Genomic DNA, 57,671 nt, shown 5'->3' on the forward strand with positions numbered 1-57,671 from the left:
AAGGTGAGCACGATCCCGGCGGCGAACAGGCCTCGTCCGGCTGCTCGGCCCCAGCCGGAGGTGCCGATCTTGGTGGTGACCGTGCTCTGGACACCGACACCGAGTTTCCCCTTGAAGAAAGTCTTGACCTCTGAGGAGAAGACATGGGGTCGGCCGTACTGGCCTGGTTTGGGGCCGAGGATCGTCTCGAAGAAACCAGTGCGGATCTTCGTTCCGATGTCCCCGGGTGCGGCTGGTGGGGGTGAGCCCCAGGCCTTGTCCCAGTGCCGAGCACCGGTCTTCCACTGCACCCGATATGGCAGAAACCTCAAGCGGTGCTCTCCGATGCGGAGATAAACTCTCCTGACGGCACGGTGGATGCGGACCTTGCGGCTCTCGGCCACCGTGGTGGCCGTGGTGAGTGCGCTGTCCCGCGCGATGTCGTCCAGGACGGAGGTGTCCCCGGGAAGGCCCGCGTTGCTGATCGCGCTGAGCTGGGCGTGACACTCCTCGATGGCTGCCTTGTACTCCTTGACGAGAGCATCGATGCGCCCCTGGAGCGCATCCCCTTCCCGAACCTTGTCGAGGTGGTCCTCGGCGTCTGGGTCGAGCTGTTTCGCGTTGAAGGTGGCGGCGTCCTCGAGCAGGGCCTGCCTACGGTTCTTCAGGGCGTGGACGGCCTCAGCGAAGGCATCGATGGCCAAAGCGATGCTCGCGCATCCAGCAGCGACCTGATCCCCATCGGCCTGGGCGGAGTCCAAGGAGGAGTAGAGCAGATGCTGGTGAGGGGATTCGTAACAGGCGGTGAGCCCCTGCCAAATCGAATGCGCGTTGTCGATCTCCTCGGCGAAGCTGGTCCCACGCTCAACCAGGGTGAGGGCGGCATCCTGCAAGGATGCGGGGTCAGGCCAGTTCATCAGACCATCGGTGTTGACACTCATGCTGGTTTCCCATCGGTGATGCGGACCTCATCGACTGCGTGGGCGTCCTTGGCGGTCTGGTCGGCCATCTCGTAGTGTCCGGCCTGGATTGCGGCCACCGATGCCCGACCACCGGCAGCAGCATTGGTGATCTGTTGCTCGGCAGAGGTCATACCCTCAGTCAGGATGCGGTTGTAGAGCCCATTGAGTTTCGAGGCGAGGATGCTGCTCTCCCCGGTGAACAGCGCGCCCAGGGCGTCGATGTCCCCGGAGAGAGCCTTGTGGGTCTGGGCGGCCTGCTCCGCCTCGGTCTCCACCTTGGTGAAGATCTCGTAGCAGGCGTCTGCTTTCACACGATGAAAAGTCACAGTTGTTCCTCCTGCGCTGAGACAATGCCTTGGATGAGAACGGCCCACAGTGGGTCGAGCGGGTCCTGCTCCAGGATCAGCTGGTCGCGTTTGGCGGGCGGTGGGGCGGCGAAGGCCAGAGCGTCCCCACGCGAAGCAGTATGGAACCAGGTGACGGAGCGGTCCACGGCAAGGCAGTCCAGGGCCCAAGCGCTCCAGCGCTGAGCGCAGAACTCGGCTTCATCCGGGGACCCTGTGGATGGCACGATGCCGTCTTCCACCTTCACCTGCACCTGCCTCATGGCTAGGGACAGGTTCACCTCCAGCGGCCACGAGGGACGATGGCCAACCCAGGACAACATGACCCGGAAGAAGTCATAGGTCGTGGTCCATCCCAGCAGATACTTGCCCGACAGTCCGGGGTGAGGGCTGAGGAAGACGGTGGTGGAATCAGTCATCCAGAACCGGAAATCCGTGTTCGCCGGGGCCGTGGTGTGCAGAACCCAGGGCAGTCCTTGGTAGAAGTGGCTGCCGTACCAGAAACCGTCCCCGACGAGGTTCCCCTTCCGGTCCACCAGGCCAGCCTCGGCCAGTTCGTCGCGCGCCTCGCCCTTGACCTTCGGGAACAGGCCACGGGAGGCCCCCTTCACGATGGTGGCCGCCGTCGCGGAGCTGACCGTCAACGGCTCAGCCGGGAGCACCAACTCCGGCAGCGCCACCACCGACAGATCCTCACGAGGCGCACCAGCACGGCTCGAGGCCCACACGTCCAGCGTCGGTTCGGGAACATCTGACGTGGTCGGTGGTTTGGCGCGCTCCTCGGGAGGCAGCAGCCGCAGGGTCTCCAAAATGTTGTGGTTCTCATCCCAGGGCCGGAAGTCGAACAACGGTACCGACAGGGTCAATTCGGCCACCACACCATCGGCCACGACGAGGTCCTGGATGCTCAGCACCGAGATGGTGTTGCCATGGACCTCCTCAGGCCTGGCCGGGGACAACATACAGACCCGGCGATGCTCGGCCCCGTGCTGCTGCAACGCCTCGATCTGCAACACCAGCGTGCCCGGAATTCCGTTCTGCAGACCCCGTAGATTCGCCTGACTGATCGCAGCCAGCGCATCGGGACGCTCCTCCACCTGCGACTCCCGCAACACCACGTTCGGCGTGAACCCCGTCAGCGCAGCCGGAGCCGTGCCGATCACACATCCAGGCTCCCTGGCCACGGACCAGCCGTCGGGTACCTCGCAACAAAAGGTTGAACCAGCCAGGAGCATCGTCGCGTCCTTCCGAGCAAATCCGGGGGATGCCGCGATGCTACCAGAGGGAAACCTGCTGTGCAGAGGTCAGCGACGCTGGGCCGAGGCCGTCTGGTACAGGCAGATCGCGGCCGCCGAGGAGAGGTTGAGGCTCTCCGCCCCACCCCACATCGGGATGGCGACCACCTGGTCGGCCAGGGCCGCGTCAGCCTCGGGCAGGCCCCAGGCCTCGTTGCCCATCAGCCAGGCGGAGGGCCGGGCCAGCCTGCCCGAGGCGGCCAGCAGATCCAAGGGCTCGCCGTCGCCGTCGGCCGCCAGCACCTGCATGCCCATGGCGTGGACCCGGGCCACGGCCTCGGCCAGTTCCACCCCGGTCAGGATCGGCAGGTGGAACAGCGACCCGACGGAGGCACGCACGGTCTTCGGGTTCCACACCTCCACCGAGCCGGAGGTGAGGATCACCCCGTCGGCCCCGAACGCATCGGCGCAACGGATGACGGTTCCCGCATTGCCGGGGTCCCGGACCTGGGCGCAGATCACCAGCAGGCGGGCATCCGTGAGGTCCTCCCAGCCGAATCGGGGCTGGCGACACACCGCGACCACACCCTGCGGGGTGACGGTGTCCGACAGCTGCCGCATCACGGCCTGTGACCCCACCCACACGGGCACGTCCACACCCGCCAGCAGGTCGTGGTGCCGCTCGGGATCGGCCACGACGACGGCCGTGACCAGACTCTCGGTGGCCAACGCCTCACGCACCGCCTGTCGCCCCTCGACGAGGAACTCCCCCGCCAGGTCACGACCACGACGCTGGGTCAGACGACGAAAAGAACGCAGCACGGAGCTCGGGAGCTCGCGTGCTGCGTTGCCGGATTCGGTCACGCTCAGGCCGCTGCCGGGGCCTGGTTGTCGCGGGCGACGGCGACCAGGGCGGCGAAGGCGTTGCTGTCCGTGACGGCCAGATCGGCCAGGATCTTGCGGTCCACCTCGACGCCGGCGTTCTTCAGACCGTTGATGAGGCGGTTGTAGGTCATGCCCTCCGCACGGGCGGCGGCGTTGATGCGCTGGATCCACAGGGCGCGGAAGTCACCCTTCCTGGCGCGACGGTCACGATAGGCGTAGGTGGCAGAGTGGAGCATCTGCTCCTTGGCCTTGCGGTACAGGCGCGAGCGCTGCCCGCGGTACCCCGAGGCGAGCTCGAGGACCTCGCGACGCTTCTTCTTCGCATTCACAGAACGCTTGACGCGTGCCATGTTGACTCCTTAGATGACGGCCGGAACGGCCAGGGGAACGAGGGGATGGGTGGGCTCAGCGACCGGGGTGCCCGGCCAGCAGGGCCTTGGCCTGCTTCACATCGGCTGCGGCCAGTTCGGTGTTGCCCTTGAGGCTGCGCAGACGCTTGGAGGACTTGTGGGCGTTGAGGTGGCCCAGGTTGGCCTGGCGGTGCATGAGCTTGCCCGATCCGGTGACCTTGAAACGCTTCTTGGCGCCGGAATGCGACTTCATCTTCGGCATTGTCTGCTCACTTTCTGTATCTCAGCTCGACCCGGGTCACAGGTCGATGTCGGGGTCCATGTTGTCGGCGGGGCCGCGCTTCTTCTTCGACGGCTGTGCTGCGGCCCTGAGCCGGGCCTCCTCAGCCTTCTCCGCCTCGGCGTTGGCCTTCCGCTGCTCCATGCGACGGTCCCGTTCCTCGGCCTGTTCGGCCTTGGCCTCGGTCTTCTTCTTCGTGGGGCCGAGCACCATGAGCATGTTCCGGCCGTCCTGCTTGGGAGCGGACTCGACGAAACCGAACTCGGCCACGTCGTTGGCGAGCCGCTTGAGCAGCTCGATTCCCAGTTCCGGCCGCGACTGCTCACGGCCGCGGAACATGATGGTGATCTTCACCTTGTCGCCGCCCTTGAGGAAGCGCACGACGTGCCCCTTCTTCGTCTCGTAGTCGTGGTTGTCGATCTTGAGACGGAGCTTCATCTCCTTGGTGATGGTGTTCGACTGGTTCTTGCGGGCGTCACGTGCCTTCTGCGCCGCCTCGTACTTGAACTTGCCGTAGTCCATCAGCTTGCAAACCGGGGGACGCGCCTGCGGAGCCACCTCGACGAGGTCGAGATCACTCTCCACCGCGAGGCGGAGTGCGTCCTCCAGACGCACGATGCCGACCTGCTCCCCCTTGGGGCCGACGAGTCGGACTTCGGGTACTCGAATGCGTTCGTTGATCCGCGGTTCAGTGCTGATGGGTTCCTCCAAGGTCGAAGTGCTGGTGCTGACACGGAAGAAGGCCTTCGCGCATGCGCGAAGGCCTGACGACGCACCTGAGGTGCGTTCCGACCCGACCGCCCCGGCGGCCCAGGTGGGAGGTCAGGCCTCCACTTCCATGAGCGAACGCTTCCGCGTCGCTGTCAACACCTGCACACCTTACCGGTTCAACCGGGAACGACCAAACAGCCGCCGCCTGAAGGCAGCCGAGCACGCGCCAGGACCGGCAAACCCGACTGGGTGACAGCAGGTCTCGACACGGCGCCCCTTCGTGCCATTCCGGGCCCCGGTTCGACACTTCTCCGCCGGGCGAGCCATCGGCGTCGGGTGACCGCGGCGGGTTCGCCTGCCTTGTCTCGGGTTCGCCTGTGTTGGGTGTGGCTCGCCTGCCTCAACGGCGGCTCACCTGTCCAACTGGGCAGGCGAAGTGAAACAAGGCAGGCGTTTCCAACCCAAGACAGGTGAATCAGCGCGCAGCGGAGGCCGCCGGGAGGGAGTGACCGAAGAATGGAGTGGTCACGAATCGCCGCTTTGTTTCGGTGAGATCGCGTTTGAAACGTTCCAAGCAAAGCAGAACGGCGATTCGTGACCGAGGTGAGCCGCGAAGGGCCGGGCGACGGAGGCACGGGACGGCAGGGGTACGAGCGGTTTCCGGCAGCCCGCACCCGAGCGACACTGAGTCCGAGTCCAACACGACATCGGGTCGCGTCGATACTCTGCGGTGCCTGCCGGAAACCTGTCCGCGTGGCCCTGTTACCCGATGACCTCGACGACGTTGCCCTCGGGGTCCCTCATCTCGGTGGGCTCGATGATCCACACCACCCCGGCCGGGGCTTGGTGGCGTCCCCGCTTCGGTTCGAGGATGGCCACGACCTGCTCCAGGTCGGCTGGGGTGAGCCGGAGGAAGTTCTCCTCCTCACCCAGCTCCCACGAGGTGGAATCGGCCGGTTCGAAGGTGAGGCCGTCCTCGTTGCCGATGAGCATGAAGTCCCGCCCGAACGGCAGCCTGCCCTGAAGGTAGCCGGGCACCTCCCCCGCGATCCGGGCGCCGATGGTGATCTCCAGTCTGCCCTCGACCTCGGCCACCCCGACGCGCTCGACGAAGGTCCGGGCCATCTGCGAGCCGTCGCGCAGCTTGCCCTCCTCGATGAGCCGGGCCACCTCCGGGTCGTCGCGCAGCGGGCCCTGGTCCAGATGGGTGATGAACTTCGGGAACCGGGCACCGTACAACTCGTAGAGCGATTCGGCACTCCAGGCCTTGACATCGGACAGATCCGTCCCGGTCAGTCCGAAGATCTGGGTGAAGCGGACCTTCCCACTCGGGGTCTCGATCTCCCCGAGATCAGGGTCCGCCACGAAACCGAGGGCGGTGAGCTCGGTGTCCTCCTCGAGCGCGATCCTCCCACCCGCGTCCATGTGATGGTTGGCCCCGAAGCGGTTCCCGGTGGCGAAGACGTAACGGCCCAGGTTCTGCATCATGTCGATCGGCCAGGTGGGAGGCTCAGTGGCCGTCATCACCTGCGGGTCGGCGAGCCTGAAGGTGAGCTCGAAGCCGTGACCGGAGTCCCCGTACCCATCCGGTCCGTCCTGCTCCCCGAACAGGTCACTCAGCCCGTAGGAGACGTAGTGCCAGTGCGGTTCCGGCTGTGCCACCCGGTACACCGAGACCCCCTCGAGCCCGGGGTCCTGGAAGAAGGAGAACGGCATGGTGCCGTAGTGGAAGGGCTCACCCTGGTCAGGGTAGAGGCCGAGGCAGGCAGCGTCGATGGCCTCCCAGCCAGGGGCCGAGCCCTCGTCGTCGTACTTCTTGGTCACGTCGTCGTGGTGCTTCGTCATGCTCGCGATCCTATCCGCCGACCAGTGGTCATTCCGCCCTGGCAAGGTTGGTCACCAGTCCCAGCAGCACCAGCCCCAAGGCCGGAAAGAGCACCGTCCACGGCGCCTGCTCCATGTGGCTGACGGCGTCGGAGAGCATCTTGCCCCACTCCGGGGAGTCGTGTCCGGCCCCCAGACCGAGGAAGCTCAGCCCGGTCAATGCCAGCGCCAGGTGCGGCAACCTGACCAGGGCGTGCCCCAGCACCGGTCGGAAGACACTGGGCAGGATGTGCCGACGGGTGATCCACCACCTGGTGGCCCCCGACGTGATCGCCGCCTGGTGGAACCCGGCCGCCCTCGCCTCGGCCGCCAGTGTCCTGGCATGGACCGCCAGCGGAATCCACCCGACGATGCAGATCGCCAGCCAGGCGCTGAACATCCCGGGCCCGAGTGCCGCCGCCAGCACCACCCCGAGGAAGACCGACGGGATGGCGTTGAGGATGTCGGTGATCCCGGCCGATCCCTCCCGGGAGGCCAACCCCACGAGCAGCCCGATCACCAGGCAGATGAGGGTGAGCGCCACTGCGGAGCCGATGGTCAACCACGCCCCTTCCCCGACACGGGCCCAGACGTCACGACCGACGTGGTCCGCCCCCAAGGGGTGGGCCCAGGAAGGGCCCTGGTGACGGGACAGGGGGTCGATGGCGCTGCTGCGGAACCAGCCACCGACGATGAGGACCACGAGCAGCGCCACGCACGACCACCATCCCCAGCCGCGCCGCACGGTACCGACGTGACGCACCAACGCCGTGCCCTGTCCGGCACCGAGGGCTGGAGCCATGAGCCAGTGGTGGAGCAGGTTGCCGAGGGCACCGACCACGACCCCCAGCAGCACCAGCACCGCCATCGCTCCCTGCACGACGGGGACGTCCTGGGCCAGTGCGGCGTTGAGAGCGGTACGGCCGAGCCCCGGGATGGCGAAGGTGTCCTCCACCACCACCGAGGCCCCGACGATCCCGGCGAGCAGCAGGAACACCTGGGGCAGCACCACGGCGAGCGCCCGCCTGGCCACCTCGGCGGAGATCCGGGCGGGCCGGGCCCCGTTCGCCCGCCAGGTGCGGACCCAGTCCTCATCCGCGACGGCGGTCACCGCGGTCATGAGAACACGGAGCAGCACCCCGACCGAGGCGACCGAGATCGCGGCCACCGGCAGCACGGCGTGCTGACCGGTCTGCCAACCGGTCGCGGGGAACCAACGCAGCCTCACCGCGAAGATGAAGGCCAGGAGCACCGCGAGCACGAACTCGGGGAGGGCGGCGAGCACCGAGGAGACCACCCGCAGCACTCGCGACGTGCCCCCCTTCCCACGCCCGACGGACAGGATCATCGGTCCCACACACACAAAGCCCAGGGCCAGGGTCGTCGCTGCCGCCATCCCGGAGAGGTTGAGCGAGACCAGCAGCGAGGAGCCGACCTTCTCGGCAACCGGGGTGCCACTGACCCAGGACACCCCGAAGTCTCCCCGAAAGGCCTTCACGATCCACTGCCAGGTGCCCAGCAAGGGGTTCTCCGGCAGGTCCAGGCTCTGCCGGATGGCCTCCAGTGCGGCCGGGTCCGCGTCGCGCTCCACCTGTCGGGCACGCAGCACGGTTCGCGCGGGGTCGCTGCCCGTCAGCCAGGGCAGTGACCCCGCGAACAGGGCAGCCACCAGGAACGCCCCGATGAGCACGGGGAGGGAACGCAGACTCGACCTGGTCACGGCTCAGCTCACCTGCTGATGGTGGTCTGCTCGGTGATCATCTTCCACTCCAGCGGGTCCTGGGCCAGCCCGGAGAGCTCGTTGACCCGTCCGATCCGGACCTGCTCGTGGACCACCGGGATGTAGGCCCCTGAGCCCAGGACGAGTGCCTCGGCCTCCACCGCGGCAGCGCGCCGCTCGGCGACATCGGACTTGCCGGTGGCCGCGGAGACCACCTCGTCCACGGCCGGATCACAGAGGAAGGAGAGGTTGTAGCCGCCCTCACAGGTGAAGTCCAGCTGGACGAGACTCAACGGATCATTGGCCTTGGACATGTACATCCTCGACAGCAACACCATGTCGTACTGCCCGGCCATGATCTCCGGCTCCAACACGGTGTACTCCTTGACCACCGGCGTCTCGACGACGAAGCCCGCGCTGCGAAGCTGATCCGCGATGACGGTGACGGCCTCCGAGAGCTCCGGACGATCCGAGTAGGTCGCGATGGTGATGGCGGTCCCGGCCGGGTCCTTCGCCTCCGCATAGGTCGGGGCGACACGATCCCTGGTCCACTCGACGTCACCGCGGAAGATGCCCTTGGCCGGATCTGCGTGACCCTCGAAGATCGTCCTCGCGATGACGTCGCCCTGGATGGCCTTGGCCGCCGCCACCCGAAGGCCGGAATCGGCGAAGGCTCCGCTGCGGGTGTTGAGGTAGAGCCCGCTGGTGCGTGGGATGGGACGGGACTCCACGGTGAAGCCGTCCATGTTGGGCAGCTGCGCCACGGGCACGTTCTGGAAGACGTCGAGCTCCCCTGCCCGCATCGCATTCACCCGGGCATCGGCCTTCGAGATGAACTGCACGTCGAGCCCGGCCGCCTTGGGGGTGCCACCCCAGTAGCCGGTGTTGGCCTCGAGAGTGGCATGGGTGCTGCCGTTCAGCGTCGTCAGTTCGAACGGCCCCGTTCCGGCATCGATGGGATCGGGCTGGTTCGGGTTCTTCTCGTAGGCCTTGGGGGCCAGGATCACCATGTCCGGATTCGCGAACCGCATGATGAGGATCGGATCGGCCTCAGCGGCCTTCACCGTGACGACGTCCTCACCCTCCGCGGTGATCGTCAGGTCCCGCCCGGAGACGGTGCTGGGTGCCGGGTCGGCCTCGAGAGCGGCGTTGAGACTGGCTGCGACCGCCGTCGCGGTGACGGGGGTGTCGTCGTGGAACGTCACCCCGGGACGAAGCGTGAACCTCGCGGTCATCTCGTCCACCATCTCGAACTTCTCCGCCAGGGCGGGTTGCGGAGCCCCGTCGGCGTCGATGGAGATGAGAGACTCGGAGACCCCGAGCCTCATGAGGCTGGATGCGTCGTCGGTGTACGGGGACAGCTCGGCGACAGGAGCGAAGTTGAGTGCCACCCGCAGCCGGGGGCCACCGGCCTCACCGGCGGCTCCTGCCGAGGTGGAGTTCCCGGAGTTCTGGTTGCCCGTCACCACACATCCGGTGGTGAGGGTGAGGACTGCTGTTCCAGCAGCCACGAGCCCGAGGATTCGATTCATCGGTTTCCTTTCCTGGAAGAGGGGTCGAGGTGCCGTCGACTGAAGGCGACGGCACCCACGGCTGAGAGGGCGGGAGGTACCGCCAGGAGGAGCCATGGCAGGAAGGCCAGGCCGGAGGTGGTGGCGGCCCGGGGCAGGACCACCCCGATCGCGGTGCTGCCCAACAGGACGGCCACACCGCCGACGGAGGCGAGCATCCCGAGGTGGGAGCCAAGGCGTCTCCCACCTGCCAGCTCCGCGACGACGGTGCGTGCGGCCGGCAGCACCAGGATCTGTCCCAGGTGCAGCCCGAGGACGAACCACACCGCTGACAGGTAGGCCAACCAGCCGGGCAGGACCGGCAGCACGGCCAGCACGGCCACCCCCAGGAAACCGGCCGCCATGAGTGCGTACCCCCAGCCGAGGACCTTCGCCACGCTCCACCGGGCGACGAAGCGGGTCACCGGCAGCTGACCACCGATGACCAGCACAGCGGCCAGTCCGAACAGCCAGGTGATGTTGGCACTGGGAGCACCGATCCGGTGGAGTTCGACGGGAAGTGCGAGGTAGAGCTGGTTGTAGCTGAGCAGATAGGTGCAGTGGATCAGCGCGAAGAGCAGGAAGAGCCGGTTGCCCAGCACGTCGCCCATGGACTCCCGGATCCCGCTGGAGGCACCGGCTCGGGAGCCCGCGGGCAACCAGATCAGGTGCGCGAGCAGGATGCACCCGAAGATGCCGGCTGCGACGAGGCAGGTCGTGGCGAACGGGATCACCAGCAACACCCCGCCCAGCAACGGCCCCACGATGGTCCCGAGTTTGGAGGCCATCACCTCGAGGCCGATGACCTCGACGCGACGTGGCCCTCCTTCCTGCTCCAGGTCTCCCGCCCAGGCGGTGATCGCAGATTCCACGGCGGGCGAGAACAAGGCGGCGGCGAACCCGATGAGCACCACACCGAGCATGATCGACCACACGTCACGGGCCATCCCGGTGACGACGAAACCGAGGATCCGGATGGACACCCCGAGGAGGATCGTGCGCCTGATGCCGAACCGGTCGGCCAGCGCGCCACCGAGGAAGAACAGCCCCTGCTGGGAGAAGGTTCGCAGCCCCAGCACCAGCCCGACGATCCAGCCGGCCAGTGCCAGGTCGTCGCTGAGATGGGCAGCGATGAACGGCACCACCAGGTAGAAGCCGACATTGAAGGCGAACTGACTGACCACCAGGAGCTGCAGCGCGGTCGGCAACCGCCACAACAACCCGAGTGAGTCGCTGCGCCCCACCTGCCTCAGCACGGTCACGCTCCGGGTTGGACCGGGACGGAGGCCACCAGTTGGCGGGTCTCGGTGGCCGTCGGCGCCTCGAAGACCGCGGGCACCGGTCCCGAGTCCACCACCTTGCCCCGGCTCATCACCAGTACCGAGTCGCAGAGGTAGCACACGGCCCCGAGATCGTGCGAGATGAAGATGAGGGAGACGTCCTCGGCCTCGCAGATCTCCCGCAGGGTGGTCATGACCTGGAGCCGCACGAGGGCGTCGAGGGCGCTGACGGCCTCATCGGCGACGATGACTGCGGGCGACGGAGCCAGCGCACGGGCGATGGCGACACGTTGCCGCTGGCCCCCGGAGAGCTCACCGGGGTAGCGCTCCGCCAGGCCCGGGTCGAGTCCCACCGCCTCGAGGCAGGCCTGGACCCTGGTCGCGTGGTCTGCGTCGATGCCCAGGCACTGCAGGGGCTCACGAACGCAGTCGCGGATCCGCAGGTGCGGGTTGAGCGAGCTGGACGGGTCCTGCGGCACGAACTGCACCTGGCGCCTGAACCAGGCGAGGTCGGCACCGGCCCTGACCTCACGCCCGTCGAGGGTGACACCCCCGGCGTCGGGTTTCTCCAGCCCCAGCAGCAGACGCATCAGGGTCGACTTGCCCGAGCCTGACTCCCCCACGATCCCGAGGCGTTGCCCGGCCCGAAGGTCGAGATCGACACCATCGACGGCCTGGACCCCGGGAATTCGACGCAGGGAGGCCCACAGCCCGGCGGGTCGGTAGGCACGGCTCAGGCCACGGGCCTGGAGGCGGATCGTCATGCGGACTCCCGGTGGATCAGGTTGAGCGACTCACAGGTGTCCGGGAGCGCGGTGGAGGAACTGGCCAGCAGCAGTTCCTCGACGTATTCGTGGGGTGGTGAGGCGATGAGCTCGGCGGTGGGACCGTCGGCCACCTTCACCCCGGCACGCAGCACGACCAGGCGGTTGCACAGCAGGGCGGCGACGGCGATGTCATGGGTGATGAACAGCAGCGCCGAGTCCTCGGGCAGATCGGCGAACAGGCGGAGCACCCCGGCCTGGACGGTGACGTCGAGGGCGGAGGTGGGCTCGTCCGCGATGAGCAGAGCGGGATTCGCCGCCAGCGCCATCGCGATGCCGACCCGTTGCCGTTGTCCTCCGGACAGGGCGCCCGGGTACCGGTGGCCGAGGTTCTCGGGGTTCGGCAGCTGAACCTGTCGGAGCAGCTCGATCGCCCTGTTGCGGGCCTGCGTGGCACGTACCCCCTTGGCCCGTAGTGGTTCTGCCACCTGGTCGACGATGGTCACGAGCGGGTTGAGGGCGGTTCTGGGGTCCTGTGCGACGAGCCCCACCGCGTCACCGCGCAGAGCCCGCAGCTGCTTCTCCGGCATTCCGATGATCTCGGTGCCCCGGAGCGTGACCGAGCCGGTGACCGCGGCACCGAGCGGCAGGAGACCGAGCAGCGCGGATGCGGTCATCGACTTGCCGGAACCGGACTCACCGATCAACCCGACACGTTCGCCGGGGTGGATGGTGAGGTCGAGGGCCTCGAGGGCGGTCACGTCACCGAATCGGACCGTGAGCCTGCTCACCTGGGCCACTGGGCTGGTCACTGTTCTCCTTGCATGCCGCGTGGTGGGCGCTGGACGGATGTCGGGCGGCATCGGGGCAGTTGCCCCGAGACGAATGACAGACAACCTAAGTGAGCCTAATTGAGAATGCAAGTCCACATCGTCATCATGAGGTATCCACCTCTGCCGCCCAGCTGTGGAATGCTTGGTCCATGGGAACCGCGCTGTTCATCACGATCGCCGTCATGACCGTCATCGTCGCCATCACCGCAGGGCTGTTCGCCCGTGGCCGCAGTCTTCGGGTGCTGGTCGCCGGTCTGGGACTGGCGCTGATCCCGCTCGCCCTCCAGCTGACCGGGCTGTCCATCCTCCTGGTCAACGGCATCGGCAGTCTCGTCGCCTGGGCGCAGCGCACCGGTTGGAACGACACGATGACCTGGGGAGCGGGGCTCGGGGCGACCGGGGTGCTGCTGCTGGTGGTCAGTGGATTCATCCCGAAGCGGGAGCGCGCGGCGGCCCCGAAGGAGCCACGCGCCAAGGCCGCCCAGGCAGGACCTCGCAGACCGGCCGTCGGTGCCTCGTCCTCGACGACGCCCGATACCGGGACCCCGACGGGCACGCCCCAGGCCCCGCAGCCGGCCAGGAAGGCCGCCCCGGTGGACGAGGACATCGACGAGATCGAGGCGATCCTCAAGAAGCGTGGGATCGTCTGAGCCCACTCACAGCCGGACCGCGTTGAGCTCGGTGAGGAGAATCCCCCGGGCCCCGGCCTCGAAGAGCTGGTCCATCAGCATGTGGGCGCCCTTCTTCGGCACCAGCACCCGGACCGCCAACCACCCGGGCTGTGCCAGGCGGGAGACCGTCGGCCCGTTGACCCCGGACGCCAGGGCCGTCGTCGCAGGCAGGTCCTCCTCCGCGACGTTGTAGTCCATCATCAGGTAGTTGTGTGCCACCAGCACCGATTCCAGCCGGGTGCGCAACGACGCCAGCCCCTCCGGCTCGTCGGCACCGGAACGACGGATCAGGACGGCCTCGGAGTGGCAGATCGGATCACCGAACATCTCCAGTCCCGCCCGTTTCAAGGTGGTGCCGGTGTCCACGACATCCGCGACCACGTCGGCCACCCCCAGGCGGATGGCGGACTCGACGGCCCCGTCGAGCTTGACCAGTTTCGCCGTGATGCCCTGGCCGGCGAGCCACTCCCCCAGCAGACCGGGGTAGGAGGTGGCGATCCGTCTGCCCTCCAGATCCGCGACACTGCAGGAACTGCCCGCGGGAGCGGCGAACCGGAACCTGCTGCCCCCGAAACCGAGCTTCATGACCTCCTCGGCATCGGCCCCGGAGTCCAGCAGCATGTCGATGCCGGTGATGCCGACGTCGAGGTGCCCCTCACCGACGTAGACCGCGATGTCCCGGGGTCGCAGGTAGTAGAACTCGACGTTGTGGACCTCGTCGATCAGCGTGAGGTCCTTCGGGTCGGTGCGCTGCCGGTACCCTGCGGCGCGCAGCATCCGTGCGGCGGCCTCGGCCAGTGCCCCCTTGTTGGGCACGGCGATCCTGAGCATGTCCGTGGTCATGGTGGGCCTCACAGGTGGCGGTAGACGTCGTCGAGATCCAGGCCGAGGGAGATCATCATCACCTGGAGGTGGTAGAGCAACTGGCTGATCTCCAGCGCCGCGTCCTCCTTCGACTCGTGCTCGGCCGCCATCCAGACCTCGGCCGCCTCCTCGACGATCTTCTTGCCGATGGCGTGGACCCCGGCATCGAGACGGGCGACGGTCGAGGAGCCCTCCGGACGGGTGCGGGCGGTCTTGGTGAGCTGCTCGAAGAGCTCGTCAAAGGTCTTCACGGCGCTCAGACTAGTGTCTGCAGCCGGATGCCGAGCAACGCGTCCACGGCCTCGGCCAGATGCTCGATGCCCTCGGGATCGTCACCCTCCACGGCGAGACTCGCCGCCGCCCAGGTGTCGACGGCAGCGAGCGCCCGCGGCGCGTCGAGGTCGTCACGCAGGGCGCTGCGCACCTCCGCGATGGTCTCGTGTACCGGCAGGCCGGTGCCGTTGTTGAGCACGGAGCGCCACAGTGCGAGACGCTGCTCGGCCCGTTCCAGCTCGGCGGGTGTCCACTCCCAGTCGGAGCGGTAGTGATGGGCCAGCAGCGCCAACCGGATGGCCATCGGATCGGCCCCCTTGTTGCGCAACCGACTCACCAGCTCCAGGTTGCCCTTCGACTTCGACATCTTCTCGCCGTCGAGGGCGACCATCCCGGAGTGGACGTACGCGGTGGCCATCGGCCGGCCCGAGGCGACGACCGCCTCGGCGGCGCACATCTCGTGGTGGGGGAAGACCAGGTCGCTGCCCCCACCCTGGACGTCGAAGGCAGGTCCCAACCGGTCCAGGGCGATGGCGGTGCACTCGATGTGCCAACCGGGACGCCCCGGGCCGAGCGGTGAGGTCCAGCTCGGTTCCTCAGGGCGGGCGAAACGCCACAGCAGACAGTCCAGCGGGTGGCGTTTGCCGGGACGCCCCGGGTCACCCCCACGCTCGGCGAACAGCTCGATCATCTGCTGCTCGTCGAGCCCGGAGACCGACCCGAAGCCGGGAGCCGCAGCGGTCTGGAAGTACCAGTCGGGATGCTCCGGGTCGTCGACCTGGTAGACCAGGCCGCTCGGCAGGAGTTTCTCGATCAGGGTGGCGACATCCGGGATGGACTCGACCGCACCGACGTAGTGGGTGGGTGGGATCACCCTCAGGTGCACCATGTCGGAGCGGAAGAGCTCGGTCTGGTCCTCGGCCAGCTCCTCCCAGTCCTGGCCGGTCTCACGGGCCCGTTCCAGCAGTGGGTCGTCGACATCGGTGACGTTCTGGGTGTAGTTGACCTCCAGCCCCAGGTCCCGCCACACCCGGTTGACCAGGTCGAAGGTGACATAGGTGTTGGCGTGCCCCAGGTGGGTGGCGTCGTAGGGGGTGATGCCGCAGACGTAGATCCGGGCCTCACCACGGGCGGGCCCCACCTCGACCAGCCTCTGGGAGGCGGTGTCGAACAGGCGGAGCCTGTCAGGGATGCCGCTGGATGCAGGCAGACGGGGAACATCGACTGGGGCCCACGAATACATGGGAACCACGCTACTGCCTTCCCGCCTCAGGGCTGCAACTCGACCGGGCAGGGTCCGTCAGAACAGCGGTGCCCGGTAGCCGTTGGCCCGGGGGCAGATGTGACCTGCGGCGTGGACGGGCTGGGCGCAGAACGGGCAGGGTGGGTCCACCGTCGCGATGACGTGGGCCACCCGGGCGGAGAACTCCCGCGCCATGCGGGGATAGAGCCAGATCTGGATGATGGTGTCGAGCTCCGTGGCATCGCAGTCGGAACTTCCCGCGAACAGCTCCAGCTGGATGGCTCCGCGTGCGGTGTCGAGGGCCCAGCCGACGGCCCGCACGCTGAACAGCACCACCAGGGGTTCCTCGAGGGGACGCAGATCCGGCCGGGTGTCCTGCTGCGGGGCACCGAGCCACCCGAGCAGCACCGCCTCCTCCAGCAGGGAGTCGATCCGCCGCGCCACCGAGATGACGGCGTCGCGCCCGATCTCGACGGCGGCCAGCTGCTCCCGCTGCCTGACCTGCAGCACGAAGGTCCGGTGTCCCACCTCCCCCAGGGCACCGACACTGACCCGGTCGGGGTGCGGAAACTCCAGAAGCATGACCCCAAGCCTACGAGGTGACCAACTGCATCAGCTCGGAGTAGTCGGTGACCACGTCGTAGGTCACCCCGTGCTTCTCGCTCAGTGAGGCGAAGAACCTGCGGGCACACTCGATCTTGGCCTCCTCGACCCCTTTGAGCTGGAGGGTGGACAGCGACCCCTTGGTCTCCGCGACGAAGTAGATGTGCTTGACGGTGCCCTCGGTGAAGGCGATGGCCCAGTCCGGGTTGTAGTCCCCCACCGGGGTGGGGATGAAGAAGCCACGGGGCAGCTTGGCGTAGACCGCCACCTCTGAGCTGGTGTCCAGTTCCGTGACGAAGTTCCGCTCCACCGTCGAGTCGGTGACCACGTAGTCGTAGATGTGCTTGCGCAGCTTCTCCCCGGCCTTGGTGAAATCCTGGGCGCTCTGGTTCTCGGTGAAGATCGCCGAGTCGAAGCGGTCCTCAAGGGTGTCGTAGGTCAGGTGCTCGACGATCACCGTCGCCTTCTGCTCGTTGATGAGCCGGGACGCCTCGGTGATGAACTGCTCGGGATTCTGCCGGAACTTCGCGAACACCCCCGGCATGATCCCGCTGAGAATGGCGGCGACGGTGCGTCGTAGCAGCTGGGTCTTGGCGCTGATCTCCCCCAGCAGGTCGTACTTGACCTGGGAACCTGCACTGACCGTCTCGGTGTGGGTTCGGCTGCTCCGCACGGTGAAGCCAGCACCTTTCTCGAGGTCCTCGACCTCCATCTGGTCCTGCTGTTCCCCGGTCTGGACGACGTACTGCAGGGCCGCGACGTGGAGGTGCTGGTTCAGGTGATGGATGGCCTTGCGGATCAGTTCGTCGGAGTCGAATTCCACCTGGTAGACGGCCTTGTGGTTGATCCTGGCCCACAGCTCCTGGAACTCCTTGCGGGCGAAGTTCGCCTCGTTGAGCGGGATCTTCTTCGGCCTGCGGTCATCGGCGAGCTCCGGCAGGTCGAGGTGGAGGGCATCGATGAGCGGCCACACGAAGTCGATGATGGGCTTCAGCACCTCGGAGGTCGGCGCCGCCAGTGTCCCTGCCTCCTTGGCCTGGAGGTAGGTCTCTGCGATGGTGTCGTCCTCGTTGAGGTAGTCGTTCTTCACCAGGTACTTGTAGAGCGCGGCGGCCTGGGCATGGTCGATGACGTGTTCCCCGGAGTGGGTGTGAATGGTCTTGCCCTCGAAGAAGTGGGCACTGGCCTTCCGTGGCCTGGCCGTGAGCGAGGCCCTGATCTCCTGCTGCAGGCCTGCGACGAAGTCGGTGTAGGACTCGTCGGTGACGACGGTGAGCTGGTTGATCTCGTGCACGGTGACAGGGTTGTCCATCCGCTCCCCGTGTTGATCGACGGCCAGCCGCAGTCCTCGCCCGATCTCCTGGCGACGCGAGATGGTGTTGTCGCTCTTCTTCAGCATCCCCATGACGAAGACGTTGGGGTTGTCCCAGCCCTCCCGGAGCGCGGAGTGGGAGAAGATGAACCTGACCGGCTCATCGAGGGAGAGCAGGCGTTCCTTGTCCTTCAGGATCAGGTCGTAAGCGTCTGTGTCCGCGGACTGCCCCTTGTCCTCGCCACGCCCGGAGACCTTGCCGTCGATCTGGCGTTTGTTCTTGTCGATGGAGAAGTACCCCTGGTGGACCTGGGAGATGTCGTCACGCTGCAGGTAGGCCCGGTACTGCGCCGCCTGTCCCTCGTAGGGCAGCTCATCAAGCACCTCGTCGCGAATGGCGGCGTACTCGTGCTCGAACATCCGTGCGTAGTCACCCAAGGTGTCCTCGCGGTCGTAGTCACGGTACTTGACCACCTCGTCGATGAAGAACAGGGAGAGCACCTTGATGCCCTGGCCGTACAGTTCGCGCTCCTTCGACAGGTGGGATCGGATCACCTCACGAACCTGGATGCGCCGCTTGGTGTCCTCGGTGACGTCACGGTCGGCCAGTTGGCCTGCGCTGATGACCTCCCCGTTGCTGAGCTCGACAATGTCCCGGGTGGCGTCGATGTCGGTGACGAGCAGCCCCCGGTAGGCCTCCAGCCCACCGGAGAGATCGTGGAGGTTCGTACCGTGGTCGAGCCATCTGGTCTGTCGTTTGATGCCGGCCTTGGTCTGGACCTCGATCTCCACCCTGGCGCGCGGCTTGGCCCCCTTCCTGACCTCGATCGCATCGAGGTAGAGGTAGGCGTTGGACCCGGCCAGGCCCTTGACGGAGATACCCCGCACCGCGATCTTCTTCACCAGCCTCTGGTTGTAGGCGTCCACCGCGTCCAGCCGGTGCACCTTGACGTGCTCCTGCTTGTGCGTGGCCGAGTAGCGCAGCGCCATGAGGGCGTTGAACCGCGCCAAGGACTTCAGGGACTTCTCCGCCCCGATCTTCTGCGGCTCATCGATGATGACGATGGGGCGATTGGCACTGATGACGTCGATGGGGCGACGCGACTGGAAGTCGTCGAGCTCGTCGTAGATGCGGCGCTGATCCTTGCCGGTGGCGTTGAAGGCCTGGATGTTGATGATCATCACCTGCACCCCGGCGTCGGAACTGAAGCGCTCCAGCTCGTGCAGCTGGGAGGAGTGGTAGATGAAGGAGCGGGGCTTGGTGCCGTAGAGCTGCTGGAAGTGCTCAGCGGTCACGTCGAAGGTCTTCTTCACTCCCTCCCGAATGGCGATCGACGGCACCACGACGATGTACTTGGACCACCCATAGCGCTTGTGGAGCTCCATGATGGTCTTGATGTAGACGTAGGTTTTGCCGGTGCCGGTCTCCATCTCGACGTCCAGGTTCGGGGCGTCCGGGGCCGCCGGGCTGCGGATCAGCTTGGTGGACAACGGCAGGTTCCGGGAGCGCTGCACCGCGTGGATGTTCTCCAGCAGCTGGGCGTCTGAGAGGGCGATCTCAGCGTTGCGCAGTCCCGCGTCCGTGTCCAGCAGCGAGTCCTGCGCACCTGCTACCCGTCCGGGGTCGATCCGATACGAGATGCCATCATGCTTCGGTTGTCCTGCGAAGACGTCCACGACCGCGTCGACGGCCTCGCTCTGGTACTGCTGGACCTTGAACTGGAGCTTCATCACACCTCTTTCTTTCTGCACCGCCCCCTCCTCCAAGAAAGCCTGAATCACGCTGACAAGGAGTTTTCCTCATCGAAGGGGCCGCTTCCTTTCATACCTTGCACCCGTCCACCACCAGATTTATGAAAGCTTCCATCGCGGCTGGGCCCGAGTACCTGCGTTGACGATGGAACCCTCGCGACGAAGCTTGGCGAGCAGGTTGGAGACCTTGACCTCCTTCTGTCTGACGGAGAGCACCTCGGGCAGCAGCGGCAGCAGCAACGTGTCGATCTCCTGGCGGGTTGCGCTCCCGCTGCGCTGCAGATAGTCCCTGACCAAGGTCGCGTAGTGCGCATCCGTCTGTGGCCGCGTACGAACGTAGTCTGCCAGCCGTCCACTCGCGCTGGCGATCTCCTCCGAAACCCTCAGACTCGGCTTACGTCCTTCGACAAGCTTGGCCTTTCGGAGGTGAGTCAGGGCTTCTGTACTGACTGGCAAACTCTTTTGCACCCGATCCAGTGCCAGCACATCCGCCAGGGGCAGGTCGGTGCGTGCCATGAGCAGCTGACTGAAGGCCGGGTCGATGACCGCTCCGGGGATGGTGAGCCGAACCTCTCCCGGGGTGCTGAGGTCGTGGTCCGGGAGCGGGAGGAACCGACGGATCTGGTCCCGGGCCATCCGATGGATGCCGTATCCCATGTGGTCGATGAGGTTCAGCTCGGTCATCGCCTCGACGAGGAAGGGGTTCCGGTAGCGCTGCGGGCTGCGTTCGCCAAGCACGTAGTCCTCCGGGACACCGTCGTAGAAGTTTCCGAGACTGCTGAAAACCACCTTGTCGGGGTGTTCGGTGACGATGATCCGGGCACGCTGGGTGTAGTCCTGATGCGCGATGCAGTTGTACAGCGCCTCGAGCAGGCTGCGTTCGTCGTACTTGCTGACCTCCCGGTAGATGAGTTCATCGGGCGGCATGAGCCGCAGCTGGACGTTGCGGATGCGGCTGGCCAGCGCGCCCGCGGTCAGGAGGAACGGCGGATGGAAATGCTCGTAGGCCTGCTGCTCCCCCACCAGTTTCCAGGTCAGTTCAGCCGGATGGGGGGTGAGCAGGTGGGTGGAGGTGTCAGCACCGAGCAGCAACAGGGCCGCCCGGGTGATGCGTCCATCACGGGTGAGCCTGGCCCTGGCCAGGAAGGTGGCGTCATCCCACGCCTCGATCTCCGAGGCCGGGATGCGCGGGGCATGCCGTTCCGCGAAACCGCGGCGTGCTCTCGCCAGGGCCGCCGGGTCGAGGTGCCGCAGTTCGGCCTCGGGGACCACGGCTGCGGTCCAGTCAGCATCGATGGTCTGCCGCCTGATCTCATCCAGCTTGTCCAGGGACAGCGGGACGAGGCTTTCCCCTGCCCGAGCCCGGTAGTTGCCCTTCCAGGAGATCGGGATCCTCCGAGGAGCCGCAGGGACCTCGAGCATCACGACGCGGCGTCCCTCGTGAACCACTTCGTGGATCTCCCGGATGGTGAGGCCTTGGTCGATCGACTGGTGGACGTGCTGCTTCAGGGCCTGTCGTTGCTGAGCATCCACCAGATGGGTGGTCCCCAGCACCTGCCGGTCGTTCGAGACCCCGAAGACGAGCCATCCAGAGCTCAAACCGTGCAGATTGGCCTCGTTGCTCAGCGCGGAGACGTACTCGCCGGTCTGGTCGACGGAGAACTGCCGCGCGGCCTCCTTGAACTCGACGACCTCGTTCTCCCAGCCAGCAAGCAGCCGCTCCAGCAGATCGGTGAGAGGACCAGTCATGACAGCCATGATCTCAGATGGTCCGCACCTCGGTGCTGGGCGACAGCTCGCGGAAGACCTGCTCCGCGTTGATCCGGGCCGCATCCGAGCTGAAGGCGTCATCCCGGAAGACCGCACGAAGTGGTCCACGCTCCGCGATGGCCTGCACCACCGCAGGAGTCACCGACTCCGCGAAACACGCGATCAAGGCACCTTCATCGACGTCGAACACCTCGCACCCGTCCACCTCGTCCCGGGCAATGGGCAGCGAGAGCTCAAGACCCCAGTCAAGGATGACTTGGAAGAGCAGGTCCTCAGCGGTGCGATCAGACTTGATGCTGGGAGCCATGCCCGTCAATTTTTCCTGTACATGCTGTGCTGCAGGAATATACAGTTCCCGCAAGTTGGAAGTTTCAGCACGAAACACACGACACCCAGCGTCAACAAGTCTCCCTTCAGCCGTGGAACACACCTTCTTGCCAGCTCGGGATATCCGATCTCGGCACACATCAACCAGCGTTTCGTAGCGAGATTCACCAACCTGCCCTGAATCTGGCTCGATAGGTTCAGCCAGCTGCACCAAAATGAACTTACGAGAACCTTGGTCAGCCGCATTGGCACGCATCACCGCATCAGCAGTTGTCCCCGACCCGGCAAAGAAATCCAAGATCAGCGAGTCGGGATCCGTTGCAATTTGAAGCAAACGCATCAGCAACGATACGGGCTTGGGAGTCAAAAACAAGCGCTCCCCACTGGAGGCCTCCATGAGCCGATGAAACTCCTGCTTGGCATTACGCGTACTACCGACTTCACGCCAGTTCCAGTAGGTCTGCGGAACGACACCCCCACGCACCTCAGACAGAAAGCGTTTGACCCCCGGCCGGACCGAACCGTCGCCCCACCAGATTCTCCCGTCGGCGTTGAGCTCATCGAACTTCTTCCGGTTGACACGCCAGTAACTCCCCGGAGGAGGTCCTTCAATCACTCTCCCACTTGGGGTTGTGATGGAGTAGCGTCCACCCTCGTAGGGGTTTCTGGCGGCCAGGTCGCTCAGCAGCCACGGCCCTCGCGGGTCGTCATCCGGGTTCTTATATCTGGCCACCATCTCTTCTGTTCTCGGAAGCAGATTCGGCCGCCACTGGTCAGAACTTCGCGCATAGAGAACCAAATACTCATGATCCTCACTGAGATGACGTGCCGAGTTCTTCGGACTGTCCATCTTGTGCCACACCACCGTGGCGATAAAGTTACTTGCCCCGAAAATCTCATCCATGATTCCTCGAAGCCCCACCACCTCGTGATCATCAATGGAAACAGCAATGAGACCGTCATCGCCCAACAGGGAGCGAGCCAGCTTCAAGCGCGGGTACATCATGCTGAGCCAATCGGAGTGGTAACGACCATTCGCATCACTGTTGGTCACCAATCGGCTGCCCGCTTCATCGACCTGTCCCGAGCGAATCAAGTACTCCTCGACCGTCTCGGCGAAGTCGTCCTCGTAGATGAAGTCGTTGCCGGTGTTGTACGGTGGGTCGATGTAGATGAGCTTGACCTTGCCGAGGTAGGACTCCTGGAGGAGCTTCAGCGCGTCGAGGTTGTCCCCTTCGATGAAGATGTTCTTCGTGGTGTCGAAGTCCACTGACTCTTCGCGGACGGGGCGAAGGGTTTTGGCGATCGGTGCGTTGGCGGCGAAGGCCGCGGCTCGTTTGCCCGGCCAGTCCAGCCGGTAGCGTTCCTGGGGTCCCTCCACGATGTGGTCGGAGAGTTCCTGTCTGAGCAGGTCGAAGTCGATGGCGGTGGTCACATTGCCGTCCTCATCGCGAGTTTCCGTGATGACGGTTGGGAAGAGCTCCGCGAGCTTCTCGATGTTGCGGGCCACCAGATCGGGCGAGTGCATGATGCGCTTGTCCATCACGCACCACCCACCAGTGAGCCACGGTTCTGCTCACAGGGTTTTGACCTCAGTGTGCGGCGACAGCTCCTTGAAGATCTGCTCCACGTTGATGCGCTCCGCGTCGTCGGTGAAGTCCGCGTCGCAGAACACCGCGCGAAGTGGCTGCCGCCGAGCGATGGCCTCGGCCGCCCGAGAGAGAGAGAGAGAGAGAGAGAGAGAGAGAGAGAGAGAGAGAGAGAACCGGTCACCTCACGCTGTCGGTGACAGAACATCAGTGCACCTTCCTCGACGTCATACACCTCGAGCCCATCGATGGTCTCCGTCCTGATCGGAAGCGTTGGCTCCAGACCCCAGTCCAGGAGCACCTGGAACAGCAGGTCCTCCCCGGTGCGGTCCGACTTGATGGTGGACTCCAGCCCCGTCAACTCCGCTTGGGCCGTTGCATCAGGAGAGAGCACGACGTCGTGGAGGTTGCTGCTGTCCACGGTGAGGACCCTGAAGCCTGAGTCCTGCTGGGTTCCCGGCGCAGTGCTCTGCTCGAGCTCCGCGGCCACGTTCTTCACCCGGGTGAGGCTCATCCCCAGGATCGAGTCGAAATCGGGCTCCGGCCTGCTCAGCGGTTCTGGCAGCTGCACGGCGATGAAGCGTCGGTTGCCGCCATCCTCCTGGTTCTGCTGGAACACGGCATGGGCCGTGGTGCCGCTGCCGCTGAAGAAATCCAGCACGATCTCCTCACCCTCAGGGTTGGTCGCCAGCTGGAGGATGCGCTGGATGAGCTGCACCGGTTTCACCGAGTTGAGGACGTTCTCCGTGTGCTGGAAGGGGACGTACTTGAGCAAGGTCTTCTTGGCATCCTGGGTGTGCCCTACTTCTTGGTAGAGCCACAGAGTCTGCGGAGTCCGCCCGTTGGAGACCTCCGAGAGGAAACGCTTCACTGCGGGTGTGTTGTTCCCATCCGCTCCCCACCAGATTCGATTGTCCGCATCCAGCTCCACAAACTTTGCTTTGCTGAATCTCCAGTAGCTTCCCCGGGGAGGTCCCTGGATTACTCGCCCCGATGGCGTTCTGATGGCATAGACCCCTGCTTCATACCGGTTCCTCGCAGCAAGGTCGCTGGGCTTCCACGGTCCCCGAGGATCATTGTCCGGGTTCTTGTAGCGAGCCTCCATCTCGGGGGTTCGCGGCAGCTGGTTGGGCTGCCACGAGGCCTTGTTCCGTGCGTAGCAGAGGATGTAGTCGTGGTCCTCCGAGAACCACTGGGCGGAGTTCTTCGGCGAGTAGACCTTCTGCCAGACGATCTGGGCCACGAAGTTCTGCGCCCCGAAGACCTCGTCGCACAGGGCACGCAGATTTGCCACCTCGTGGTCGTCGATGGAGATGAAGATGGCACCGTCGTCCTTGAGGAGGTTCCGGGCCAGCCTCAGCCGGGGATACATCATGGACAGCCAGTTGGAGTGGTAGCGCCCACCGGTCTCACTGTTGGTCACCAACCTGCCGCCAAGATCGTCGCTCTGTCCGGAGCGTTGCAGGTACTGGCTGGCGGTCTCGGCATAGTCGTCGTCGTAGATGAAGTCCTTGCCGGTGTTGTACGGCGGGTCGATGTAGATGAGCTTCACCCGCCCCAGGTAGGACTCCTGGAGCAGCTTCAGCACCTCCAGGTTGTCCCCCTCGATGAACAGGTTTCGGGTGGAATCGAAGTTCACCGACTCCTCACGGCGTGGTCGCAGGGTCCTGGTGGTCGGGATGTTGGCTGCGAGTACTGCCTTCCGTTTACCCGGCCAGTCCAGCTGGTAGCGCTCCTTGGGCTCCTCCACCGCATGATCGGACAGCTCCTGCTTGAGAGCGTCGAAGTCGATCATTCGGGTGGGGTTCCCTGCGGAGTCGTGAGCCTCGGTCACCACGTGCGGGAACAGCCCTGCCAGCTTCTCGATGTTGTCGCCAACGCCATCGGGTGAGGTCAGACGCAATCTGTCCATCATCACCTCTGCTGTTCCAACTCGTGTTGTGTGGCCTTGAGCCGTCGTCGAAGCTCAACCTTACGGTTGAACTGTCGTTCCTGTCGCATCCGACGCTCCAGAGTGCTCACTTCCCGTTCCAGTCGACGCACCGCGTCCAGCCTGTCGGCGAGTTGCGACATCTCCTCGCCCGGGCGGATCGATACCGAGGTCAAGGGGGCCAACAGCGCGGTGTACAGCAGCGGCAGGGTGATCGCCGTCGGCATGGGTTGCCTGGGTGCATCCACAGGTAGCCACCTGGTCGAGTGGTATGCGCTGAGCCTGGGGCGACCGCCGTCCAGCTGCTTGAGGGCCGCCACCATCCGCACCTCGGCGGCTCCCTCCCGGTGCCGCACGACCTCGAAGACGATCGGGAACTTCACGGCCTTGTCCATGGCTGCAAGGACCTCATCACTGACGTCCTCCCCCTTGGCCTCGACGACGAAGACCTGGATCTCCGGCACCTCCGGACTGCCCTCGAGGTTGACCGTCACCTCCGCGAGCTTGTAGGCCCATGTGATGCGCTCCACCTCCGTGACAAGCCGCTGCCGCATCGACGTCCCGCCGGGACCATGCGTCTGGATCTTCTCCTTCGCCACCCGGGTCCCCACCCGTGCGGCTGCCGGCCACTGGTGCAGCAGCTCAACCATCTCGTACGTCACCGCCTTGGTCAGGGGAGACGACGGCGACGAAGGCGGTCAGCTCGAAGTCATCCAACCCGGCGATCACCTGGGTCAGGGCTGTGGTGCTGCCACCGCTGAAGAGACTGTCCACATCTCGTTCCTCGGTGACCTCGATCATGGAACGGATTGCATCGGTGAGCAGACCGGAATACCTGCCCATCTCCATGCCGTCCTGGGTCACAGCGTTGAAGACTGCCACCACGTGCGACACAGGTTCGTCGTGGGGGCGGCAACCCCGCCGAAGCAGGTCGAGCACCCGCTTGGCCTCAGTGTGGTTCGCCACCACCTCACCCTGATCGTCGAGATAGACCAGATAGTGCGGATGCAGTCGATTGCCCCGGTTGATGTGTTCATCCGCGTTGACGTTGCGCAACGCGAAGATGACCCCCGGCGGCAACCCGTTGTCCGGATCGGCAGGGATCACCGCGTGGAGTCCGCGTGGCGCGGAGGCGAGGTCCTCGTGCTCCCTCAGATAGGTCAACAGGTCCATGCGGAAGTCGTTGAGCCCGAGATCGGTGATCGAGACACCGGTTCGGACGTCCTCGAGCTCGATCACCTCGTCCTGCAGCTTGCGGAGTTGTTCCCTGCGGAAGGCCGCCTCCACGTTCTGCGGGTTGAGGACGTTGTCATCAGCAGTTCCGGCCAAGTCGGCGATCACCATCCGGTTCTCGACACGTTCCTTGAGGTTGATGTACTCATCCAGCGAGATGTCCGGCCAGAAGTTCACCAGCTGGATCCGCTCGTTGATGGACCCGATGCGGTCGATCCGCCCGAACCGCTGGATGATCCGCACCGGGTTCCAGTGGATGTCGTAGTTGACCAGGAAGTCGCAGTCCTGCAGGTTCTGCCCCTCGCTGATGACATCGGTGCCGATGAGCACGTCCAGTTCTCGGCTCTCCTCAGGCATCGTGAGGTGTCGCTGCTTGGAGCGGGGCGAGAACAATGTCATCACTTCCTGGGGGTCGGCTCCCTTGCCGAGGGTGGACTTCGTGGCATGGGTGCCACCTGTGATGACGGCGGTCTCCAGCCCTGCCACGGCAAGCCCCGGGGCCAGCTCCCGGTACAGGTATTCCGCGGTGTCGGCGAAGGCGGAGAACACCAGGACCTTGCGGTTTCCCGGGTTGAGCGGATCACGCACCTTGTCCTGAATGACCTGACGCAGGCGACGCAACTTGAGGTCGTGCTCAGGCGTGATCCTGTGCATCTCGTCGAGGAGTTCCCGCAACGTCTCCCTGTCGTGCCAGAGGTCCTGCTGCCAGGATTCGACATCCAGGTCCGCCAGGTCGATACGGATCTTCTCCCCGTAGGACATCGCCTCGACGTTCGCGTCCTCCCCGTCGGCGATGTCGAGGTCCAGCTCCGCCAGGTCAGGGCTCAATCCAGCCAGACTGCCTGCACGGGAGCCGATCCTGGTCAGCGTCCGGTTGATGGAGTCCTCGATCTTGGCCAAGGTGAGCCGGAACGCCTCGACGGAGCTCTCCAACCGTTTGAGCAGGTTCACCGTCATCAGTTTCTTCAGGCCCTGTTCACGGCCTGCCTGTCCCAAGGTGGGGCGAGCACCACCGGTGGTGATGTCGTAGAGGTCCTCGTACTTGCGGCGACGACTCGGCAGCACGTAGGCGAGGGGCGTGTACACCGCCAGCTTCAGCTCCTGCAGCTGCTCGAAGATGTCGTCGAAGCCCGGAACCTCCTCCAGATCGGTCAATGGCTCCCGGATCGAACGCGGCGTCAACCTTTCGGGGAAGGCCCCGATTCCTGTGGTGTCGTACAGGGTCTGGATGTGCCTGCGGGAACGGGCAATGGTCACCGCGTCGAGGAGCTCGAAGAAATCGAGGTCCAGCATCTGGAGGATCCGCTCCGTCGTGCGCTGCTCCGGCGGCAGCTTGGACCACTCGTTGAACACCCCCTGCGCGGTCGAGAACACCTTCTCGACCGTGGTGGAAAGATTCAGGTGCTGTGACAGGTTCTCCGACTCCCCTTCGTAGGCCAGTTGGAGCTGATTCCTCAGGTCGTTGAACCGGTTGTTCACCGGCGTGGCGGACAGCATCAGCACCTTGGTCCGGACCCCGTCACGGATCACCCTGCGCATGAGCCGCTGGTAGCGGGACTCCCGCTCCTGCGCATAGTCGGCGTTGCGGAAGTTGTGCGACTCGTCGATCACCACGAGGTCGTAGTTGCCCCAGTTGACCCGATCCAGCCGAAGGCCGAGCGACTCGCCCTTGGCGCGGGACAGGTCGGTGTGGGCGAGCACGTCGTAGTTGAAGCGATCTCCGGCGAAGATGTTCGTCGTCAGGTTCGCGTTGTAGTTCGTCCAGTTCTCGGCGAGTTTCTTCGGACACAGCACCAGCACGGACTTGTTGCGCAGCTCGTAGTACTTGATGACCGCCAGTGCAGTGAACGTCTTGCCGAGCCCAACCGAGTCGGCAAGGATGCACCCGTTGTAGGTCTCCAACTTGTTGATGATGCCCGTCGCGGCATCTCGCTGGAAGTTGTACAGGCTCTGCCAGACCAGCGTGTCCTGGTAGCCGGTCCGGTCATTGGGCAGGACGTCCTCACTCACATCGGCCAGGAAGTCGGCGAAGAGATTCTGCAGGATCAGGAAGTAGATGCGGGCCGGGGAGTTCTCGGCGTAGACGCTGGCGATGTGCTCATGGACCGCCCTGGTGACATCCTCCACCTGCCAGGGATCGTTCCAGATCTGGTCGAACAGTTTCAGGTACCGCGTCGTGGTCGACGCCTCGTCGCTGCGTTGCACGAAGCTCGACACCGCGCTGCCCCGCTCGTATCCCAGATCAGTGGTGCTGAACCCTTGGAGAGGGGCATAGGCCACGCGGTCATCGATCACCGCGAACTGCTGCATCTGCTTGCCATTGGCGTTGCTGCGGAAACGAACCTTGCGCCGCACCCATTCCGCACACTCGCGGGCAATGGCCCGCTGGGTGAGCTTGTTCCGTAGCCGGATCTCGAACTCCGTCCCGGCCAGTCCTCGTTCAGCCCCACCACCGGGGATGAAGAACTGGCGGCGCTGTTTACGGACCTTGTCCGTGGCCTGCTCGGCGATGAACGACGGGTCCGTGAAGATGAACTCCAACTCCTCGAGCTGCAGCAGCTCATCCCGTAGGGCCTCGAATGCGAAGATGGAGAAGGTCGACGCCGCGACGCGCAGCCTCGACCTCGGGCGGAGTTCTCTCCGTAGATCGTCCCCCAGCCGCGTGCTGACGTTGTCGATGATCCCCACGGACTACACGCCGTCCCCGAGATCGACGACCCCTGGTCCAGCCACGCCTGTCCTCCCTCATCCACGGCTGGCTCGATGATACTGGCTCTCGCCGTTCAGCGCTCCAGACCGGGACGTCGTGTCCGGGACAGGCTGGCCCTTTTGCCCGCTCGCCCTTGACCAAGCTCCCCGGTGACGGTAGGTGTTCTGGGCTGCTGCGGCCGCGCCGGGAGAACCCGCGCCTTTCCGGCTTGGTCAATGTGTTCCACCGCGGGTCGTTCTCCCCGGTGTGCGATGAACAGGTTCACGTCCTTGAACACTTCTTCCTGGCGGGCCAGGTCGTGGGTGGTGCGGGCGTTGTCGATGCACCGGCTGATCGGGTTGCCGGGGGTGAACATCGACTCAACGGCCTCAGGCGGGGCGTACCGGGCAGTCACGTCTCCTGTGCTTCGGGGCTCGGCCCAGCGGTGGTGTGCTCCTGCCAGGCAGAGCTCCTTCGACGCATCCACCGCAACGATGCTCACCTGGGTGTACCTGCGAACCGCGAGTTCTTTGAGCAACCTTGGTCCTTGGCCCTCGCCGGAGGGTTCCATCCACTGCAGGGTTCCCTCGATCTTGATGTTGGTCCTCATCGCGACCAGTCGCTTCCTCGCACTGTCCGCCGTGGCGGTGGACAACGGGTGGACCAGGGTGGCCAACTCACCCCGCAACAACGGCCGCCCATCGGCCAGCGGCTCCGGCGCACACTCGGCGATCACCGCATCCCAGTGTTGGCGAGCCCGGGCCAGCAGATCGGGGTCGATCTCCAGTCCGGGTACCGGGTTGCCGAGCAGGAGTTGTTTCACATCATCGGCATCGACAGTGACGTACCCGTCCTCCACGACACCGAACCGACGTGATTCCTCTGGCCCCAACACCTGCCGGACCGCTGCCACCCCGTGGCTCTTGCCCGCCCCGGGTGGCCCGGCCATGATGATCGCCCGCCCCTCCCGGGCAGCCTCCCGCCCCGCACGAGCCACGTAGGCCTGGATGATCGCCTTGTCCAGACTCCCCCACAAGGATCCCTCAGGGGGTTTGCTGGGCAACGAGTCCCGGACGGCAAGCCGCTTCACGGCAGCCCCAACCTGTTCCTTCGTGCGTTGAAGCCGCTGCTCGGGCAATTCAGTCATGCGGGTAGCCGGGCATCTGCTCAGCGATCAACCGCAGCTCCCGATACTCCTCGTCTGTGATCTGATCGAGTGCTGCCAGGCCTGCCACGTCGTCCCAGCTGCCTGCGTCGTAGAAGTCGTAGTGGAGTTTCCCGAAGGTGTAGGGCCAGGACCGCAGCCGCTCCATCATCTCCTCGGTGGTGATCTCCCCAACGAAACGACGCAACCCCACCTCGTGAGGAGTCAACGGCTGAACCTCCTCTCCCTGGGAGACCTGGCCACGGATCGAACGCACGACCCCAAGTCGCTGTCCCAACTGCTCCGCGATCCGCTCGTCCTCCCAACCCGCCTCGATCAACCGCACCGTCTCCCGATCTCGATCGATCAACTCAAGCTCCGCCACCGCAGTAGCCATCAACAGCTCATCCCAGGAGCCGGAGGGCCTGTCGTCTTGGCCAGTGGTCATCCCGCACACACCTTTCCTGCTTCATTGCGTCCCCCGACACCTTATCCGTTGGACGGCAACGAGGAGGCGCAGGACGTCGGTTCGAGGACCGTTGACCAGCAGGGCTAGAGTAGCCACCCGGACATGGGGGCGATTCTTTTTCAGGAGGAAACATGGGATGGTTCGAGGCCATCGTGTTGGGCGTCGTCCAGGGTTTGACGGAGTTCCTGCCCATCTCGTCGAGTGCACACGTCTCCATCGTCGGGCAGCTGCTGTTCGAGGGGCGCGACCCCGGGGCCGCCTTCACGGCCGTGACCCAGCTCGGCACCGAGACCGCCGTGCTGGTCTACTTCTGGCGTGACATCGTGCGCATCGTCAAGCAGTGGTGCGGATCGCTGGTCGGCAAGGTCGACCGGAACGATCCGGACGCCCGCATGGGCTGGCTGGTCATCATCGGCTCCATCCCCATCGTCGTGCTGGGATTGCTCTTCCAGGACGCCATCGACACCTACCTGCGCAACCTGTGGCTCACCGTGTTCATGCTGGTGGCCATCGGCGTGGTGCTGCTGCTGGCCGACCGGATGGCCGAGCACAACCGCCGGGGCCTGAAGGACCTCACCTGGGGACACGGCCTGTGGTTCGGCCTGGCCCAGGCCTGCGCCCTCATCCCCGGGGTCTCCCGCTCCGGCATGACCATCTCGGGTGGCCTGTTCATGGGCTACACCCGTGAGGCCGCAGCCCGGTACTCCTTCCTGCTGGCCATCCCCGCGGTGTTCGGCTCCGGGTTGTACAAGTTGAAGGACATCGGCGAGGGACACACGGCCTGGGGGCCGACGATCGTGGCCACCGTGCTGGCCTTCGCGATCGGCTACGCGGTGATCGCCTGGCTGCTGAAGTTCATCTCCAACCACACGTTCAAGGGATTCGTCTACTACCGTTGGGGAGTCGCCGCAGTGGTGTCCGTCCTGCTGCTGACGGGTGTCCTGCAGGCAGGTTGATTCAGGGGGGTTCATGCAGTATCGCGCGCTCGGACGTTCAGGGCTCCAGATCTCCCGGGTAGGTCTCGGGACGATGGCCTGGGGTCGGGACGTCGAGTGGTCGGCCGTCCAGGAGATCGTCGGCGACTTCGTCGAGGCCGGGGGCAACCTCATCGACACCGCCCCTGCGTACGGCGGTGGTGTCGCGGAGAAGATGATCGGCAAGCTCCTGGCGGCAGGCGTCCCCCGTGAGTCCCTCGTCATCGCGACGAAGGCAGGGTTCGTCATCCGGGGCGGCAAACGCATCATCGACACCTCCCGGGCCGCCCTGCTGAGCGACCTGGAGGGGTCGCTGCGACGGCTGCGCACCGATCATGTCGACCTGTGGCAGGTCCACGCCTGGGGGCAGGCCCCCATCGAGGAGACCCTCTCTGCACTGGACCAGGCCGTCTCCCGAGGCATGGCCCGCTACGTCGGCATCAGCAACTTCGTCGGCTGGCAGACCGCCACCGCCGCCACCTGGCAGGAGGCGGTCGCCGGCCGGACGAAACTGGCCTCCGTCCAGGTGGAGTACTCCCTGCTCGCCAGGCGTGCGGAGGTGGAGGTGATCGGGGCGGCCCGGCACCATCAGCTGGGAGTGCTCGCATGGTCGGCACTCGGTCGAGGAGCTCTCACCGGCAAGTACCTGCGCAAGATCCCGAAGGACTCACGGGCCGCCTCCGAACACTTCGGGTGGTTCCTGGAACCCTATCTGCAGCCCCGCAGCCGCTCCGTCGTCGAGGCCGTCTCGACGGCGGCCGAGGGGCTGGGGCTCACCCCGTCACAGGTGGCCCTGATGTGGGTGCGTGATGCCCCCCAGGTGGCGAGTGCACTGATCGGGCCTCGCACCGCGGATCACCTGGCCGAGTTGTTGGATGCGGAGACCAAACTGTTGGTGCCCCCCATCATCGCTGCCCTCGATGACATCTCCGGAGGTCCCAACCAGTACCGGACCTAGGGGTTAGACTGGTCCCACCCCAGCGGGCAGCGCCGCCCAACGACAGGAGATGCGGATGAGCGCTCAACCGACCACCCGACGAGCACCCCTGGTGCCCGGACAGCTCCGGATCCCGTTCCTGCTCCTGCTGCTGTGCTTCGCCGCCTGGGGCACCGCCGCCAACCTGACCGACGTGTTGGTCGGCGTGTTCCGCAGCATCTTCACCATGAGCATCCTCGAGTCCTCCCTGGTGCAGTTCGCCTACTACGGGGCCTATTTCCTGCTGGCGATCCCCGCGGCCATGATCAACCAGCGCTTCGGCTTCAAGGCGGGCCTGCTGACCGGGCTCGGTCTGGCCGCCATCGGCGGGTTCCTCTTCATCCCTGCCGCGAAGATGTTGACCTACGGGATGTTCCTGCTGGCCCTGTTCGCACTCGCCGCAGGCCTGTCGATCCTGGAGACCTCGGCCAACCCCCTGGTGATCGCCATGGGGGACGAGACCACCGCCACCCGTCGCCTCAACCTCGCCCAGGCCTTCAACCCCATCGGTGCCAACCTCGGCGTGCTGATGGGCGCGGTCCTCATCCTGCCCCACCTGACCCCGGAGCCCGCGAAGTCCATCATGGACGAGACCGAGCTGCGTGCCGCGCAGGAGGCCGACCTGGGACTGGTCCTGGGCCCCTACCTCGGCATCGCGACGGCCCTGGTGGTGATCTGGCTGCTCATCGCCTTCCGTCGCCTTCCGCTGCCGGCCCGCGACGACACCCCCGTCGCTCAAGGTGGCCGGTTCGGCAGGCTGTGGCGCAACGGGCACTACCGCTGGGGGGTGTTCGCCCAGTTCTTCAACGTCGCCGCGCAGACCTGCACCTGGACCTACACCATCATCTACGCCCAGGACGTCGTCGGCACCTCCCCGGAGCAGGCCGGGTGGTGGCTGCAGGCCAGCCTGCTGCTGTTCCTCGTCGCCAGGTTCGTGATGGTCCTCCTGCTCGGCGTCGTCAAACCGGCACGACTCCTGCTGGTCATGGCGCTGTTCGGGGTGGGATGTTGCCTCACCTCCATGTTCGTGCTCAACGTCATCGGGTTGATCGCCGTCGTGAGCATCTCGGCCGCCCTGTCACTGATGTTCCCCACCATCTACGGCATCGCCCTGAAGGGCCTCGGTGAGGACACCAAGTTCGGCTCCGCGGGACTGGTCATGGCCATCCTCGGCGGGGCGACCATCCCCCTGGTCCAGGCCACCGTGATGGATGTCGCGGGCTCTGCCCTCGGCTTCGTCGTGCCCGCCGTCTGCCTCGCCCTGGTCGCGGCCTACGCTGGCTACGACCTCACCCACTCCCGGGAGGAGACATCATGAGGACCTCACGCACCCTGCTCGCCGTCATCCTGGTGGCGACACTGACCGCCGTGCTGGGAGCGTGCAGCGACAACCGTCCTCCCGTGCACATCGGACTCATCACCAAGCAGGAGACCAATCCGTACTGGGTCACGATGCGGGAGGTCGCCGAGGACACCGCTCGCCGTGCAGGTGCGACCCTCACCGTCGCCACGGGCAGCAGTGACGTCGACGTCGACGCTCAGCGTCAGGCACTGCAGGAGATGGTGGAGAAGAAGGTGGACGGCATCCTCATCGCGCCGACGGACTCGACGGCGCTGGCACCGGAGATCGCGGCGGCCAGGCAGGCCGGGATCACCGTGATCGCCCTGGACACCCCGATGGATCCGGTGGAGACCACGGATGCCTATTTCGGTACCGACAACCATCGGGCCGGGGAGCTGGTCGGTACCTACGCGGCCGCGAAGGTCGCAGAACTGGGAGAGACCCCTCAGGTGGCGATGCTGGATCTGGCTCCGGGCATCGCCTCGGGCGAGGAACGAGCAGCTGGTTTCCTCGCCGGTTTCGGGACGACGGCCCCGACCGCCAGGGCTGACACCCAGGGGGATCAGCAGTTGGCCCAGCAGGCCATGACGGAACTGCTGGCAGCACACCCCGGCATCAACGTGGTCTACGCGGTCAATGAACCAGCGGCACTGGGCGCCGTGACCGCCCTGAAGGATGCCGGGCGTGATCTGGGTCGGGTCGTCGTGGTGAGCATCGATGGTGGTTGCCGCGCGATGAAGGACTCGGTGCGCCCCGGTGACATCGACGCCACGGCCATGCAGTTCCCCCAGAACATGGCCCGGGAAGGGGTGAAGGCCGTCGTCGCCAAGGTGCGCGAGGGCGAGGCCCCGTCGGCTCACCTGGCCACCGGGACGGAACTGGTCAGCGGGTCGCCGGTATCAGGTGTGCAAACCAGGAACGTGGAGTACGGGATTCGGACGTGCTGGGGGTCGTGACGGGAGCACCGGCGCCAACCCCACGCGATGCCGGGTAGGCCCCGAACTCGGCGTCAAGGAGCTTGGTGAGAAGAGCTTGGTACAACATCATGCCTCCATGATGCGATGCTCACCATCCATACGTCCAATACATTTTTTTCAGGGAAATCATGCAAATAAGGTATTGATATGGATGTTGCTACCCTCCGGTGGTTCCAACTGGTGGCCGACGGGGCCACGGTCACCGAGGTGAGCGACCTGGAGCTCACCTCGCAACCGACGATCTCCCGCGCCCTGACCAGACTGAGCGACGAGGTGGGCACTCCCCTGCTGCACCGGGAGGGCCGACTGCTGCGTCTCACCCGAGCCGGGGCCGCGTTCAAGAGACACGTGGACGCGATGCTGCACCATCTCGACGACGGCCTGGCCGCCGTCGCCCAGCTCACGGACCCGGAACGAGGAACCGTGGTCCTGGCCTACCAGGCCTCACTCGGCTCCTGGCTGGTGCCGCAACTCGTCGCGGCCTTCCGGGAACAACATCCTGAGGTGAGGCTGGAGCTGCGTTCCCTCCGCGACAAGACCACCGCGGCGAGCGACCCCGATCTGGAGCTGAGCACCCGACAACTCCCCGGCAGGCAGTGGCGGGTACTGCTCCGGGAACCGATCAAGGTCGTGCTGCCCACGGACCATCCGCTGACCCGGCAGCAGGACATCACCGTCGCGGACCTGGCCGAGGAACCACTGGTGGCGATGCGCGCCAGCTCCCAGCTGCGGCTGGCGACCGACGCCCTCTTCACAACGGCCGGACTGCGTCCACGGATCTCCTACGAGGTGGACGACCTGCCGTCACTCTACGGCTACGTGGCGGCAGGACTCGGCATCGCCCTGGCCCCGGAACGCCCCGGCGAGGTCGTCCTGCGCGACCTGCCGGGACGGGTCTTCCGGGACATCGGCCTGAGCTGGTCCGGTGAACGACAGCTCCTGCCCGCCGCCGAACTCTTCCGCGACCACGTCCTGCGCAATGCCCAACACGTCGGGTCCCGGGCAACCACCCACGGTGAGTTCCCACCTGGCCCCGGCCCGATCTCGTCGACGAGGCCCGGTGACCCGAACACCTGACCAGCGGGTCAGATCTGCGACTCGCTGCGGTCCCCGGACCAGTCGAGGTGCCAGCGCCCCTCGTCGTCGATGCGCTCGTAGGTGTGGGAACCGAAGAAGTCACGCTGCGCCTGGGTCAGAGCCGCGTTGACGCGCGGGGCCCGGGCCAGGTCGTAGTAGGCCAGCGTCGCGGCGAAGACAGGGGCTCCCACACCGGAGGTCACCGCCGTCGCCACCACCCGTCGCCACGCCTCCTGGTACTCCCCCAGCTCCGGGGCCACCGACGGCGCACACATGAACGACACCAGACCCGGGTCAGCCGCGTACTCCTGCCGGATGCGCTCCAGCAGCTTCGCACGGATGATGCAGCCGTCCCGCCAGATCATCGCGGCATCCGCGACGCGGATGTCCCAGCCGAACTCCTTGCCGCCGGTGCGGATCTCGTCGAAACCCTGCGAGTAGGCGATGACCTTGCTGCACCACAGCGCCCTGCGGACGTCCTCCACGAAGGCCTCGCGGTCGGCCACGGTCACCGTCCCGTCGGGGCCGGCCAGTGCACCCTGGGCCAGGTTCCTGAGGTCGTCGTGACTGGAGGTCGCACGGGCGAACACCGCCTCGGCGATCCCGCTGACCGGAGCCCCGAGCTCCAGGGCCGTCATGACGGTCCACGTGCCGGTGCCCTTCATCCCGGCACGGCCCTTGATGACATCGACGAGGTCGGCCCCGGTGCGCGGGTCCTTCTGCCGCAGCACCTCGCTGGTGATCTCGATGAGGTAGGAGTCCAGGTCACCGGTGTTCCACTGCGCGAAGATGTCGGCGCACTCGGCATTGCTGAAGCCGGCTCCACGCAGCAGCATCCAGGCCTCGCCGATGACCTGCATGTCGGCGTACTCGATGCCGTTGTGGATCATCTTCACGAAGTGACCGGCACCGTCGGGCCCCATCCAGGCGCAGCAGGGATCGACACTGCCGTCGGCGTTGGTCACGTGGGCGGAGATGTCCTCCAGCATCGGACCGATGATCCGGTAGCTCTCCGGAGTTCCCCCCGGCATGATCGACGGCCCGGTCAAGGCCCCGTACTCACCACCGCTGATCCCACATCCCACGAAGTGGAAGCCCTTGGCGGAGACCTCCTGCTCGCGTCGGATGGTGTCGCGGAAATGGGCGTTGCCACCGTCCATCACCACGTCGCCGGGTTCCAGCAGCGGCATCAGCTCGTCGATGACGGCATCGGTGCCCTTGCCGGCCTGGACCATGATGACGATGCTGCGGGGACGCTCGATGGAGGCCACGAAGTCGGCCAGGGTGTGTGCGGGCAGGAACGTGCCCTCGTCACCGTGATCGGCGACCACGCGGTCGGTGCGGCTGGCGGTGCGGTTGTAGACGGCGACGCGGTAGCCGTGTCGGGCGAAGTTGCGGGCCAGGTTCGATCCCATGACGGCCATGCCGATGACGCCGACCTGGGCGAGCTGTGAAGTGGAAGTGCTCATCGTTGTCTCCTGGGATTGGGGCTCAGACGGTGTGGTTCAGGGGCCAGGGGCCGGAGGAGCCCGCGGGGTACTCCTCCATCGGGATCTCGTTGTTCGCGAAGGCGGCGAGAGTGGACTCGAAGACCCGCCACGACTCCTCGGCGATGTCGGCGCGCACCGCCAGCAGCTGGTTGCCGTCGAAGATCTGCCGCAGCACCTCCCCGTAGGCGGTCATGACGGGCTGGCCGAGCTCCGTGGTGAGCGATTTCTTCTCCAGCACCTTCGGGGTGGCGGAGTTCATCGACAGGTCCAGGGTCACGTTGCCGGGGTTGAGACCGATGCGCAGCTGGTCCGGGTCCTTGCAGGTGGAGCGGAAACCGACGGGGAGGTGGGGCACGGGACGCAGGTGGCAGATGATCTCCTTGCGCTTCTTGCTGAGTCCCTTGCCGGAACGCAGCGTGAAGGGCACCCCGGCCCAGCGGTTGTTCTGGATCTCGAGCGTGACCTCCGCCAGGGTCTCGGTCCCCAGCGCCGGGTCCACCCCCTCCTCGTCGACGTAGGCGGGCACGGCGTGACCGTCGACGTACCCAGCGGTGTAGCGGGCGCGACGTGCGGCGCGCAGCGGGTCGCCCTCCCAGACGCGGGTGGCTCGCAGCACCTGTGCCTGGAGGTCGTGGATCTCGGTGGGTTCCAGGCTCGCCGCCGGTTCCATCGCGAACAGGGAGAGCACCTGCAGCAGGTGACTCTGCAGCATGTCACGCAGTGCCCCGGACTTGTCGTAGTAGGCTGCGCGACCCTCCAGCGCCAGCACCTCGTCGTAGACGATCTCCACGCGCTCGATCTGCTGGGCGTCCCAGATCAGCTGGAGCGCCCGGTTGGCGAAGCGGAGCCCCACCAGGTTGAGCACCGTCGCCGTGGCCAGGATGTGGTCCACCCGGTAGATCTGGTCCTCCGGGACCACGCGCTGCAGCTGCTCGTTCAGGGCGATGGCGGAGGCCCGGTCCACGCCGAAGGGCTTCTCCAGGGCCAGCCGCAGGTTCTCGGGACGTTCCATGGTCTCGAGCACGTGGCAGATCCTCATCGTCACCGCCGGGGGCAACGCGAAGTACATCACGACGGTGCCGTGGGTGGCGTCGAGGAGCTCGCGCAGGTCGTCCGGGTTCGTGGGATCGGCCTGGATGTAGCGGGAACGACGCTTCACGCGCGCGGTGGTCGCCTCCGGGCACTGCACCCGGGTGAAGGCGTCGTCGATCACCCGGCGGAAGTGCTCGTCGCTGATGTCGGAGCGGCCGGTCCCGATCAGCGTGAGGTCTCGGTCGGCCTCGAGGCGCATCAGGCTTCCCAGGCCGGGCAGCAGCAGCCGTGACGTGAGGTCACCGCTGGCCCCGAGGATGAGCAGGGTCACGGGCCCCCGCTCGGTCTCACCGTTCAGGGCATCGAAGATGTCAGTGTCTGTGCTCATGCAGAGTCCTCCTTCAGCGCGGGCGAGGTTACCAGCTCAACCCAGGACTGCCCCGGTGTCCGCTGTCGTGTCGGTCAGGGATGGATCAACCGCTGCCACTGCCGGCCCCGGCGAACGACCAGTCCGAGACGCGCATGGGAGACCAGCCCCATCAGGTCATCACTCGGGCGTTCCGGCAACAACAAAGTGCACACCCGAGGTTGCACGTGTCGTCGGAAGTCGAGGAGCCGTCCGATCCCCATCCGGACATGTCCCCTGGAACTGCTCGGTTGGACGTCGAACAACTCCTGCGCCGTGGCGTCGTAGGTGTCGGTCAGGAATCTGGTGCCCTCGGCGGGCAGCGTGATCTGAACCCGGTAGATGTCATGCCTGTCACGACGCAGTTTCGCCTCCCAGGCCCGCATCACACCATCACGTTCCGGCGTGCTGAACCCGCTGCGTCGGGCCTTTGCCTCGAACTCCCTCACCGCGGCGGAATCGGTGCCCACCAGGGTGGTCTCTCCGCGCAGACCTGTCCCCCCGGCCTCGACCGACCCACCCGGGGGTTCCGCATCGACGGGCAGCAGCCGGAAGACCACGATCCTCCTGGTCAGGCCGTTGCGGGTGATCCTCTCGATCCGGTACGGAGCCTCGGGGTCGACGCGGAAGGACCCGATGTAGCGCTGCAGTTTTCCGCCGGGCTGTTTTCCACCGATGGTCTCGAACACCCGCAGGACACGACCATCTTCAGCGGAATCGACGATCGCCCTGTTCCCATTGGTGATCCGCTGGTCCCCGACCTGCCCCTCCCCCGTGTAGTGGTAAACCCCGTCCTTCGCGTCCCAACCGTCGAAGTCGTAGTCGTGTTCGGCCCCTGCGTCGGGGTCCGAGTAGAGCATGATGTTGGGGGTGGTCCGCGACGGCTCGATCCCTCGTTGCTGTCCGCCACCGTAACGCTGGGCGATCTCACCGCGCCTGGTGATCTCTCCCGGTTTCAGCGTCCATGTGGCCATGCGGCCCAGGGTAGGCAATCGTCCCTTTTCGGCTCATGCCCCGCGCAACACGGCTGCAATCCGTGTCGGGACAAAAGAATCCCGGGACATCTGGGATGCCCCGGGATGAGTGTGTCCGAGAGAGGACTTGAACCTCCACGCCCTGTATCGGGCACTAGCACCTCAAGCTAGCGCGTCTACCATTCCGCCACCCGGACCTGTGCAGCCCCCACCGAGGTGGGCGCGACCACGAACACTACCAGCCCACCGACGCGGCACGCAACTGCCGGGTGGCGGCCCGGGGGTACCTGCTGGCGCCCCCCGGGCCGCGAGTGCCGGATTCAGAAGTCGAACTGCCCGATGTTGTCGGCGTTGAACCGGAACGGCTCGCCGAGCACCACCACCCCGTCGGCCCCGACGGTGTACTCGTTCAACCTGCCCGCGGTGAACTTCTCCCCCTCGGCTCCCTTGATGCTGCCGTCGATGAGGGCCTTCGCGGCATAGGAGCTGAGGTACCCCAGGTCCTCCGGGTTCCACAGCGCGAACTCCTTGACCGTGCCGTCGTTGACGTACTCACGCATCTGGTTGGGGGTGCCGAGCCCCGTGATCGCCACCTTGCCCTTCGCGCTGGAGGTGGAGATGTAGCGGGCCGCGGCGGCGATGCCAACGGTGGTGGGCGAGACGATCCCCTTGAGGTTGGGGTGGCTCTGGATCAGGGCCGCGGTCTTGTCGAACGAGGTCTGGTCGTCGTCATCGCCGTAGACCACCTCGACGAGGGTGATCCCGGGATGGTTGGCCGCCAGCTCCTCCTTCATCATCTCGATCCAGGTGTTCTGGTTCGTCGCGTTCGCCGAGGCGGAGAGGATCGCGATCTCCCCCGAGCCCCCGATCTGCTCGGCGATCATGTCCACCTGGACCTTCGCGATCCCCGCCGCATCGGCCTGGTTGACGAACAGGTCGCGGCACTCAGGACTGGTGTCGGAGTCGAAGGTGACCACCTTGACCCCGGCCTCGCGCGCCTCACCCAGTGCATCGCAGATGGCGGCCGGATCGTTGGCGGAGATGACGATGGCCCCCACCTGCTGCTGGGTGAGCGTGTTGATGTAGCTCACCTGTGCATCCGGTGTCGCCTGGGTGGGCCCCACCTCACTGAACGTGCCGGAGAACTCGGCGACGGCAGCCTTGCCACCCTTGCTGGAGGTGTCGAAGTACGGGTTGCCCAGGTTCTTCGGCACGAAGGTGATCGACAACTCCCCACTGCCCTTCGCCGCCCCGGCGGTGCCGTCGCCGTCACCTCCCTCACCGGAGCAGGCGGTCAGGGCGAGGGCTGAGAGGGTGACGAGGGCCGCCGTCCTGACGGCCAGGGTTGAGAACTTCATTGGACCTTTCCCTTGTTCGACTCGGATGAGTTCCTTCTTGACCGACGGCGCCGGGCCCAGTCGAGCCAGGATGCCGCCATGACGGAGAGCACCAGGAGACACCCGGTGATGATGTTGATGAAATCCGCGGTGACCCCCGCCAACCTGAGCGCATTGGCCAGCGCCCCGACCACGAGGACACCGGCGACCACGCCGTGCAGCATCCCGCGACCACCGAAGACGGAGACCCCGCCCAGTACCACGGCCGCGATCACCTGCAGCTCATACCCCGTGGCATTGTCGCCCCGCGCCGAGCCGAAACGCAGCGTGAAGTACACCCCGGCGAAGGCGGACAACACCCCGGACAGCACGAAGAGCACCAGCCGGGTCCTGGCCACTGCGACCCCGTTGAACCGGGCGGCCTCCCTGCTGAGTCCGATGGCGTAGACCCCACGTCCGAAGGTGGTGGCGTGCAGCAGCACGACGAAGAACACCAACAGCACCAGGAAGACGATCATGATCAGCGGGATCGGGGTACCGGGAATCCTCGCCTTCGCCAACGCCGTCCACTCGCGCGGGAACTGCGTGACCGCCGTCGTGCCCAGGAGCCCGACGGCGATGCCACGGAACAACGCCATCGTGCCGATGGTGACGGCCAGCGCCGGAAGACCGACCCGGGTGACGAGCAGCCCGTTGAGGAGGCCGCCCAGCACACCGACCCCCAGGGCGAGGAGCAGTGCGGACAGCACACCGGCCCCGGCCTGGTGGGCCACCCCGAAGACCACTGAACCGAGTCCGACCATCGACCCCACCGACAGGTCGATGTCGCCGGTGATCATGATGGGGGTCATCGGCAACGCGATGAGGAGGATGACCGCGACATCGAGCAGCAGGTACGTCACCGTCGCCGGGGTGGCGAACTTCGGCACCGTCACCGCGGCGACGACCAGCACCACAGCGAGCAGCGCCACCATCGCCATCTCGCGGGTGAGCAGGACCCGGCACCAGAGGGGCCGGGCGTGGGTCGGGATGGTTCCAGCGGTCATGATGAAGCTCTTTTCTCGATCCTCCTGCGGTGTTGCCTGACCGCCATCACCCGGTCCATGACGATGGCGCCGAGGATGAGGACACCGACGACGGCGCGCTGCCAGAAGTCAGGGATCCCCAGCACGGGAAGGGCCCGGTTGATGGTGACGAGCAGGGCCGCTCCCAGGGCCGCCCCGACGATGGTGCCGACACCACCGGTGATGGCGATGCCCCCGATGACGGCCGCCCCCACCGCCTCCAGTTCGAAGCCGTCCCCGGCGGCCGAGTTGATGGTGCCGTAGCGGGCGGCGAGCAGCACCCCGGCGAGCCCGGCCATGAGCCCGGAGAACACGAAGGCCGTGAGCACCCGCCGTCGCACGTCCAGACCGTAGAGCACCGCCGCCTCCGGGTCGGAGCCGATGGCGTAGCACTCCCGGCCACCACGTGTGTTGTGGAGGTACCAGGCCACCGCGGCCAGGGCCAGACCGGAGATGATCGTCAGCACGGGCAGCCCCAGGATCTGCTGGGTGCCGAGCCGCAGGAACCCGGGTGGCAGCTCTGAGGCGTCGATGCGGTCCGCTCCCGCCCACCACACGCACAGGCCCCGGTAGGCGTAGAGGGTGCCCAGGGTGATGACCATCGACGGCACCCGTCCCAGGGCCACCAGGGCCCCGTTGATCAGCCCGAGGAGAGCTCCGAGTGTCAGGCCCGCGGCGATCACCAGCACCGTCGGCACCCCGGCACGGAACAGGGTGCCCACCAGGTAGGCCGTCAACCCCAGCACCGAGCCGACGGAGAGGTCGACGTTGCGGGTGAGGATCACCACGCCCTGGCCCAGCACCACCACCAGCAGGATCGAGGGGGTGAGCAGCAGGTCACGGAACCCGTCGGAGGAGAACAGGAAGGCGGGATTGCGCCAGGTGGTGAGCACCACCACCGCGACGAGAACCAGCGCGATCCCCATCTCCCGCGACCGCAGCAACGCCCTCATGCCGTCACCTCCGAACGGGTCGCAGCACTCATCACGGTCTCGGGGGTGGCCTCGTCACGGTCGAGGGTGGCCATGAGCTCCCCCTCCCGCATCACCAGCACCCGATCCGCCATGCCGAGCACCTCGGGCAGCTCCGAGGAGATCATGAGGATCGCCATGCCCTGCCCGGCCAGGTCGGAGAGCATCTGGTGCACCTCGGACTTCGTGCCGACATCGATCCCACGGGTGGGCTCGTCGATGATGAGCACCGATGGTTCGGTGGCCAGCCATTTCGCCAGTACGACCTTCTGCTGGTTGCCACCGGAGAGGGTCCCGGCCGCCACATCCAGGGCGGAGGTCTTCACCTCGAGACGTCCGGCCCACCGGTTGGCCACCTCGTTCTCCTGAGCAGTGGTGATGAACCCCCACCTGGCCAGCCGACGACGGATGGCATCGGTGATGTTGGTCCGCACCGGGGCCTCCAGCACCAGGCCCTGACCGCATCGATCCTCCGGCACCAGTGCCAACCCGGCCGCCATCGCTGCCGTGGGTGAGGCAGCGGGCAGGGGTCGTCCCGCCACCGTGACGACACCGCTGTCGTAGGGGTCGATCCCGAAGATGGCCCGGGCCACCTCGGAGCGTCCCGCTCCGACCAGTCCTGCCAGGGCGACGATCTCGCCGCGCCTGACCTGGAAGCTGATGTCGGAGAACACCCCACCACGGGTGAGTCCCGTGACCTCCAGGACCGTCTCCCCCAGCCTGGCCGGCTGCTTCGGGAACAGCTCGGTCACGTCCCGTCCCACCATCGCACGCACGATCTCCGCCACGCTGGTGCCAGCCGTGGGGACGGTCATCACGTGGGATCCGTCACGCATCACGGTGATGGTGTCGGTCAGTTCGAAGACCTCGTCGAAGCGGTGCGAGATGAACACCAACGCCCGCCCCTCGTCGCGCAGGGAACGTGCGACGGCGAACAGCCGCTCCACCTCCACCCCGGACAGGGCCGCCGTCGGTTCATCCATGATGAGGACCCGGGCATCCAGCGAGATCGCCTTGGCGATCTCGATGATCTGCTGATCGGCGATGGACAGGCCATCGGCCAACCGGTCCGGGTCGAGGCCCACCCCGAGCCGTGCCATGAGGGACTCCGCCTCGGCACGCATCGCCGGACGGTCGATCACCTTGAACCTCCGGGTCGGCTGCCGCCCCATGAAGATGTTCTCGGTGACCGTGAGGTCGGGGAACAGCGTCGGCTCCTGGTAGATCACGGCGATCCCCGCCGCACGGGACTCGGCGGTGCTGCGGAACGCCACCGGCTCCCCTGCCAGCTCCACCAGTCCGGAGTCGCGCTCGTGGAACCCCGCGATGATCTTGACCAGGGTGGACTTCCCCGCCCCGTTCTCCCCGACCAGGGCATGGATGGAACCGGGGAAGAGCTCCAAGGTGCCGTCCTGCAGGGCGGCGACGGACCCGAAGCTCTTCGTGACACCACTCATCCACAGCACCGGTGTCGCCGTCACCCCGGCACTGTCCTCGGGAACCCGCATCAGACCACTTCCTTGTCGTCTCTTCGTCAACGGTTGGCCGTAGCCTAACGACGTCGAAGGCTCCTGGGAAGCCCTGAGCGGGAAACTGACGACAAATTTTGAAACGTTACATCAATCAGCTCAGCAGTTCCTCGTAGTGGTGCCTCAGGTCTTCGGGGGCGGCGGCGATGATCTTCTCGGGACGGTTGTTGCCGTCATCGCCCCAGATGGCGTGAACCACTTCACGCCAGACGAATCTCGGGATCCGTTCCTTCTCCGACATGTGTGCCCTGAGATCCGCCACCGTCTCATCGCCACTCCTGAGGGCTGCGAGCCATCCCAGGCTCTCCGGGTTCGCGATGAGACGCGCGAACACCTTGCGGTGCGGCAGGCCCTGGGTGTTGGACGCGCACTCGACGAGGCAGGCCAGGGCCTCCCGGGTGAAGCCGTGCTGTTCGGCGTAGTTCGCCACGATGGTGTTGTGCAACATCTGGTGTTCGCCGTCGACCTGGCCGAGGTAGTCCAGCAGCAGGGGCACGTGGGAGACATCCGCCCAGGCCAGCGCGACGACCGCGAAGGTGCCGGGCAGCGCCGGGTTCTCGTCAGGAATGTTGGTGTACCACTCGTCCTCGACCATCGCGGCCCGGGCGTAGCGTTCGATCAGGGCGTGCAGCCCAAGGTGTCGCACCGCGCAGGCGAACAGCTGGTTGATCCCCTTGCGGGGCAGCCCCTTGCACGGCAGGTACTCCTTGACCGGCCCGCGGAACTCGACGGCGTAGCTGCGGGGGAAGTGACCGGATTCCAGCAGCTCGACCAGGTACTGCAGCGCTGCCTCGTGGAGCGCCTCCTCGTCGCGCCTGAGCGTGATCCGGACCACGGCGGTGGCGTCGTTGGCCTTGGCGGTGAACCCGTCGCCGCTGCGGGAGGCGAGCTCCGGGGGCAGCGCACCGGTGCCCTGTTTCCTCAGCCTCGCGGGCAGGTCGGAGCCCAGCGCGGTGACGAAACCGAAGATCTGCTCCGCGGAGACGCTGGACCAGCTGGGGCCGTGCTTGAGATGCCCGACGGCGATCCGGCAGGCGAAGTCCAGCACCTCGGGGTCCACCGGACCGGGCTCTCCCCTCAGCACCCAGTTCTGGTCCATGAAGTCGTCGCCGATGTTGTGGAAGAAGGGGTCACGGATGCGAAGTTCCACCCACATGTCCAGGACAAAGTGCATCTCGTCCCAGCCGAGCAGCCGCCGCATCTTCTCGGAGAACTTCCACAGCGGCGCCGCTGCGAACTCACCCGCTGCCGTGGCCTGGCGCAGCCGGTGATCCAGCACGGCGTCACCCAGCACCCGATGCTTCCCGACCTGGATCAGCTCGGCTCCATTGTGCTTCGACGTGACACGCCGTGCAGTGCCGTTCTCGACGGCCACCACCGCGGCGTCGAAGGCCTCCTTGGCCACGGGGTCACGGTGGATCTCGTCGCGAACGAAGTAGTCACTCATGGGTTCATGCTGCCAGAGGTCATCCGGGGCAGGCAGCCCTGGCCGCTTCGACCTCCTGCGTCATCCGGCCATCGGCGCCCACCGGGGTCCAGGCTTCAGTGGGCGCCCACTCACTGTGGCAGCCACTGCACCGGAACAACGGCTGGTCGTGGTACTCCTGATCCGTCGGGTGCCAGTCGCACTTCCCCTGACAGCTGTTGTGGACCAGACCCATGATCACTCCTTCGTGTCGCTCCTGCTCGGCCCTCTGGTCACCCACCATACGAGCAGCCCGACGACTCCCGCCAGCATCAGGATCACCACCAGGTCCGAGACCCCGAGGCTCCACCGCCCGAGTTCCGACTCCAGCCTCACCTGTTCCGAGGCCCCGAGCAGCCCACCGAGCGCCGTCGTGGCATCGGTCAACAGGAACAGCAACCCCAGGGCCACCATGAGCATCCCTGAGACCAGCCCCCACCAGGAGGTGGTGACCGGGCCGAGCCGCACCGGGCGTGGCCGGAGCCAGCGGGCGACGTCGAGCCCGTCCCACAGCGAGGCCAGCAACAGCAGTGGGGCCACCATCCCCGCCCCGAAGCAGGCCAGCAGCAGTCCTCCGTAGAGCGGGGACCCCCCGACTGCGGCATAGGTGAGCACCGCCCCCAGCAACGGTCCGGTACAGGCCCCCGCCAGCCCGTAGACGGCTCCCATGAACAGCACCGCGACGGCACTCGTGCCGCCCTCGCTGCGCAGTCCCGGCACCGACAGCTGCACCCCCAGGGCGGTCACCAGACCGAGCAGGATGAGAACCGCGCCGCCGATCACCGTGAGCAGGTGGCGCTGCGTGCTGAGCAGTGCCCCCAGCGCCCCGGCCCCGAGCCCGAGCGGCACCAGTGTCAGCAACAGTCCCAGGTAGAACACCCCGGTGCGGACGACCAGGGTCCGCCTCGAGGAGCCGAAGGCATAGGCGAAGAACGACGGCAGCAGCATCGCCGCACACGGGCTGAGCAGGGCGGCGAGCCCACCGAGGAAGGCCCCGGCCAACCCGATCTGGGTCACCTGGCCCTCTCCTGCTCGATGACCTGCTGGAACACCTCGATCGGTTGGGCCCCGGAGACCACCTGACCACCCACCACGAAAGTAGGGGTTGAACTGACCCCCAGCTGCTGCGCCTCGGCGCTGTCGGCGCGCACTGCCTGCCGGGTCTCCTCGGAGCGGTAGTCGGCCTCGAACCTCGCCATGTCCGCCACCCCCACCTGCTGAGCGATCTGCATCACCAGGTCGTCACCCACCGGCGGGTGACCCTGGTTCGGCAACGCCTCGTAGAGCGCCAGCTGGAACTCCCAGAACAGCCCCTGCTGTCCCGCGGCCCGCGCCGCGGCAGCGGCGTTGACCGAGTCGTCGCCGAAGATCGCGAAGTCACGGAACTCGACGCGGAGCGTGCCGTCGTCGATGAGTGGCTGCAGCTTGGGCAGCGTCTCCTCCCCGAACACGGAGCAGAACGGGCACCGGTAGTCGGCCCACTCGGTCATCACGACAGGGGCGTCGACGCGCCCCTTGGCCATCGGATCCCCCTCCTGGCGGCGTGGCAGCGACAGCAACGCCTCCTGCTGGCCCTGCGACGTCGTGGTCTGCCCTGCGGCAGTCGGATCGGCAGGGGCGGCGGGATCGCCCGGGGCTGCGGTGACCGTCACCGTCGCCGTCGCCGCCGGTTGTGCAGTCCGCTGCCCCTGCTGGCTGAACACGGCGATCCCGGCGACCGCCAGCACGGCGAGCACCGCCGTCGCGACCTTCCACGGGCGCGCCGGGTCCCCCTGCTGCACGTCGCCTGTCTCCTGTGCCGTCTCTTTGGCCATGTTTCCTCTCCCCTCGGACGTCTGAAGAGAGTATGTCCACTTCGCGGCTGCTCCAAACCGGGTAAGATGTGTCGTTCCTTTTCACCAGTGAGGACCATCAGTTGACGACTTCCCGCGCCGACCTCCAGACCGAACTCGCCCTGGAGCAGGCCCACATCGACCGGGTCTACCAGCACCTCGAGACCTCGACGGCCAATGCGCGTTCCCTGGCCCGCACCGGGGCCGAGATCTACCTCACCGACCGCGCCGACTACCTCCGGGAAGAGGCCGGAACCGCACTGTTCGAGCGTGACGCCTTCGCCTACCAGGCCGCGAGACGGCTGGCCGTGCTCGACGCCGAGCACGAGGGACTGGTCTTCGGCAGGCTCGACCTGACCTTCCCGGAGACCCGCTACATCGGCAGGCTCGGGGTCCGCGACGACGAGTACGAACCGCTGGTCATCGACTGGCGGGCCCCCGCGGCGGAGCCCTTCTACCGCGCCACCCAGGCCAACCCGATGAACGTGATCCGACGGCGTGTCCTCAGCTGCCGCGACGACAAGGTGATCGGCCTGGAGGACGACCTGTTGGACACCGAGGCCGAGACCGATCTGCCGATCCTGGGTGAAGGTGCCCTCATGGCGGCCCTGACCCGGGCGCGAGGTCGGACCATGCGCGACATCGTCGCCACCATCCAGGCCGAGCAGGACGAGGCGATCCGTGCCCCCTACCAGGGATTCACCATCATCGGTGGCGGGCCCGGCACCGGCAAGACGGTGGTCGCCCTGCACCGGGCGGCCTTCCTGCTCTACACCAACCGCGCCCGATTGGAGAAGGGTGGGGTGCTGGTGGTGGGCCCGAGCGCGGTGTTCATGCACTACATCGAGCGGGTGCTGCCGGGACTGGGGGAGGACTCGGTGACCCTGCGCTCCATCGGTGGTGTCGCCGCCGATGCCCTCGGCATGGCCTCGGAACGTGTGGACCTGGCGGAGGCGGCCTCCCTCAAGGGGTCGCTGCGGATGTTGGGCATCCTGCGTCGTCTGGTGCGCCGCCCCTTCATCCCCGCCTCGGAGACCCTGCGGGTGACCGTCAAGGGGGAGGTCCTCACCCTTGACGCCATCGAACTCGCCGGGATCAGGGAGACCGTGCTGGGCAGCCAGCGGATGAATCCCGGCCGTGCCGCCGCCGAGACCGCCGCCGTGCGGGCACTGGCCAACAAACTGACCGTCGACGTCGGCCTGGAGCCGGAGGAGATCGACGAGACCATCCGCGACCACCCTGCCTTCGCCATGTTCATGAACGCCTGGTGGCCCATGCTCGACGCCCCGACGGTGCTGGCCCGGCTGGCCGATCCCGAGATCCTCACCGAGTGCGCCCCGCAGCTGACCCAGCCGCAACGGGAAGCACTGGTGGACTCCTGGGCCTGGTTGCAGGCCGACGACTCCGGGGTGCGTGGCTGGTCCGTGGCCGACATGGCGCTGCTGGACGAACTGCTCGACATGCTGGGTCCCGTCCCTCAGGAGCCGGGTGAGGACCCGCTGTTCATCGGCCTGGACGACGTGCAGGAACTGGTGACCACCGCCGATGTGCTGCGTCGGGAACGGGTCAGTGACCCCGACGACCTGCACTCCACCTTCGCCCACATCGTCGTCGACGAGGCCCAGGACATCACCCCGATGCAGTGGCGGATGCTGCGTCGCCGAGGCCCGCAGGCCTCCTGGACGCTGGTCGGGGATCCCGCACAGAGTTCCTATCCCGATGCAACGGAGGCGGAACGGGCCCTCGACGACCTGGTGGGACGTGCCCCCCTGCGGCGCTTCACCCTGTCGACCAACTACCGTTCCCCCGCCGAGGTGTTCGACCTGGCGGCCAAGGTCATCACCCGGGTCTTCCCGGAGGCCACCCTGCCGAGGGCGGTGCGGACCACAGGACTGGAGCCGAGGCTGGTCCGCACCGATGCCGACCACCTGGCCCCGGCCATCCGGGACCAGCTGATCGACCTGGCCGGACACGTCAGCGGCACCATCGGCGTCGTGGTGCCACCGTCGCGGTTCCGTGAGGTGCAACGCCTGACCATGTCCGATCCCCGGCTCGCGGCCCTGGAGGACCGGCTGCTGGTCGTCACGGCCCTGCAGGCCAAGGGCCTGGAGTACGACGGTGTGCTGGTGCTCGCCCCTGACGAGATCGTCGCCGAGGCCCCCGGCGGGGAACGGGTGCTCTACGTCGCCCTGACCCGCGCCACCCAACGGATGACGGTCCTCGACATCGACTCCTCCACCTGGCGGTCCGCCCTGGGCTGAGTCAGCCGGAGCGCGGCCAGTCGAGGGCCTCCAGCACCTCGGAGGTGGCCTGCCAACGGTTCTGGGTGAAGAACTGCAGGCCGGGTGCGCCGTGGTCGATCAGTTCCCGGCACAAGGAGATGGCGCGGGCGAGCCCGATGCGTCGCACCTCGGCCGGGTCCTCGGCGGCCCGGAGCTCCGCCACGAAGTCGGCCGGCAGCTCACAGTCGGCCAGGGCCGCGAACCGTTCGATCTGGGTGATGACCGTGAGCGGTGCGATGCCCGGGATGATCGGGATGTCACAGCCTCGGGCCCGGACCCGTTCCACCAGCTCCGCGTATCGGGAGGCCTCGAAGAACAGCTGCGTGATGGCGTACTGGGCCCCCGCCTCGGCCTTGGCCACCACGAGTCGTGCGTCCAGCTCGGGGTCGTTGTCGGGCTGGTGGACGTTCGGGAAGGCCGCCACCCCGACGCAGAAATCCCCGTGGGCCTTGATGAAACGCACCAGTTCCGTGGCATTGCCGAGACCTTCCGGGTGCTGCCGCCACGGCTGCTGCGGTCCTCCCGGCATGTCGCCACGGATCGCCAGGATGTCACGCACCCCCGCCTGCTGGAACGCCTCCAGGGTTCGGGTGAGGTCAGCACGACTCTGCGAGACGCAGGTCAGGTGTCCCACCACCGTCGCGTGCCGGGTCTCGGCCAGGGCCGCCGTCGCCGCGACGGTGCGGTCGCGGGTGGACCCGGAGGCCCCGTAGGTCACCGACAAGAACGCCGGACGATACGCGGCGAGCCTCGCCACCGAGGTGTCGAACCTGGGCCGTTCCTCCTCACTGCGGGGTGGGAAGAACTCGAAGCTGAGCAGTGGCGAGGAGGAATTGGCCAGGAGATCGGCGACGGACTGCATGGCCACAAGGATAGGGTGCTGACCATGCCCACGCCGTTTGCCGACGACCCGCTGGCCCCGGCCTTCACCGAATCCGTGGCCGCAGCGATCACCACCTTCCTGGACTCCAGGACCGCTCTGGCCGAGCACATCGGCGCTCTTCCCGTGCTGGAGCAGGCCCGCGTCGCGACCTCCGGTGGGAAGCGGTTGCGCCCCGCCTTCTGCTACTGGGGGCATGCCGCGGTGGCCCGTCCCGACGACCACGGGGCCCTGATCCGGGCGGCCAGTTCCCTGGAGCTGCTCCACGCCTCCCTGCTGGTCCATGACGACCTCATCGACGCCTCCGACACCCGGCGGGGAATGCCCGCCGCCCACCGTGCCTTCGCGGCCACCCTCGGCGGGGAGCGGGCCGAGGCCTTCGGGGTGGCGGCGGCGATCCTGACCGGCGATGTCCTGTTCGACCTCAGCGTGACGATGTTCGAGAGCTCCGGGTTGACCCGCGAGGCACTGGAGCGCGGCCGTCCTGTGCTCCAGGAGATGCGTCACGAGGTGTTGCTCGGCCAGTACGTCGATGTCGCAGCCGGATTCGACGCCACCGGCGTGGGGAGTCCGGAGCAGCTGCTGGAACAGGCCGAACGGGTGCTGGAGTACAAATCGGCCCGCTACTCGGTGGCCCGTCCCCTGCAGCTCGGTGCCTCCCTGGCCGGGGGCACGATCACGCAGGTCGCGGCGCTGGGGGCCTTCGGGTCCCTCATCGGTCAGGCCTTCCAGCTGCGCGACGACGTCCTCGGGGTCTTCGGGGACCCGGAGGTGACCGGCAAACCGGCGGGTGATGACCTCAGGGAGGGCAAACGCACCGTGCTCGTCCTGGCCGCGCTGGGGGGAAGCGACGACACGGACCGCGACCGGCTGCTCTCCGTCCTGGGGCATCCCACAGATCCGGCGGGCATTGACCGGGCACGTAGGATCATCATGGACTCAGGCGCCCTCCAGGCCGTCGAGTCCCGGATCGAGGCGAGCCATGCCCAAGCCCTGGCGCAGCTGAGGTCCGCTGACCTGAGTTCCGAGGCCGTCCAGGCCCTCACCCAGCTAGCAGAACGGGCCATCCACCGTGACCGTTGACATCCAGGGCCTGACCAGTGCCGAGGTGGCCGAGCGCGTCCGTGACGGTCGCGTCAACACCCTTCCCGAACGCTCCGGCCGCACCACCTGGCAGATCATCTCGGCGAACGTCTTCACCCGGGTCAACGCGATGCTGGCGGCCCTGTTCGTCATCGTGGCGATGACCGGGGAATTGATCCAGGGGGCGTTCGCGCTGCTCATCATCGCCAACTCCGTCATCGGCATGATCCAGGAGCTGCGTGCCAAGAAGACCCTGGACAACCTCGCGGTGATCGGTGAGGCCCACCCCGTGGTGATCCGTGACGGTGAACGCCGTTCCATCCCCAGGGACGAGGTGGTGATCGACGACCTCATCGCCCTGTCACCCGGGGACCAGGTGGTGGTCGACGGCGTGGTCGAGACGGCCGACTACCTCGAGGTGGACGAGTCGATGCTGACCGGCGAGGCCGACCCGATGGCCAAGGGCCCGGGCGACGAGCTGTTCTCCGGGGCCTTCGTCGTCGCCGGGTCAGGGGTGTACCGGGCGACGAAGGTGGGGGCGGATGCCTATGCGGCACAGATCACCGCGCAGGCCGCGAAGTTCACCCTGGTCAACTCGGAGCTGCGCGCCGGTATCGACTCCATCCTGAAGTTCGTCACCTGGCTGCTCATCCCGGCCGGGGTGTTGACCGTCTGGGTGCAGTTGGGGCAGCAGAGTCAGGGCTGGAAGGATTCGGCACTCGGAATGGTGGCCACCCTCGTGCCGATGATCCCCGAGGGACTGGTGCTGCTCACCTCGATGGCCTTCGCACTCGGCGTGATCCGGCTGGGCCGTCGCAAGTGTCTGGTGCAGGAGCTGCCCGCCATCGAGGGTCTGGCCCGGGTGAGCGTGGTGTGCGCGGACAAGACCGGCACGCTGACCAGCAACGCCATGCAGCTCGGCGAGCTGATCCCACTGGCCGAGGACGAGGCCCGGTCCCGGGAGGTGCTGCGGCAGCTGGCCGCCTCGGACCCCACCCCGAATGCCTCGATGCAGGCCATCAAGGACTCGCTCGGTACCGCCGAGGCACCGTGGCCGGTCGTGGCACGGGCCCCCTTCACCTCCGCGAAGAAGTGGTCAGGGGTGTCCTTCGAGGGGCACGGCGACTGGGTGCTGGGGGCACCGGACGTGCTCGCCCCGGCCGAGATCGCCGCCCGGGCGGAGGAGATCGGCGCGACGGGGCGTCGGGTGCTGGTGCTGGGTCGAGCCTCGGTCCGGGTCGATGACGGGGCTGCCCCCGGTGACGTGACCCCGACGGCACTGCTGGTGCTGGATCAGACGGTCCGCCCCGATGCCGCCGACACGCTCGCGTACTTCAATGACCAGGACGTGGCCATCAAGGTGATCTCCGGTGACAACGCCGCCTCGGTGGGGGCCGTCACCCGGTCACTGGGGGTCTCGGTGGCGGACGCCGTGGACGCCCGGACCCTGCCCACCGACGAGGTGGCCTTCACCGATCGGGTGGCGGAGGCCGATGTGTTCGGCCGGGTCACCCCGCAGCAGAAGCGGGCGATGGTGGGGGCGCTGCAGAGCCGCGGTCACACCGTCGCGATGACCGGTGACGGGGTCAACGACGTGCTGGCCCTCAAGGACGCCGACCTGGGTGTGGCGATGGGCTCCGGCTCCGCCGCCACCCGCGCCGTCGCGCAGATCGTGCTGCTGGATGACCGGTTCGCCACCCTGCCCCATGTGGTGGCGGAGGGTCGCCGGGTGATCGGCAACATCGAGCGGGTGGCGAAGCTGTTCCTCACCAAGACCGTCTACGCGGTGCTGTTGGCCCTGGCGATCGGGCTCATGGGGCTGCCCAGCCCGTTCCTGCCGTTGCAGATGACGGTGGTGGGTTGGTTCACCATCGGGATTCCCGCCTTCCTGCTGTCGCTGGCCCCGAACAAGGAACGGGCCCGCCCCGGTTTCGTGCGTCGGGTGCTGTCCCTCGCGGTGCCGTCGGGGATCGTCGTGGGTCTGGTGACGACGGTGACCTACGTCATGACCCGCGGCTTCGGCCCGGTCGGTGAGGCCGTACGGGTCCAGTCCTCGACGGCTGCTCTGGCGGCGCTGATCATCACCGCCACCTGGGTGTTGGCGGTCGTCGCCCGGCCGTGGGTGTGGTGGCGGCTCGGCCTGGTGGTCTTCGCCTACCTCTTCTACACGGCCATGTTCCTGTTGCCCTTCGCCCAGGAGCAGCTGAGACTGGACCTGTCGAACCCGGGCACCATGACCGTCGGTCTGGTCGCCGGCCTGATCGGGGCGGGGCTGGTGGAGATCGCCTGGTGGCTGACCGCCCGCATGCGCGGCGAACGACCCCGCCTGTGGCGCGTGGCCGATCCGACTGCTGAGAGCGGCCTGTGAGGCCCGGGGTGGGCAGGACCGTTCAGGAGCGGATGGCCTGGGCCAGGAAACCCTGCCCCTTCGGGTCGGCATGCCAGGAGTCGCGGAGCAGGCGGGAGATCTCACCCACCTCGTCGAGCCCGGGGGTGCCCGTCAGCAACACCCGCCGTGCCCCGACCTCGACCAACCGCTGCACCCGGTCGGGTGAGAACCTGCCCGCGACGAACCACGGGCGCGCCTCCGGTGACAACGGCGGATCGCTCACCATCGCCGCTGTGATGAGCTGGGGGGCGGCCCCGTCGAGGACCAGGAAGTCATGGGGCGATTCCACCCGCACCGACCGCCGGTCCCCCACCCGCCAGCCGAGCAACGTGTACGGGTGAGGTCGCGCCATCCGTCGCCCCGGCCACCCCGTGGCGACGATGACATCCCCTCCGGCCCCCAGGACGTCGTGGGCCAACAGCACCTGCCGTCCCCACTGTCTGTTCAGCTCCAGCCAACGGCGGTGGGTCTCCTGCGCATCGACGGTGCTGGTGGTGACGACGAGATCGACCCCGGCCCCGGCCAACCCCTCCAACCGGGACGCGGCCTCGACCAACGGCAGGGTCACGGCGAGCCGACACAGCAGCAGCCGGGAGCGAAGACTCACGAGAGCAGTCATGTGAACAGCCTATGCGGCGCGCCGGGGTGAGCGAGTGGGCTGCGACGGCCCTACACTTCCTCTGAGCGGACCAAACGGTCAGCGTCAGCATGCACGAGTACGACTGGGAATGGTGCCAATGAGCAGTACGTTCGACCCGATGGTCGGCCACGTGCTGGAGGGTCGCTACGAGATCCTCGCGAAACTTGCTCGCGGCGGCATGGCGACGGTGTACCGGGCACGTGACTCGCGGCTGCAGCGGATCGTCGCCGTCAAGATCATGCGCGCCGACCTGGGCGAGGACGACGAGTTCGTCGCGAAGTTCGACCGCGAGGCCCGCTCAGCAGCCCTGATCAGCCACCCCGCGGTCGTCAGCATCTTCGACCAGGGCATCTCCTTGGGCCAGCCCTACATCGTCATGGAATACGTCGAGGGCGAGACCCTGCGACGCCTCATCAGCCGAGAGGCGCCCCTGCCTCCCCTGACGGCCCTCGACTACCTCGACCCCATCGCCTCCGCACTCGCGGCCGCCCACGAGGTCGGCATCGTCCACCGCGACATCAAACCCGAGAACGTGCTGATCTCCACCCGCGGCCAGATCAAGGTCGCCGACTTCGGCCTGGCCCGGGAGGAGCACTCCCCCCAGATGACGGCGACGGGGGTCCTCGTCGGCACGGCATCCTACCTGCCACCGGAACTGGTCACCCACGCCCGACCGGACGCCCGCAGCGACATCTACTCCACCGGCATCCTGTTCTTCGAGCTGCTGACCGGCCGCAAACCCCACGTGGGCGAGAACAACTACCAGATCGCCTACCTGCACGTGAACAGTGACGTTCCCGCACCGTCGGCAAAGCTGCGGGAACTGGAGCTCCCCGGTTTCATCCCCGACTACATCGACGCCCTGGTGGCCTACTGCACCACCCGTGACCACACCAGTCGACTCAGCGACGGCCGGGAACTGGTGGACAAGCTGCGCATCGTCCGTCAGGAACTGACCGACCACCCCGGCCAGCACAACCCCGACCTGGCCGCCGAGCTGCGCCCCGCCCAGGTGGACCCCGACGCCCCCACACAGCAGATCTCCCCCAAGCCGGAGCCCCGCCCCCGGCCCCTCAAGGAGGTCCCAACCCGTACGTTGCACCGTGCCCGACGCTCCGCGATCCACCGGGAGACCTCGGAGCCGGTCTCACCGACGGCGGAGACCGTCATCGTCTCCACCCCCGCCACCGAGACCACCCTGATCCGGTCGGGTCGCCCACCACGAGCAGGCCGACCCTTCCCCACCTCGCCGAACCTCGCCGAACCGGCCTCCTCACAGCGCACACCGCTGTTCCCGCATCTCAGCATCAGCAACGATCCCGTCCATCGGCGACGGCGCGGCGTCATCCTGGTGCTGGCCGTGCTGCTGCTGACCGTCCTGATCACCGTCGGCTCCTGGTGGTGGGCCTCCGGCCGATACACCACCTCCCCGGACCTGGGTCAGGTCACGTTCGAGCAGGCCGTCGCCGCCATCGACGCCAACGATCTCAGGGCGAAGAAGGTGGAGGCCTACTCCGAGACCGTCCCCGCCGGACAGGTCATCTCCACCGACCCCACCGGAGGGCAGCGCGTCCTGCGCGGCTCCGAGGTGACGGTCACCCTGTCCAGGGGACCGGAGCGCTACCCCGTCCCGGATCTGACCGACAAGTCACTCGACGAGGCACGCAGCCTGCTGGAGGAGGTCCACCTCGGGGTCGGCAGCGTCACCGAGGCGTGGTCCCCCACCGTGGTCAAGGGCAATGTCATCTCCACCGCGGAGCAGGCGGGTACGCTCCTGCCCCCGAGAACCACCGTCGACCTCACCGTCAGCGCCGGTCCCGAACCGATCACCGTCGAGAACTTCGAGGGACGGGATGCGGATGCCGCCGTGAAGAAGCTCGAGGGCCTGGGACTGCACGTCTCGGTCTCCGAGGAGCACTCCCCGACGGTGCCCGCGGGTCGGGTGATCTCCCAGACCCCCAACCAGGGCGAGGTGTACCGGGGCAGCACCATCACCATCACCAGGTCACTCGGACCGGAGATGGTCGAGGTGCCGGACGTGAAGTGGAAGAAACGTGAGGATGCCGAACGCATCATGAAGAATGCGGGGCTGACCCCCCGTTTCGTCGAGGCCCCTTTCATCGGCAACGTCGTGGGATGGGTGACCGGTATCGAACCCGCCGCGGGCACCAGTGTGCCGAAGGGCAGTGAGGTGGAGCTGCGACTGGGCTGAGCGGCCACGTCGAGGACGCATCCCGAGGCCGGGATCATCTAGGATGGCCCGGTGAAACTGGACCGCCAACTGCTCCCCGCCCTCGCCCTGCTCCTGGCCGCAGCCGCCTGGGGA

Annotated in this window: 49 protein-coding genes and 1 tRNA gene (1 of these 50 running past the window's edge); 11 read left to right on the forward strand and 39 right to left on the reverse strand. The window is 66.7% G+C overall.

Annotated features, from left to right (window positions below; translation table 11 throughout):
• The 13 genes from EII34_RS02640 to EII34_RS02700 all read right to left on the reverse strand — a co-directional run.
• On the reverse strand, nt 1-920 hold a 920-nt coding region (locus EII34_RS02640; RefSeq protein ID WP_221620176.1), incomplete at its 3' end, for a hypothetical protein.
• Nucleotides 917-1,267 (reverse strand): hypothetical protein, encoded by a 351-nt coding sequence (locus EII34_RS02645; protein ID WP_185711142.1) that lies wholly within the window; start codon nt 1,265-1,267, stop codon nt 917-919. The genes EII34_RS02640 and EII34_RS02645, both read right to left, overlap by 4 nt.
• Entirely contained in the window at nt 1,264-2,448 is a 1,185-nt protein-coding gene (locus tag EII34_RS02650) for a hypothetical protein (RefSeq protein WP_124842660.1), read from the reverse strand. The genes EII34_RS02645 and EII34_RS02650 overlap by 4 nt, the downstream gene beginning before the upstream one ends.
• A gap of 141 nt (nt 2,449-2,589) precedes the next feature.
• Entirely contained in the window at nt 2,590-3,384 is a 795-nt protein-coding gene (locus tag EII34_RS02655; RefSeq protein WP_395858068.1) for a TrmH family RNA methyltransferase, read from the reverse strand.
• 2 nt (nt 3,385-3,386) lie between these two features.
• Nucleotides 3,387-3,755, reverse strand: coding sequence for a 50S ribosomal protein L20 (rplT, locus tag EII34_RS02660; RefSeq protein WP_124842662.1), 369 nt, complete (start codon nt 3,753-3,755; stop codon nt 3,387-3,389).
• 55 nt (nt 3,756-3,810) lie between these two features.
• Nucleotides 3,811-4,017: a 50S ribosomal protein L35 gene (gene rpmI / locus EII34_RS02665; protein ID WP_124842664.1), complete on the reverse strand. Its 207-nt coding sequence runs from the start codon at nt 4,015-4,017 to the stop codon at nt 3,811-3,813.
• Nucleotides 4,018-4,053: 36 nt separating this feature from the next.
• On the reverse strand, nt 4,054-4,746 hold the full coding sequence (gene infC, locus EII34_RS02670) for a translation initiation factor IF-3 (RefSeq protein ID WP_124842666.1): 693 nt from the start codon (nt 4,744-4,746) through the stop codon (nt 4,054-4,056).
• Between the two features lie 762 nt (nt 4,747-5,508).
• Complete coding sequence (locus tag EII34_RS02675; RefSeq protein ID WP_124842668.1) at nt 5,509-6,591, reverse strand: suppressor of fused domain protein; 1,083 nt, start codon at nt 6,589-6,591, stop codon at nt 5,509-5,511.
• 28 nt (nt 6,592-6,619) lie between these two features.
• Nucleotides 6,620-8,329 (reverse strand): ABC transporter permease subunit, encoded by a 1,710-nt coding sequence (locus tag EII34_RS02680; RefSeq protein WP_124842670.1) that lies wholly within the window; start codon nt 8,327-8,329, stop codon nt 6,620-6,622.
• An 8-nt stretch (nt 8,330-8,337) separates the two neighbouring features.
• Nucleotides 8,338-9,861 carry an ABC transporter substrate-binding protein gene (locus tag EII34_RS02685; protein ID WP_185711143.1) on the reverse strand — a complete coding sequence of 508 codons (1,524 nt, stop codon included), beginning with the start codon at nt 9,859-9,861 and terminating at the stop codon, nt 8,338-8,340.
• Complete coding sequence (locus EII34_RS02690) at nt 9,858-11,141, reverse strand: MFS transporter (RefSeq protein WP_221620177.1); 1,284 nt, start codon at nt 11,139-11,141, stop codon at nt 9,858-9,860. The genes EII34_RS02685 and EII34_RS02690 overlap by 4 nt, the downstream gene beginning before the upstream one ends.
• The gene (locus EII34_RS02695) at nt 11,138-11,923 is read right to left on the reverse strand and encodes an ABC transporter ATP-binding protein (RefSeq protein ID WP_124842674.1); all 786 of its coding nucleotides are present in this window, start codon (nt 11,921-11,923) and stop codon (nt 11,138-11,140) included. Before EII34_RS02695 ends, EII34_RS02690 begins: the two co-directional genes overlap by 4 nt.
• Nucleotides 11,920-12,735 carry an ABC transporter ATP-binding protein gene (locus tag EII34_RS02700; RefSeq protein WP_221620178.1) on the reverse strand — a complete coding sequence of 272 codons (816 nt, stop codon included), beginning with the start codon at nt 12,733-12,735 and terminating at the stop codon, nt 11,920-11,922. Before EII34_RS02700 ends, EII34_RS02695 begins: the two co-directional genes overlap by 4 nt.
• Before the next feature lie 170 nt (nt 12,736-12,905).
• Here EII34_RS02700 and EII34_RS15870 point away from each other — a divergent pair, with 170 nt between their 5' ends.
• Nucleotides 12,906-13,406, forward strand: a complete 501-nt coding sequence (locus EII34_RS15870; RefSeq protein WP_185711144.1) for a hypothetical protein — start codon at nt 12,906-12,908, stop codon at nt 13,404-13,406.
• Between the two features lie 6 nt (nt 13,407-13,412).
• On the opposite strand, the gene hisG is transcribed toward EII34_RS15870, so the two are convergent.
• From hisG to EII34_RS02765, 12 genes are all read right to left on the reverse strand, one after another.
• Nucleotides 13,413-14,270 (reverse strand): ATP phosphoribosyltransferase, encoded by an 858-nt coding sequence (gene hisG / locus EII34_RS02710; RefSeq protein ID WP_260425031.1) that lies wholly within the window; start codon nt 14,268-14,270, stop codon nt 13,413-13,415.
• A gap of 8 nt (nt 14,271-14,278) precedes the next feature.
• Complete coding sequence (locus EII34_RS02715) at nt 14,279-14,542, reverse strand: phosphoribosyl-ATP diphosphatase (protein WP_124842678.1); 264 nt, start codon at nt 14,540-14,542, stop codon at nt 14,279-14,281.
• Between the two features lie 5 nt (nt 14,543-14,547).
• A complete protein-coding gene (mshC, locus tag EII34_RS02720; RefSeq protein ID WP_124842680.1) occupies nt 14,548-15,807 on the reverse strand; it encodes a cysteine--1-D-myo-inosityl 2-amino-2-deoxy-alpha-D-glucopyranoside ligase in 1,260 nt (419 codons plus the stop codon).
• Nucleotides 15,808-15,864: 57 nt separating this feature from the next.
• On the reverse strand, nt 15,865-16,389 hold the full coding sequence (locus tag EII34_RS02725) for a DUF3090 family protein (RefSeq protein WP_124842682.1): 525 nt from the start codon (nt 16,387-16,389) through the stop codon (nt 15,865-15,867).
• A 10-nt stretch (nt 16,390-16,399) separates the two neighbouring features.
• The gene (locus EII34_RS02730; RefSeq protein WP_260425032.1) at nt 16,400-19,474 is read right to left on the reverse strand and encodes a type III restriction-modification system endonuclease; all 3,075 of its coding nucleotides are present in this window, start codon (nt 19,472-19,474) and stop codon (nt 16,400-16,402) included.
• A gap of 99 nt (nt 19,475-19,573) precedes the next feature.
• Entirely contained in the window at nt 19,574-21,223 is a 1,650-nt protein-coding gene (locus tag EII34_RS02735) for an RNA-binding domain-containing protein (RefSeq protein WP_124842684.1), read from the reverse strand.
• A gap of 13 nt (nt 21,224-21,236) precedes the next feature.
• Complete coding sequence (locus EII34_RS02740; RefSeq protein ID WP_124842686.1) at nt 21,237-23,114, reverse strand: site-specific DNA-methyltransferase; 1,878 nt, start codon at nt 23,112-23,114, stop codon at nt 21,237-21,239.
• Nucleotides 23,114-25,072: a site-specific DNA-methyltransferase gene (locus EII34_RS02745; protein ID WP_221620180.1), complete on the reverse strand. Its 1,959-nt coding sequence runs from the start codon at nt 25,070-25,072 to the stop codon at nt 23,114-23,116. The genes EII34_RS02740 and EII34_RS02745 overlap by 1 nt, the downstream gene beginning before the upstream one ends.
• 2 nt (nt 25,073-25,074) lie before the next feature.
• Nucleotides 25,075-25,740: a DUF4391 domain-containing protein gene (locus EII34_RS02750; protein ID WP_124842688.1), complete on the reverse strand. Its 666-nt coding sequence runs from the start codon at nt 25,738-25,740 to the stop codon at nt 25,075-25,077.
• Nucleotides 25,733-29,011: a helicase-related protein gene (locus tag EII34_RS02755; protein WP_124842690.1), complete on the reverse strand. Its 3,279-nt coding sequence runs from the start codon at nt 29,009-29,011 to the stop codon at nt 25,733-25,735. The genes EII34_RS02750 and EII34_RS02755 overlap by 8 nt, the downstream gene beginning before the upstream one ends.
• A 95-nt stretch (nt 29,012-29,106) precedes the next feature.
• On the reverse strand, nt 29,107-30,159 hold the full coding sequence (locus EII34_RS02760; protein WP_124842692.1) for a DEAD/DEAH box helicase family protein: 1,053 nt from the start codon (nt 30,157-30,159) through the stop codon (nt 29,107-29,109).
• Nucleotides 30,152-30,604 carry a hypothetical protein gene (locus EII34_RS02765; protein WP_124842694.1) on the reverse strand — a complete coding sequence of 151 codons (453 nt, stop codon included), beginning with the start codon at nt 30,602-30,604 and terminating at the stop codon, nt 30,152-30,154. Before EII34_RS02765 ends, EII34_RS02760 begins: the two co-directional genes overlap by 8 nt.
• A 152-nt stretch (nt 30,605-30,756) precedes the next feature.
• Here EII34_RS02765 and EII34_RS02770 point away from each other — a divergent pair, with 152 nt between their 5' ends.
• The 5 genes from EII34_RS02770 (at nt 30,757) to EII34_RS02790 (ending at nt 35,971) form a co-directional block, all read left to right on the forward strand.
• Complete coding sequence (locus EII34_RS02770; RefSeq protein ID WP_124842696.1) at nt 30,757-31,581, forward strand: undecaprenyl-diphosphate phosphatase; 825 nt, start codon at nt 30,757-30,759, stop codon at nt 31,579-31,581.
• Nucleotides 31,582-31,594: 13 nt separating this feature from the next.
• Complete coding sequence (locus EII34_RS02775; RefSeq protein WP_124842698.1) at nt 31,595-32,557, forward strand: aldo/keto reductase; 963 nt, start codon at nt 31,595-31,597, stop codon at nt 32,555-32,557.
• Nucleotides 32,558-32,612: 55 nt separating this feature from the next.
• Nucleotides 32,613-33,893 (forward strand): L-fucose:H+ symporter permease, encoded by a 1,281-nt coding sequence (gene fucP / locus EII34_RS02780; protein WP_221620181.1) that lies wholly within the window; start codon nt 32,613-32,615, stop codon nt 33,891-33,893.
• Nucleotides 33,890-34,873: a substrate-binding domain-containing protein gene (locus tag EII34_RS02785; RefSeq protein ID WP_124842702.1), complete on the forward strand. Its 984-nt coding sequence runs from the start codon at nt 33,890-33,892 to the stop codon at nt 34,871-34,873. Before fucP ends, EII34_RS02785 begins: the two co-directional genes overlap by 4 nt.
• Before the next feature lie 168 nt (nt 34,874-35,041).
• A complete protein-coding gene (locus EII34_RS02790) occupies nt 35,042-35,971 on the forward strand; it encodes a LysR substrate-binding domain-containing protein (RefSeq protein ID WP_124842704.1) in 930 nt (309 codons plus the stop codon).
• A gap of 8 nt (nt 35,972-35,979) precedes the next feature.
• On the opposite strand, the gene gndA is transcribed toward EII34_RS02790, so the two are convergent.
• The 12 genes from gndA to EII34_RS02850 form a co-directional block, all read right to left on the reverse strand.
• Nucleotides 35,980-37,440, reverse strand: a complete 1,461-nt coding sequence (gndA, locus tag EII34_RS02795) for an NADP-dependent phosphogluconate dehydrogenase (protein ID WP_124842706.1) — start codon at nt 37,438-37,440, stop codon at nt 35,980-35,982.
• Between the two features lie 22 nt (nt 37,441-37,462).
• On the reverse strand, nt 37,463-38,881 hold the full coding sequence (locus tag EII34_RS02800) for a glucose-6-phosphate dehydrogenase (protein ID WP_124842708.1): 1,419 nt from the start codon (nt 38,879-38,881) through the stop codon (nt 37,463-37,465).
• A 74-nt stretch (nt 38,882-38,955) separates the two neighbouring features.
• Nucleotides 38,956-39,873: a hypothetical protein gene (locus tag EII34_RS02805; protein WP_124842710.1), complete on the reverse strand. Its 918-nt coding sequence runs from the start codon at nt 39,871-39,873 to the stop codon at nt 38,956-38,958.
• Nucleotides 39,874-39,985: 112 nt separating this feature from the next.
• Nucleotides 39,986-40,070 (reverse strand) — tRNA-Leu (locus EII34_RS02810).
• Between the two features lie 123 nt (nt 40,071-40,193).
• Nucleotides 40,194-41,231 carry a rhamnose ABC transporter substrate-binding protein gene (gene rhaS / locus EII34_RS02815; RefSeq protein ID WP_124842712.1) on the reverse strand — a complete coding sequence of 346 codons (1,038 nt, stop codon included), beginning with the start codon at nt 41,229-41,231 and terminating at the stop codon, nt 40,194-40,196.
• Nucleotides 41,228-42,256, reverse strand: coding sequence for an ABC transporter permease (locus tag EII34_RS02820; RefSeq protein WP_124842714.1), 1,029 nt, complete (start codon nt 42,254-42,256; stop codon nt 41,228-41,230). The genes rhaS and EII34_RS02820 overlap by 4 nt, the downstream gene beginning before the upstream one ends.
• Nucleotides 42,253-43,227, reverse strand: a complete 975-nt coding sequence (locus EII34_RS02825) for an ABC transporter permease (protein WP_124842716.1) — start codon at nt 43,225-43,227, stop codon at nt 42,253-42,255. Before EII34_RS02825 ends, EII34_RS02820 begins: the two co-directional genes overlap by 4 nt.
• Complete coding sequence (locus EII34_RS02830; protein WP_124842718.1) at nt 43,224-44,753, reverse strand: sugar ABC transporter ATP-binding protein; 1,530 nt, start codon at nt 44,751-44,753, stop codon at nt 43,224-43,226. The genes EII34_RS02825 and EII34_RS02830 overlap by 4 nt, the downstream gene beginning before the upstream one ends.
• A gap of 115 nt (nt 44,754-44,868) precedes the next feature.
• On the reverse strand, nt 44,869-46,221 hold the full coding sequence (locus EII34_RS02835; RefSeq protein ID WP_124842720.1) for a DUF6138 family protein: 1,353 nt from the start codon (nt 46,219-46,221) through the stop codon (nt 44,869-44,871).
• A gap of 19 nt (nt 46,222-46,240) precedes the next feature.
• Nucleotides 46,241-46,435 carry a hypothetical protein gene (locus EII34_RS02840; protein WP_124842722.1) on the reverse strand — a complete coding sequence of 65 codons (195 nt, stop codon included), beginning with the start codon at nt 46,433-46,435 and terminating at the stop codon, nt 46,241-46,243.
• A gap of 2 nt (nt 46,436-46,437) precedes the next feature.
• On the reverse strand, nt 46,438-47,256 hold the full coding sequence (locus tag EII34_RS02845) for a cytochrome c biogenesis CcdA family protein (protein ID WP_124842724.1): 819 nt from the start codon (nt 47,254-47,256) through the stop codon (nt 46,438-46,440).
• Nucleotides 47,253-48,053: a DsbA family protein gene (locus tag EII34_RS02850; protein WP_124842726.1), complete on the reverse strand. Its 801-nt coding sequence runs from the start codon at nt 48,051-48,053 to the stop codon at nt 47,253-47,255. The genes EII34_RS02845 and EII34_RS02850 overlap by 4 nt, the downstream gene beginning before the upstream one ends.
• Nucleotides 48,054-48,154: 101 nt before the next feature.
• On the opposite strand from EII34_RS02850, the gene EII34_RS02855 reads away from it, so the two are divergent.
• On the forward strand, nt 48,155-50,332 hold the full coding sequence (locus EII34_RS02855) for a HelD family protein (protein WP_124842728.1): 2,178 nt from the start codon (nt 48,155-48,157) through the stop codon (nt 50,330-50,332).
• 1 nt (nt 50,333) lies between these two features.
• On the opposite strand, the gene EII34_RS02860 is transcribed toward EII34_RS02855, so the two are convergent.
• A complete protein-coding gene (locus EII34_RS02860) occupies nt 50,334-51,215 on the reverse strand; it encodes a methylenetetrahydrofolate reductase (RefSeq protein ID WP_124842730.1) in 882 nt (293 codons plus the stop codon).
• A 24-nt stretch (nt 51,216-51,239) separates the two neighbouring features.
• Between EII34_RS02860 and EII34_RS02865 the strand changes: the two genes are divergently transcribed.
• Both EII34_RS02865 and EII34_RS02870 read left to right on the forward strand, forming a co-directional pair.
• Entirely contained in the window at nt 51,240-52,316 is a 1,077-nt protein-coding gene (locus tag EII34_RS02865) for a polyprenyl synthetase family protein (RefSeq protein WP_124842732.1), read from the forward strand.
• Complete coding sequence (locus EII34_RS02870; RefSeq protein WP_124842734.1) at nt 52,306-54,684, forward strand: HAD-IC family P-type ATPase; 2,379 nt, start codon at nt 52,306-52,308, stop codon at nt 54,682-54,684. The genes EII34_RS02865 and EII34_RS02870 overlap by 11 nt, the downstream gene beginning before the upstream one ends.
• Before the next feature lie 22 nt (nt 54,685-54,706).
• Here EII34_RS02870 and EII34_RS02875 read toward each other — a convergent pair whose 3' ends face one another.
• A complete protein-coding gene (locus EII34_RS02875; RefSeq protein ID WP_124842736.1) occupies nt 54,707-55,324 on the reverse strand; it encodes a hypothetical protein in 618 nt (205 codons plus the stop codon).
• Nucleotides 55,325-55,442: 118 nt separating this feature from the next.
• On the opposite strand from EII34_RS02875, the gene pknB reads away from it, so the two are divergent.
• Nucleotides 55,443-57,557: a Stk1 family PASTA domain-containing Ser/Thr kinase gene (gene pknB / locus EII34_RS02880; protein ID WP_185711145.1), complete on the forward strand. Its 2,115-nt coding sequence runs from the start codon at nt 55,443-55,445 to the stop codon at nt 57,555-57,557.
• Between the two features lie 51 nt (nt 57,558-57,608).
• On the forward strand, nt 57,609-57,671 hold the 5' end (the start) of the coding sequence (locus EII34_RS02885) for a DMT family transporter (RefSeq protein WP_124842740.1). 849 nt of this gene lie beyond the right edge of the window; the window shows 63 of its 912 coding nt (coding positions 1-63); its start codon is at nt 57,609-57,611; its stop codon lies off the right edge, out of view.

This window comes from Arachnia propionica (assembly GCF_003859805.1).
GTDB classification, from domain to species: Bacteria; Actinomycetota; Actinomycetes; order Propionibacteriales; family Propionibacteriaceae; genus Arachnia; species Arachnia propionica_C.

Excerpts from the sequence above, each read along its gene's own strand:
- EII34_RS02685 (WP_185711143.1), bottom strand. The coding sequence starts at position 9,861 with ATGAATCGAATCCTCGGGCTCGTGGCTGCTGGAACAGCAGTCCTCACC.
- EII34_RS02745 (WP_221620180.1), bottom strand. The coding sequence starts at position 25,072 with ATGGACAGATTGCGTCTGACCTCACCCGATGGCGTTGGCGACAACATC.
- mshC (WP_124842680.1), bottom strand. The coding sequence starts at position 15,807 with ATGTATTCGTGGGCCCCAGTCGATGTTCCCCGTCTGCCTGCATCCAGC.
- EII34_RS02675 (WP_124842668.1), bottom strand. The coding sequence starts at position 6,591 with ATGACGAAGCACCACGACGACGTGACCAAGAAGTACGACGACGAGGGC.
- EII34_RS02775 (WP_124842698.1), top strand. The coding sequence starts at position 31,595 with ATGCAGTATCGCGCGCTCGGACGTTCAGGGCTCCAGATCTCCCGGGTA.
- EII34_RS02825 (WP_124842716.1), bottom strand. The coding sequence starts at position 43,227 with ATGAGGGCGTTGCTGCGGTCGCGGGAGATGGGGATCGCGCTGGTTCTC.
- EII34_RS02760 (WP_124842692.1), bottom strand. The coding sequence starts at position 30,159 with ATGACTGAATTGCCCGAGCAGCGGCTTCAACGCACGAAGGAACAGGTT.
- EII34_RS02765 (WP_124842694.1), bottom strand. The coding sequence starts at position 30,604 with ATGACCACTGGCCAAGACGACAGGCCCTCCGGCTCCTGGGATGAGCTG.
- rhaS (WP_124842712.1), bottom strand. The coding sequence starts at position 41,231 with ATGAAGTTCTCAACCCTGGCCGTCAGGACGGCGGCCCTCGTCACCCTC.
- rpmI (WP_124842664.1), bottom strand. The coding sequence starts at position 4,017 with ATGCCGAAGATGAAGTCGCATTCCGGCGCCAAGAAGCGTTTCAAGGTC.
- EII34_RS15870 (WP_185711144.1), top strand. The coding sequence starts at position 12,906 with ATGGGAACCGCGCTGTTCATCACGATCGCCGTCATGACCGTCATCGTC.
- EII34_RS02865 (WP_124842732.1), top strand. The coding sequence starts at position 51,240 with ATGCCCACGCCGTTTGCCGACGACCCGCTGGCCCCGGCCTTCACCGAA.
- EII34_RS02875 (WP_124842736.1), bottom strand. The coding sequence starts at position 55,324 with ATGACTGCTCTCGTGAGTCTTCGCTCCCGGCTGCTGCTGTGTCGGCTC.
- EII34_RS02850 (WP_124842726.1), bottom strand. The coding sequence starts at position 48,053 with ATGGCCAAAGAGACGGCACAGGAGACAGGCGACGTGCAGCAGGGGGAC.
- EII34_RS02800 (WP_124842708.1), bottom strand. The coding sequence starts at position 38,881 with ATGAGCACAGACACTGACATCTTCGATGCCCTGAACGGTGAGACCGAG.
- EII34_RS02790 (WP_124842704.1), top strand. The coding sequence starts at position 35,042 with ATGGATGTTGCTACCCTCCGGTGGTTCCAACTGGTGGCCGACGGGGCC.
- EII34_RS02750 (WP_124842688.1), bottom strand. The coding sequence starts at position 25,740 with ATGGTTGAGCTGCTGCACCAGTGGCCGGCAGCCGCACGGGTGGGGACC.
- EII34_RS02820 (WP_124842714.1), bottom strand. The coding sequence starts at position 42,256 with ATGACCGCTGGAACCATCCCGACCCACGCCCGGCCCCTCTGGTGCCGG.
- EII34_RS02695 (WP_124842674.1), bottom strand. The coding sequence starts at position 11,923 with ATGACGATCCGCCTCCAGGCCCGTGGCCTGAGCCGTGCCTACCGACCC.
- EII34_RS02725 (WP_124842682.1), bottom strand. The coding sequence starts at position 16,389 with ATGCTTCTGGAGTTTCCGCACCCCGACCGGGTCAGTGTCGGTGCCCTG.
- EII34_RS02860 (WP_124842730.1), bottom strand. The coding sequence starts at position 51,215 with ATGCAGTCCGTCGCCGATCTCCTGGCCAATTCCTCCTCGCCACTGCTC.
- hisG (WP_260425031.1), bottom strand. The coding sequence starts at position 14,270 with ATGACCACGGACATGCTCAGGATCGCCGTGCCCAACAAGGGGGCACTG.
- EII34_RS02785 (WP_124842702.1), top strand. The coding sequence starts at position 33,890 with ATGAGGACCTCACGCACCCTGCTCGCCGTCATCCTGGTGGCGACACTG.
- EII34_RS02805 (WP_124842710.1), bottom strand. The coding sequence starts at position 39,873 with ATGGCCACATGGACGCTGAAACCGGGAGAGATCACCAGGCGCGGTGAG.
- EII34_RS02835 (WP_124842720.1), bottom strand. The coding sequence starts at position 46,221 with ATGAGTGACTACTTCGTTCGCGACGAGATCCACCGTGACCCCGTGGCC.
- EII34_RS02740 (WP_124842686.1), bottom strand. The coding sequence starts at position 23,114 with ATGGACAAGCGCATCATGCACTCGCCCGATCTGGTGGCCCGCAACATC.
- gndA (WP_124842706.1), bottom strand. The coding sequence starts at position 37,440 with ATGAGCACTTCCACTTCACAGCTCGCCCAGGTCGGCGTCATCGGCATG.
- pknB (WP_185711145.1), top strand. The coding sequence starts at position 55,443 with ATGAGCAGTACGTTCGACCCGATGGTCGGCCACGTGCTGGAGGGTCGC.
- EII34_RS02840 (WP_124842722.1), bottom strand. The coding sequence starts at position 46,435 with ATGGGTCTGGTCCACAACAGCTGTCAGGGGAAGTGCGACTGGCACCCG.
- rplT (WP_124842662.1), bottom strand. The coding sequence starts at position 3,755 with ATGGCACGCGTCAAGCGTTCTGTGAATGCGAAGAAGAAGCGTCGCGAG.
- EII34_RS02830 (WP_124842718.1), bottom strand. The coding sequence starts at position 44,753 with ATGCGGGTTCCCGAGGACAGTGCCGGGGTGACGGCGACACCGGTGCTG.
- fucP (WP_221620181.1), top strand. The coding sequence starts at position 32,613 with ATGAGCGCTCAACCGACCACCCGACGAGCACCCCTGGTGCCCGGACAG.
- EII34_RS02770 (WP_124842696.1), top strand. The coding sequence starts at position 30,757 with ATGGGATGGTTCGAGGCCATCGTGTTGGGCGTCGTCCAGGGTTTGACG.
- EII34_RS02735 (WP_124842684.1), bottom strand. The coding sequence starts at position 21,223 with ATGACTGGTCCTCTCACCGATCTGCTGGAGCGGCTGCTTGCTGGCTGG.